Here is a 57,671-nt window from a genome sequence, read left to right as displayed (position 1 = left end):
GTTGCGCCGCCGAAGGGGCACACCCGCAAACTCTCAGGCAAAAGGACCGACCGCGTCGGGGAACCGCGTCCGCGCACTGCGCGCACGACACTCCCCGCACTCTGGAGAGCGGCAGTAGCCCGCAGCGCATTGGCTGCGCGGGCAAGCTGCCCACCGAAGGGGCGCGCGTTCGCCGGGCTTGGCCCGCAGCGCAATCTCTCAGGTATCGAGGACAGAGGGGCATGTACCGGATCGCTCGAGGCCATCGGCCGCGGCGGTCGGCACATGGCCGTTCTGATCCGCGCGCAAGCGCCTTGCCTGAGGCCTCGATGACTGCACTGAATCACACCCCGCTCAACGCCGCGCACCGCGCGCTCAATGCCCGCATGGTCGACTTCGGCGGCTGGGACATGCCCGTCAACTACGGCTCGCAGATCGAAGAACACGCGGCCGTGCGCACCGACGCCGGCATGTTCGACGTGTCGCACATGTGCGTCGTCGATTTCACCGGCAGCCGCGTGCGCGCATTCTTCGAGCATGCGATCGCGAACCACGTCGGCAAGCTCAAGACGCCCGGCAAGGCGCTCTACTCGTGCCTGCTCAACCCGCAGGGCGGCGTCATCGACGACCTGATCGTCTACTACTTCACCGAAGAATTCTTCCGCGTGGTCGTCAACGCCGGCACCGCCGAGAAAGACATCGCGTGGTTCAACCAGCTGAACGAGCAAGGCGGCTACGGCCTGACGATCGCGCCGCGCCGCGATTTCGCGATCGTCGCCGTGCAGGGTCCGAACGCCCGCGAAAAGGTCTGGGCGACAGTGCCCGCCGCGCGCGCCGCCACCAGCGAGCTCAAGCCGTTCAACGCCGCGCAGGTCGCCGGCACGCCGTTCGGCGATCTCACCGTCGCGCGCACCGGCTACACCGGCGAAGACGGCTTCGAAGTGATCGTCCCGGCCGTGCACGTCGTCGCGCTGTGGGATGCGCTGCAGCAAAACGGCGTGCGGCCGTGCGGGCTCGGCGCGCGCGACACGCTGCGCCTCGAGGCCGGCATGAACCTGTACGGCCAGGACATGGACGACACCGTCTCCCCGCTCGACGCGGGCCTCGCGTGGACGGTCGACCTCACCGCGCCGCGCGACTTCGTCGGCCGCGCCGCGCTGGAAGCCAACGGCACGCGCGCCGCGTTCGTCGGCCTGATCCTGCAGAAGGAAAACGGCAAGGCGGGCGGCGTGCTGCGCGCGCACCAGAAGGTCGTCACGCCGCACGGCGAAGGCGAGATCACGAGCGGCACGTTCTCGCCGTCGATGCAGGAATCGATCGCGTTCGCGCGCGTGCCGGCGGCCGTCCAGATCGGCGACATCGTCCAGGTGCAAATTCGAGACAAGAATCTTCCCGCGCGCGTGGTAAAACTGCCGTTCGTGCGCAACGGCAAGGTCCTCGCTGCGTAACGACCGGGAGGCGGCCGGGCCGCCTCCCGGCCAGCCGGGAGATGGCGCCCGGCGCAACCCCATCCGGCGCACCATGGCGGCGCGCCAGCAAAACGAACACACCTTTTATCCAGGAGCATCCGATGAGCAACGTCCCGGCCGATCTGAAGTACACCGACGAACACGAGTGGATCCGCACCGAGGCGGACGGCACGCTGACGGTCGGCATCACCGATCACGCGCAGAGCACGCTCGGCGACATCGTCTTCCTCGAGCTGCCCGAAGTCGGCAAGTCGGTGAGCGCGGGCGACGCCGTCGGCGTCGTCGAATCGGTGAAGGCGGCATCCGACATCTACTCGCCGGTGTCCGGCGAGATCGTCGCCGTCAACGAAGCCGCCACCGATGCGCCGGAAGAAGTGAACAGCGACGCATACGGCGTGTGGCTGTTCAAGATCAAGCTCGCGGACGGCGCATCGACCGACAAGCTGATCGACGCCGACGCGTACAGCAAGCTGATCGACTAATTTTCCTTACCCGAACCGCGTGCGGCCGGGCAGCCGGCCCGCGCGGGACCAGAGTCACGCCATGAAGCTCGAACACCCGGACCGCCTGATGAACCGCACGCCCCTCTCGCTCGCCGCGCTCGAAACGCACGACGCGTTCGCCGAACGCCACATCGGCCCCGACGCCGCCAGCCAGCAGGCCATGCTCGACACGCTCGGCTTCGCGTCGCGCGCCGCGCTGATCGACGCCGTGATCCCGGCCTCGATCCGTCGCGCCGAAACGCTGCCGCTCGGCCCGTTCGCGCAGCCGAAGAGCGAGGCCGAAGCGCTCGCCGCGCTGCGTGCGCTCGCGGACAAGAACCAGGTGTTCCGCTCGTATATCGGCCAGGGCTACCACGACACGCATACGCCGGCCGTGATCCTGCGCAACGTGCTCGAAAACCCGGCGTGGTACACGGCCTACACGCCGTACCAGCCCGAAATTTCCCAGGGCCGCCTCGAGGCGCTCCTGAACTTCCAGCAGATGGTCGCCGACCTGACGGGTCTCGCGATCTCGAACGCATCGCTGCTCGACGAAGCCACCGCCGCGGCCGAAGCGATGACGCTGCTGCAGCGCACCGGCAAGCCGAAGTCGAACGTGTTCTACGTCGCCGACGACGTGCTGCCGCAAACCGTCGAAGTGATCCGCACGCGCGCGCTGCCGATCGGCATCGACGTGAAGACGGGCCCGGCCGCCGAAGCAGCTCAAGCGAACGCATTCGGCGTGCTGCTGCAGTACCCGGGCGTGAACGGCGACGTGCGCGACTACCGCGCGCTCACCGAAGCGATCCACGCGGCCGGCGGCCACGTGGTCGTCGCGGCCGACCTGCTCGCGCTGACCGTGCTGACGCCGCCCGGCGAATGGGGCGCGGACGTCGCGATCGGCAACACGCAGCGCTTCGGCGTGCCGATGGGCTTCGGCGGTCCGCACGCCGCCTACATGGCCGTGCGCGACGAATTCAAGCGCCAGATGCCGGGCCGCCTCGTCGGCGTGACGGTCGACGCGCAGGGCAAGCCCGCGCTGCGCCTCGCGCTGCAGACGCGCGAACAGCACATCCGCCGCGAGAAGGCGACGTCGAACGTGTGTACCGCGCAGGCGCTGCTCGCGATCATGGCCAGCATGTACGCGGTCTACCACGGCCCGCACGGCCTGAAGACGATCGCGCTGCGCGTGAACCGCATCGCGGCGCTGTTCGCCGCCGGCGTGAAGCAGCTCGGCTTCGCGACCGTCAACGACACGTTCTTCGACACGGTGACGATCGACACCGGCGCGCGCACCGCGCAGATTCACGCATTCGCGAACGCGAAGCGCATCAACCTGCGCCGCGTGAGCGACACGCAAGTCGGCGTATCGGTCGACGAAACGACGACGCGCGACGACCTCGCCGATCTCCTCGACGTGTTCGCGCAGGCCGCGGGCGGCACCGCGCCGGCCGTCGATGCGCTGGACGCGGGCCTCGGCGGCGTCGCCGCGCTGCCGGCCGGCCTCGAGCGCACGAGCGCGTACCTGACGCACCCCGTGTTCAACCGCCACCATTCCGAAACCGAAATGCTGCGCTACCTGCGCAGCCTGTCGGACAAGGATCTCGCGCTCGACCGCTCGATGATCCCGCTCGGCTCGTGCACGATGAAGCTGAACGCGACGTCGGAAATGCTGCCCGTCACGTGGCCCGAGTTCGGCGGCATCCATCCGTTCGCGCCGGCCGAGCAGACCGTCGGCTACCGCGAGATGATCGACCAGCTCGAACAGATGCTCGTCGCGGCCACCGGCTACGCGGCCGTGTCGCTGCAACCGAACGCAGGCTCGCAGGGCGAGTACGCGGGCCTGTTGATCATCCACGCGTACCACGCATCGCGCGGCGAAGGCCATCGCGACGTGTGCCTGATCCCGGCATCCGCGCACGGCACGAACCCGGCGTCCGCGCACATGGCCGGCATGAAGGTCGTGGTCGTCGCGTGCGACGCGCAGGGCAACGTCGACATCGCCGACCTGAAGGCGAAGGCCGAGCAGCATTCGGCGAACCTCGCGGCGATCATGATCACGTATCCGTCGACGCACGGCGTGTTCGAGCAGAACGTCCGCGAGATCTGCGAGATCGTCCACGCGCACGGCGGCCAGGTGTACGTCGACGGCGCGAACATGAACGCGATGGTCGGCCTGACCGCGCCCGGCCAGTTCGGCGGCGACGTGTCGCACCTGAACCTGCACAAGACCTTCTGCATCCCGCACGGCGGCGGCGGCCCGGGCGTCGGCCCGGTCGCGGTCGGCGCGCACCTCGCGCAGTTCCTGCCGAACCAGCGCTCGACCGGCTACGCCCGCGCGGAAGACGGCATCGGCGCGGTGTCGGCCGCGCCGTACGGCTCGGCGTCGATCCTGCCGATCTCGTGGATGTACATCGCGATGATGGGCGCGAAGAACCTGACCGCCGCGACGGAAACCGCGATCCTCAACGCGAACTACATCGCGAAGCGCCTCGCGCCGCACTATCCGGTGCTGTATTCGGGCCCGGGCGGGCTGGTCGCGCACGAGTGCATTCTCGACCTGCGTCCGATCAAGGAAACGAGCGGCATCAGCGTCGACGACGTCGCGAAACGCCTGATGGACTACGGCTTCCACGCGCCGACGATGAGCTTCCCGGTGCCGGGCACGCTGATGGTCGAGCCGACCGAATCGGAATCGCAGGAAGAACTCGACCGCTTCATCGCCGCGATGATCGCGATCCGCGAAGAAATCCGCGCGGTCGAGGAAGGCCGCGCCGATCGCGAGGACAACCCGCTGCGCCACGCGCCGCACACGGCGGCCGTCGTCACCGCGAACGAATGGCCGCACGCGTACTCGCGCGAGCAGGCCGCGTACCCGGTCGCGTCGCTCGGCACGAACAAGTACTGGCCGCCGGTCGGCCGCGCGGACAACGCGTACGGCGACCGCAACCTGTTCTGCTCGTGCGTGCCGATGTCGGATTACGCATAACGCCCGCCTCGCGCCGGAGCGTCCGACCGTGACCCCACCGCACGCAGCCAGCGGTTGCGTGCGGTTTTACGTTCGCCGCCCGGCCAACCGTTTCACGCTCACCCGCCAATCCGGCTAACATCACACGCGATCCAGCCAATGAAGGAGTTCCGCATGGTGCGTCCGATGTTTCCGGGCCAGGGTGCAACGGCGCGGCGGCCGCGCGCAGGCCGCAACGTGCCGATGCTCGTCGCATCGCTGTCGCTTGCCGCCGCCGGCCTCGGCGTGTCCGGCAATGCGCTCGCCGCGATGAATTTCTGCGCGGCGCCGGCGCTGCAGTCGAGCGAGACGACGCACGCCGAGCCGGGCGTGCAGGCGCTGATTCGCAGCGTCGACGCGCGCATCGGCGAGCAGCCGAAGGCCATGGCGCGCGTGCACACCGAGGGCACGCTGCCGCATGAAGGCATCTACGACCAGAGCGAAGCCGCGCTCAAGGACATGGACCTGATGCGCGATGCGGCGCTCGCGTGGCGCGTGACGAACGCGCCGCGCTACCTGCAACTCGTCGACCGCTTCCTGTCCGCGTGGGTTTCGACCTACCAGCCGAGCTTCAACCCGATCGACGAGACGCGCTTCGACAGCCTGATCGTCGCGTACGACATGACCGCGAGCGCGCTGCCGGTGAAGACGCGCAACGCGACCGCCGCGTTCATCGCGAAGCTCGGCGCCGGCTACGTCGCGCAGGTCGACGCACAGAAGCGCCCGCTCACCGGCACCTGGCGCAACAACTGGCAGAGCCACCGGATCAAGCTGATCGCGCTGTCCGCGTTCACGCTCGGCGACCGCAAGATGATGAACGCCGCGCAGCGGCTGTTCGTCGAGCATCTCGCCGACAACATCGGCCCGGACGGCAAGACCTGGGATTTCGAGGAACGCGATGCGCTGCATTACGCGGTCTACGATCTACAGCCGCTGGTGACGGCCGCGCTCGCCGCGCGACGCTTCAACCGCAACTGGCTGCGCGAGCGCGGCGCGAACGGCGCGACGCTCGCGGCCGCGCTCGACTGGCTCGTGCCGTACGCGCTCGGCGAGAAAACCCACGAGGAATTCGTGAATTCGCCGGTGCCGTTCGACGCGAAGCGCCGCGAGGCCGGCTTGCCGGGTTACACGGGGCAGTGGGACCCGAAAAACGCCACCGAACTCTTTCATCTGGCCGCGCGGCTCGACGGGCGCTATGCCCGCGTCGCGCAGCAGCTTTCCCCAACGCCGCCCGCATGGCTCGCCGCGTGCCTGCCATTGCAGGCGCGCTAGCACCATTCTTACAGCAAGGCAGGTATCGAAATGGCAGTCAGCGTGTTTGACCTCTTCAAGATCGGCATCGGCCCGTCCAGTTCGCACACGGTCGGACCGATGCGCGCGGCGCTGATGTTCGTCCAGGGCCTCGAGCGTGACGGGCTGCTCGCCGCGACGGCCCATGTGAAGGTCGAGCTGTACGGCTCGCTGGGCGCCACCGGCAAGGGCCACGGCACCGACCGCGGCGTGATGCTCGGCCTGCTCGGCGACGCGCCCGACACCGTCGATCCCGACACGATCGACGCGCGGCTCGAAGACGTCCGCAAGACGAAGCAACTCGCGCTGCTCGGCACGCACCCGGTGCCGTTCGTGCTGAAGGAGAACATCGCGTTCTACCGCCAGGCGCTGCCCGAACATCCGAACGGGATGAAGCTGCGCGCGAGCGACGCGAACGGCGCGGTGCTGGTCGAGCGTACCTATCTGTCGGTCGGCGGCGGCTTCGTCGTGACGGCCGGCGCACCGAACACCAAGGTGCTGAGCGCGGCCGAGCAGATGACGCACCCGTTCCGCACCGGCGCGGAGCTGCTCGCGCTGACCGCGTCGACCGGCAAGTCGATCGCGCAGCTGATGTGGGAAAACGAGCGCGCGTGGCACACCGACGAAGAAACGCGCGACGGGCTGCTGAAGATCTGGGCCGTGATGCAGTCGTGCGTGTCGCGCGGCTGCGGGATCGGCAATCCCGACGCCGACGGCAACCTGCCCGGCCCGTTCCAGGTCAAGCGCCGCGCGCCGCAGCTGTACCGCACGCTGACGGGCAGCCCGGAGCGCGCGCTCCAGGACCCGCTGTCGATGATCGACTGGATCAACCTGTACGCGATCGCGGTCAACGAGGAAAACGCGGCCGGCGGCCGCGTCGTCACCGCGCCGACCAACGGCGCGGCCGGCATCATCCCCGCCGTGCTGCACTACTACACGCGCTTCACGCCCGGCGCGAACGAACAGGGCGTAATCGACTTCCTGCTGACGGCCGCCGCGATCGGCATCCTCTACAAGCTCAACGCATCGATTTCGGGCGCGGAAGTGGGCTGCCAGGGTGAAGTCGGGGTGGCCTGCTCGATGGCGGCCGGCGCGCTCGCGGCCGTGCTCGGCGGCACGCCGCAGCAGGTCGAGAACGCGGCCGAGATCGGGATGGAACACAACCTCGGCCTGACCTGCGACCCGGTCGGCGGGATGGTGCAGATCCCGTGCATCGAGCGCAACGCGATGGCGTCGGTAAAGGCCGTCAACGCGGCGCGCATGGCGCTGCGCGGCGACGGCTCGCACTACGTGTCGCTCGACTCCGTGATCAAGACGATGCGCGAGACGGGCGCCGACATGAAGACCAAGTACAAGGAAACGTCGCGCGGCGGGCTGGCGGTGAATATCGTCGAGTGCTGATGTCCGACCCGGCGGTCATGGAGGACGCTCCGCGTCTCGCATGACCGTCGGGTGCACAATCACCCATCCTTGCGTTCGGCCTGCTCCTGGTTGCCATGCCCTTCGGCCATGAAATTCGGCCCGAATTTCGCGAACTTCTCGAGCACGTGGGTCAAGGGCCGTCGCGCCGGCCGAATACGGATCTCATCGCCGACGCGCTTGATTTCCAGCGCGATATCGCTGCGTTCATAGGCGAGGTCGGCAGGAATTTGCACGGCCTGCGCGTTGATGTACGCCCAGTCGTGCGCATGGTCATCCATCCGACATCGATTCGAAAACACCCGCCGCCCCGGCCGTCTTTTCCGTTCCGGACTTGGCCCGCCGCACCCGGTGAATCAGCCGGTGCAAATATCGCGTCACGACCACTGCCGCCGCGCATGCAGCACGCGAAGAATCTCCACGATGCCCTCGGCCGGCCGGATGCGATAGACGAGCACATAGTTCGGCGCGATCACCAGGTCGCGCGTGCCGGCCACCCGCCCTTGCCGATACAACTCCGCATAGGCCGGTAACGCCGCCGCCCTTTCTTCCAGCAGTTCGTCGAGTTCGAGCGCGGCCAGCGGATCGTCTTCACCGATGTATTCCATGATCGCGGCGCGATCCTCGTACGCCTTCGGATGCCACTGCAACGCGAGGGTCAAGCAGCATCCCCGCGCTTGCCTGCAAGCCGCTCACGCAGCGCCGCACGGCGCGATGCGAAGTCGGCGCTGACTTCGGCGTCCGGAATCGACGCACGCGGGTCATCCAGCGCCTGCTGCACCTGCTCGCGAAACCAGCGATCGTGAGCCACCGCCTGGTGTGCCGCCTTCAACGCCGCCGCACGATCGGGTCGGGTCGCCCGCCCGACCGCATCCGGATCGAATGCCGACGCGTCCACATCGAACCGGCTGATGCCAATGTCGCGCAGATCGAGACAAGCGTCAGCCCGCCATCCATAGCGCTCACTTTCCGCCGTCACCCGAGCGCGCACAAGCTGGCCGGATGGCCAACCGAAGCCCGCACGCAACCCCCGACCAGCCCCGCGTTCCGACACTTTTCAGCGGCCGTCGTACCGGCCCGCAGCCAACCGGCGTAAGCTGTACGTCCCGCTACCCAGGGAGACGGCAGCCCATGTCGCATTCCAAGGACCTCGAGTCGCGCGCCACCACCGGTGCACGACTGCTCGTCGATGCGTTGCTCGCCAATCACGTCGAACGCGTGTTCTGCGTGCCGGGCGAGAGCTTCCTCGCCGTGCTCGATGCGCTCGCGGACGACACCGCCCGCATCCAGACGGTCGTCTGCCGCCACGAGGCGGCCGCCGCGAACATGGCCGAAGCGGTCGGCAAGCTGACCGGCCGCCCCGGCATCGCGTTCGTCACGCGCGGGCCCGGCGCGACCCATGCGTCGATCGGCGTGCACACCGCGTTCCAGGATTCGACGCCGATGATCCTGTTCGTCGGCCAGTGCGCACGCGAACACCTCGACCGCGAAGCGTTCCAGGAAATCGACTACCGCCGGATGTTCGGCCAGATGGCCAAATGGGTCGCGCAGATCGACGATCCGCGCCGCATCCCCGAATACCTGAGCCATGCGTTCCACGTCGCGACGTCCGGCCGGCCCGGCCCGGTCGTGCTCGCGCTGCCGGAGGACGTGCTGTCCGACGCGTGCGCGCCGCAGCCCGTCGTGCCGGCCGCGAAACGCGTCGCGGCCGCGCCGTCGGTCGCGCAGATCGACGAGTTGCGCGAGCGGCTCGCGCGCGCGGAACGGCCATTCGCGATCGTCGGCGGCAGCGGCTGGACGCCCGACGCGTGCGCGAACCTGCGCACCTTCGTCGAACGCTGGCAATTGCCGGTCGCGTGCGCGTTCCGCTTCCAGGACACGATCGACAACGCGCACCCGAACTACGCGGGCGACGTCGGGCTCGGGATCAACCCCGCGCTCGCGAAACGCATCCGCGACGCCGACCTGCTGCTCGTGATCGGGCCGCGCCTCGGCGAAGCGACGACCGGTGGCTACACGCTGCTCGACATCCCGAAAACGCGCCAGACGCTGATCCACGTGCATCAGGGCGCGGACGAGCTCGGCCGCGTATACGCCGCCGACCTGCCGATCGTGTCGGGCATGCCCGAGATCGCCGCGCCGCTGGCCGCGCTCGAACCGCCCGAGCGGCCTGCCTGGGCCGGCGCGGCCGCCGATGCGCACCGCGCGTACCGCGAATGGCATGCGCCGCTGCCGATGCCCGGCGACGTGCAGCTCGGCGACGTGATGGTGCAGTTGCGCGAACGCCTGCCGCACGACGCGATCCTGACCAACGGCGCAGGCAACTATGCGATCTGGCTGCATCGCCACTTCGCGTACCGGCACTTCCGTTCGCAGCTCGCGCCGACGAGCGGCGCGATGGGCTACGGGCTGCCGGCCGCGCTCGCCGCGAAGTCGCTGTATCCGCAGCGCGCCGTCGTCGCGCTCGCCGGCGACGGCTGCTTCATGATGGCCGGCAACGAGCTCGCGACCGCGATGCAGTACGGGCTGAACATCGTCGCGATCGTCGTCAACAACGGCCATTTCGGCACGATCCGCATGCATCAGGAGCGCAACTACCCGGGTCGCGTGCACGGCACGGGGCTCACGAATCCGGATTTCGCCGCCTATGCGCGTGCGTTCGGCGCGCACGGCGAGACGGTCGAGCGCACCGCCGATTTCGCGCCCGCGCTCGAACGCGCGCTGACCTGCGGGCTGCCCGCGGTGATCGAGATCCGCATCCCGCAGGACGCCAGCACGCCGGCCGCGACGCTCGAGCAGATCCGGGAGCAGGGCCGCCGCGCGCGCGGCGCATGACGACGGTGAACATGCACGCCGCGCCGCCCGTCGCCGCGCTGTCGCACGACGACGCGCTGGCCTGCCCCGGCACGCTGCTCGCGCCCGACCGCACGCTCGTCGCGCCGTACGACCTCGAATACGGCGACGTGCGCGCCGAAGGCTACGTGGCGGCCGCGCCGGCGCTCGGCCTGCTGCACGCCGCGCACCGGCCGTTCCGGCTCGATTACGGCGCTACGCGGCACGTGCACGTGATCAACGGGATGGGTGTCGCGCTCGGCGATTCGGTGATCGGGCTGACGGCCGTCGCCGCGCTGCGTGCGGCCCATGCGGGCCTGCGCTTCACGCTGTACCGGCCGGCGCGCGCGCCGCGCTACGTCGATGCGCTGTATGCGCTCGCGGCCGACGTCGTCGCGCCGTCGCGCGCATTGCCGTGCCCGGCCGAAGCGCTGCCCGCCGACGCGCACTGCATCGATGTCGGCAATCACCTGTATTGGCCCGCGTTCGCGCGGCTGCCGATGATCGATTTCTTCCTCGACGCGCTCGGCGTCGATCCGGCTGCCGTGCCGGCTGCCGCAAAGCGCAACCGCTGGCTCGCGCGGCTATCGCTGCCCGCGCTGCCGGCCGAATGGCTGCGGCCGTACGTGCTGTTCTGCCCGAATGCGAGCACCGCGGTGCGCAGCGTGCCGCCCGCGCTGCGCGTCGCGTTCGTGGAACGGCTCGCGCAGCGTTACGGGCTGCCGGTGGTGGGATTCGGCCCGATCGCGCATCCCGCTTACGTGGATGTGAGCCGCGACGCGACCGACACCGCGCGCTTCATCGCGTGGGTCAAGGGCGCAAGCCTGCTGTTCGCGCCGGACACGGCGGCCGTGCATCTCGCCGACGGTTTCGACGTGCCGACGATCGCGTGCTTCACGACGATCGGGCCGGTGCTGCGCGTGCGCGACTATCCGTATTGCGTACCGGTCATGCTCGACGTACCGGCCGAATTGCACGGGCTGCATCGCAGCGAGCGGCCGGACGATCTGGCGTCGGTCGAAGCCGCGTACCGCGCGATCGACTGGGACGCGCTGGCGTGGCCCGCCCCGCGCGACGGGACAGCGTCGGCCATCTGAGCGAAGCCGGCGCGGCGGCGAGCGGAAGGGGCGAACCGGCCGCAGCGCGCGCCCGGCGCCAGCACCGCCGTGAGCGCGCCGCCGGCCGCCCGGCTCACCATACCGGCACGTTCACGCGCGATCGCGCAGCGTCTCCGACGGCCGCTTGCCGAACAGGCGTCGGTAATCGGTCGCGAACTGGCTCAGATGCCAGAAGCCCCACGCCTCCGCGACGTCCTGCACCGAGCCGGCCGCGCGCCCGCACAGGTCGCGCCGCGCGCCGTTCAGCCGCAGCGTGCGCAGGTAGGTCGCGGGCGCCATTCCCAGCACGTCCTGGAAGCAGTACTGCAGCGTGCGCCGACTCACGTGCAACTGCTCGCACAGCTCGGGCACGCCGACCGGCCGCGTGCGATGCGCGAGCACGTAGTCGCGCGCCTGGTCGACGATCCAGCGGCGCGTCGACGGCGCGGCGCCGCTGCCGTCGTCGGCCGGTTGCGCGCACGCATCGAACAGCGCGGCCAGCACTTCGGCCTGCAGGTCGTCGCGCTGCGCATCGGGCAGCGGGCCGGCCATCGCCACCGCGCCGTCGAGCCGGCGCCCGAGCAGCGCGCACAGCCGCGCGAGCCGCGCGTCGCCGACCTGCATCACGCGCTGCGTGAACAACCGCTCGTCGAGCGCGCGGTGCTCGACTTCCTCCGCGTAGCGGCGCAGCACGTCGCCGCGCACGACGACGCCGTAGATCGAGAACTGCGCGGGCGTCACGAGTTCGAATTCGACGTTGCCGGGCCGGAACGCGAGCGCGCCCGGGCCGATGCGGCATGCATCGACGCGCGCCGAGCCGTCGCACACGAGCGGGATGCCGAACCAGTACGCGTCGCCGCGCACTTCGCACGCCTGGCGCAGCAGGTGGCTGGTCGATTCGCGAAACAGCTTCATCGTGTCGAGCGGCAGCTCGGTCAGCGTGCCGACGAAGCGGCCGGCCGCGAGCTGGTCGTAGGTTTGCCGCCAGCCGATCAGGTTGCGCGCCTGCTCGTCCGCATCGTGCGCGACGCTGACGACGGCCTGCCCGGCGAACGCGTCGTCGCCCTGCGCGCTGCGCCGCGTGTCCTCGGCGGTCGGTTCTTCCGTATACGCCACGTGTTGGTCCATCGTGTCCTCCCTCACCTGCGCGGAACCCTGCGTATCACGCAAGTCCCGTGCCGAACCGCACGGCCCGGCGAGCAAGCCGCCATTCCACGCTGTCCGGCCGATGCTCGCCATGCGGGCGCACCCGAAGGCGGCATGCCGCGCACGCCGCCGGTGCGATCCGCGCGGCGACCGCGCATGCGCGCCGCCGCCCGCGCCCGCGCCCGCGCCCGCGCCCGGCCACCGGCTACCGGCTACCGGCTACCGGGCCGGCTTCAGCCGCACGACCCGTGTGCCGCAATTGCCGTATGCCTGCGCGATCGCCAGTTCGACGATCGCGCTGTCCGCCGCCCACGGCGCCGCGTCCGCTTCCGGCAAATCGGCGCGCAGCGTGGCGCGACCGTTGATCCGGTAGCGCAGGCCGCGCACGACATCGACGAACAGCAATCCGACGCCCCGGCCGTCGCAGGCGACCGCGTCGATCCGGCCGCCATCGCCGTCAGGCGCGGCCGGCAACGCGAACCGCAGCGTCTTGGTATCGATCACGCGCACCACCGGCAGCAGGTCGCCGTTCGCGTCGCGCCGGCTCTGCACGATGTCGCAGGTCATCGATGCGCCGACGCCGGAGGCCATGCCGACGAACATGAACGGCTGCGATTCGACGAACTGCCGTACGCCGACGCTCAGCCGCGTGGTCACGACGTCGCTCATCCGCTCGGCTTCGTCGGCGACGCCGAAGCGGTGTTGCGCGTCGAGTTCGCCCGGATGGAATACCGGGTGACGTGGAAAGGATCGGGGCAGGTCTGCCATGCTGGTTGTCGTCGCACGCGTGGGCGCACCGGGCGACCGCGAGCCCGCGACGACCGGAATCGTTAGCGGCGCCGGCTGCGCGGCAAAGCGCGACCGACGCCGACTGTCGAACAAGGAATCGAACCGCGCGAAGTGCCGGGCCCAACCGGCCCCGACACTTCGCCACGGACTACGGCGATCAGAAGAACCCGAGCGCCTCGGCCTGGTAGCTGACCAGCAGGCACTTCGTCTGCTGATAGTTCGACAGCGCCATCTTGTGCGTCTCGCGGCCGATGCCCGACTGCTTGTAGCCGCCGAACGCCGCATGCGCGGGGTACAGGTGGTAGCAGTTGGTCCACACGCGGCCGGCCTCGATCTCGCGGCCCATCCGGTACGCGCGCGTGCCGCTGCGCGTCCACACGCCCGCGCCGAGCCCGTAGAACGTGTCGTTCGCGAGTTCGATCGCTTCCTGCTCGTCCTTGAACGTCATCACCGACGCGACCGGCCCGAAGATCTCTTCCTGGAACACGCGCATCTTGTTGTTGCCGAGCAGCATCGTCGGCTTCACGTAGTAGCCCGTGCCGAGGTCGGCGGCCGGCGCCGTACGCTCGCCGCCCGTCAGGCATTGCGCGCCTTCGCCGCGGCCGATGTCGATGTACGACAGGATCTTGTCGAGCTGCTGCTGCGACGCCTGCGCGCCGATCATCGTCTGCAGGTCGAGCGGGTGGCCGGACTTGATGCGCTCGACGCGCGCGACGGCCTTCTCGATGAAGCGGTCGTAGATCGATTCCTGGATCAGGATCCGCGACGGGCACGTGCACACTTCGCCCTGGTTCAGCGCGAACATCGCGAGCCCTTCGAGCGCCTTGTCGAGGTACGCGTCGTCCTGGTCGAGCACGTCGGCGAAGAAGATGTTCGGGCTCTTGCCGCCCAGTTCGACCGTCGACGGGATCAGGCTTTCGGCCGCGGCGCGCAGCACGTGCTTGCCGACCGGCGTCGAGCCCGTGAACGCGATCTTCGCGATCCGCTTGCTGGTCGCGAGCGCTTCGCCCGCTTCCTTGCCGAAGCCGTTCACGATGTTGATCGTGCCGGCCGGGAACAGGTCGCCGATCAGCTCCATCAGCACGAGCACCGACGCGGGCGTCTGCTCGGCCGGCTTCATCACCACGCAGCAGCCGGCTGCGAGCGCCGGCGCGAGCTTCCACGCGGCCATCAGCAGCGGGAAGTTCCACGGGATGATCTGGCCGACCACGCCGAGCGGCTCGTGGAAGTGGTACGCGACGGTGTTGTCGTCGATCTCGGAGATGCCGCCTTCCTGTGCGCGGATGCAGCCCGCGAAGTAGCGGAAGTGGTCGACCGCGAGCGGCAGGTCGGCCGCCATCGTCTCGCGCAGCGGCTTGCCGTTGTCGATCGTCTCGGCCACGGCCAGCAGCTTCAGGTTCTTTTCCATCCGGTCGGCGGCGGCGAGCAGCAGGTTCGAGCGCTCGGCCACGGACGTCTTGCCCCACTTGCGGCGCGCGGCATGCGCGGCGTCGAGCGCCAGTTCGATATCGTCGGCGCCGGAGCGCGGGATGCGGCAGAACGGCTGGCCGTTGATCGGCGACACGTTCTCGAAATACTCGCCCTTCACCGGCGGAACCCACTTGCCGCCGATGTAGTTGTCGTATTGCTGACGGTACGGGTATTCGACGTCGAGGCCCAGTTGTTTCAGGTCAAACGGGTTCATACATGTCTCCTGTTCATCGTGCTTGTGTGAGTAGAGCGCCGGTTGGAATGCGCTGATCCCGTTCATGCAACATGCGTGCCAAACGGAACGGGCGGGAGCGGGCGCACGTCGATCGCGGCCGGCGCGGGTTCGCACCGTGCGGTGTTCACGTCCGCAACACGGCCGGTGTACCGATTCTGAACACCGCGATTGCGCAACGATGGGGCCGGTGTTCGGAATTTCCACAGTGCGCGGCGGCGCGCTGCCCGCCAGCGCGCGCCGCGCCGCGTGGCATGTCGCTTGCGTGCTTGTCGCGGATTCACACGCCACGGCGCACACGCCGACCGACACCATGAACGATCGCGGCCCGCTGACCGACGACGCCATCGCATTCATCCGCGAGCAGGCTTTCCTGATCGTCGCGACCGCCGATGCGGCCGGCAACGCCGACTGTTCGTACCGCGGCCGCCAGCCGCGCGCCGACGGCTCGTTCGCGCCGCTCGTCGATATCCCGGACCGCCGCACGCTGGTGCTGCCCGACTTCGCGGGCAACAACCTGCTCAACACGATCGGCAACCTGCTCGTGAATCCGGCCATCGCGCTGCTGTTCGTCGATTTCGTGCGTCAGACGACCTGGCTCGTGCAGGGCCGCGCGACGCTCGACGAGGATGCGCAAGCGCGCGCGCATCTGTGGCCGGATGCGTTGCGCTATCTCGTGATCGATGTGGAATGCGCGCAAGCTCGCGCGGAGGCAGGGCTGCCGCCGCTCGTGCTGGCGTGACGCGCGGCGGGTGAGGCTTTAACGAGCGGACGATGCGGGCACGGCGGCGTCGGCCTGCGCGGGGCCGTCTACTTCATCGCCCGCTTCGTCGACAGCCGGCCGCCCGCCGAGAAACCCGAACACCACCACCGCGCACAGCACCGTGACGACGGCCAGCGCGATCAACAGCCGGTCGAATGCGTGCGCGTAGCTCGCGACCAACGCCGCACGACCGACGCCCGGCAACGCGGCAGCCGCGCCCGCGAGATCGCCGGTCGCGAGCCGCGCGGCGGCCCGCAGCGTCGCGTCCGGCGTGCCGGCGGCCCCTGCCGCCTGCGCAAGCCCCGCTTGCGCGAGCGCGGCCAGCACCGCGCCGACGATCGCCAGCGCGATCCCCTCGCCGGCCACGCGCGTCGTGCTGAAAATGCCCGTCGCCATCCCCGCGCGCTCCTTCGGCACGACGCTCACCGACAGCCCGTCCATCAGCCCCCACGGCATGCCGGCGCCGATGCCGATCGCGAGCATCGGCGCGATCGCCGCCGGCCCCGCGCCGCCGCGCAGCGCGATGCCGAGCCACACGAGCCCCGCCGCAGCGACCAGCAGCCCGAGCCCGGAAATCACGCCGGCCGACAGCCAGCGCGTGAGCGTCGCCGCGACGAGCGGCACGACCAGCATCGGCGCGGAGATCGCGAGCATCAGCCAGCCGGCGTCGATCTCGCTGAAGCCGTCGATGCCGATGAAGCGCAGCGGCAGCACGACGAGCAGCACGATGTAGCAGCAGCAGGTCGACACCGGCAGCACCTGCACGCCGACGAAGCGCGCGATGCGAAACAGCGACAGGTCGAGCATCGGCCGCGCGACGCGCGTCTCGATCGTCACGAACGCGCACGCGCCGAGCGCCGCGCCGGCCAGCAGCGCGATCACGAGCGGGCTCGACCCGCCGCGCGCGGGCGCCTCGATCACGCCGAACGTGAACAGCGTCAGCGCGGCCGTGAACGCGATCGTGCCGGGCCAGTCGAGCCCCGTCGCGTGCGGATCGCGCGACTCGTGCATGCGCGGCAGTCCGAACGCGAGCGACAGCACGCCGGCCACCGCGCCCGTCACGAAGATCGCGCGCCAGCCGTAATGCCCGATCAGCCCGCCGGCGAGCACCGGCCCGAACGCGAGCCCGATCCCGAACGTCGTGCCGAGCAGGCTGAACGCACGCGTGCGCGCCGCGCCGTCGAATTCCTGCGCGAGCGCGGCCGTGCCGCCGGCCAGCGCCGCGGCCGCCGCGAGCCCTTGCGCGGCGCGCAGCAAATCGACCGCGAGGATCGACGGCGCGAACGCGAGCGCGACCGACATCAGCGTGAAGCCGCCGACGCCGATCGCGAACAGGCGCTTGCGGCCGAACTGGTCGGCCAGCGCGCCCGACGCCATCAGGAAGCTGCCGAACGCGAGCATGAACGCGTTGGTGATCCAGTTCATCGCGACGGGGCTGCCGTGCAGGTCGCGGCCGATCGCCGGCGTCGCGACCGCGCCGCCCGAAAACGACAGCGGCAGCGCGACGGCGGCCATGCAGACGGCGGCCAGCACCCATGTGCGCCGGCGCGCGGCCAGGACTGCAGCAGTTGAAACAGGGTGATCCATCATCGCTCCTCAAAAGCCGGCGCGGATGCGCCATCAGAGCGACAAAAGATAAATCGGATTCAATCCGCGAAAAACCACGCGAAGCTCCGCATATAACGGACTACAATTCCGCAATTGCCCCGCTAGCGTGCGTCGTCCGCACACCGTTCGATTCGATGGAAAACCTCACCGGCATCGTCGCGTTCGTCCGCGCCGCCGAAGCGCTGAGCTTCGTCGCGGCCGGCCGCGCGCTCGGCATTTCGGCGTCGGCGGTCGGCAAGACGATCGCGAAACTCGAGCAGTCGCTCGGCGTGCGCCTGTTCAACCGCACGACGCGGCGCGTGACGCTCACCGACGAGGGGCGGCATTTCTACGAGCGCTGCCAGCGGATCCTCGAGGATTTCCGCGACGCGGAGGCGACCGTGACGGCGTCCGCGCAGCGCCCGCGCGGCAAGCTGCGCGTGAGCCTGCCGGTGATCGGCTACCGCTTCCTGCTGCCGGTGCTGCCCGAATTCCGGCAGCGCTATCCGGACGTCGAGCTCGATCTCGATTTCAACGACCGGATGGTCGACGTCGTCGAAGGCGGCTTCGACGCGGTGATCCGCAGCGGCCCGCTGTCGGATTCGAGCCTGATGTCGCGGCGGCTCGGCCCGTTCGCGTTCGTGCTGTGCGCGACGCCCGCGTATCTCGCGCAGGCCGGCACGCCGCGCACGCCGCGCGAGCTCGACGCGCACGACTGCGTACGCTACTGCTTCCCGACCACCGGCAAGCTGCAGGACTGGGCGCTCGCGGCCGACGACGGCACGCCGCTCACGCTGCGCACCGCGATGACCTGCAACAACATGGAAGCGCTGCGCGGCGCCGTGCTCGCGGGGCTCGGCATCGGCTACATGCCCGACTTCCTCGCGCGCGACGCGCTCGAACACGGCGCGCTCGTCACCGTGCTCGACGACTACCGGATCGCGCCCGGGCAGTTCTCGATCGTGTGGCCGTCGAGCCGGCAGTTGTCGCCGAAGCTGCGCGTGTTCGTCGATTTCCTGTGCGAGCGGCTGTTCAGGTAGCGTTCAGTCCGGCGCCAGTGAATCAGGAACGCCGATGCGACGTCATACGTCGCCGTTTCGGGCCGCGCGTATCTGCCGCTTCATCGCACGGTCATACGCCTCAAAACGCTGCCACGCATCCGCTGTGCGCACATGGGGCCGTTCCCGATGTGAACTGATCCACCACGGCTTGCCTCGATGCTCATACCAGCGCCACACCGCCGCCTGCGCAATCTCGTGTTCCCGGTCAGGACACACGCCGTCGACGACATCCTCTATATGAAAGATGCATGCGAGATGCCATCGCCATCGATCGCACAGTTCGTCTGCGATCAGCCCCACCGTGAAGCCCAGAAAGATCAACGCGTATTGCAAAGGGGTTGCCGTACCCAGTACTGCCGACGCATACCCCTAACTCGCAGTCATCCAGACGGCACACGCCAGCAGCGAGAGCCACCACAACGCCACGAACCGGGAAATGCCGAATTGCCGAAATGCCTTCATCGCTGCTTACCCGTATTGGCGCCACACGTCGTCGGCATAGAGCCGCTGTGCGAGGATGCGCCAGCCACCACACAAGATCACGACGACAACCATGACACTGGTGAACACCGTTTCGAACGTGCCCCACGCCTTGTCGGGGGACAGCAGCATCCCGAATACCCACATCGCCACACACGCGATGAGTTCGACGGCTGGGAACAGGTTGTACTCGTAGTCCGTCTTCCACGGCGCGTCCACGCTCGGCAGCTCCTTGACGACAAGATTGAGCGCGACGCCGTCCTCGTGAGGCAGTGCGACAAGCTGCGCCCCCTGACCATATAACGCCATCTTGCCGGCCAGCGCCTGAAGGACCCAGCGCGCGACCGGAGCCTGCGGACCAATCGCCGGATCTAGCGCATGCGCGTCAATCTTCAGATCGGCATCCCTGACCGCGCCCAGCGTCGCATGTTGCGCGAGCCCCTTGAGCCGGCTATGCCAGAAGTGACGGATACGCTCGCGTGGCGCCTGCGCCGCGTTGAGCAGCAACGCCAGCGACCTATCGACCTGATCGGCTTCCCCGACGACCTGACGAAGTAGCCAAGCCTGCCGCTTTAGCTCAGGTTTTTCCTGTACGAGCGCGCGCGAACCGAGCAGAAGCGCAACCGCGGCTTCCGATGTCGCCGGCGCAATGCCGGGGGCGTCATCATTCAAATGCCATGCGACAACGAGGCGATACTTCGGAGTTCCGTCCACTGCATAGTGGCTAGAGGCAAACGGCGAGTCGCTTTTGTCCGTGAACCAGTTCTCCGCAAAGTTCACGTTGCGGTCGTTGTCGATCCATCGAACACAGGGCCGCCCTGGCAACTTCAGGCGCTCCCACACAGCCTTGACGTCCGTCGACCATTCCTGCCGGTCGCACTGCATCACGATTTCGAATGAGTTGCTGCGCGACGCCTCAGCCAGCCGCGCCGCCAGTGGCGTCAGAAGGGTTTCCAGCAGGCTGCTGACGCGTGACGCGACGTGGGTTGCGTCGAGGCCTCCAAGCAACATGACCTTCCCCGGATTCTCCGGTGGACTGCCTTCCAGTTTCAGCATGCGTTCGGCCAGGTCGGCTTCGGGCGTGAGAATGACACTGTCGAGCACGGCCATGCCTGCGCGGCTGAGTCGCTGCCATCGGACCAGCAAATGCCAGCGCGCCGCATTCCTGACCGCTGCCTCAAACGCCAAGCCGTCGTAAAACGACGAATAAAGCGCGGCGCAGATCGTGAGCCAAAAAGTAAACGGGACCGCCAGCGCGGAGCGCGTGAATTCCGGCGAGCCAACTGGTTTGCCCGCCGGCCACGTTATCACCGTATAGGCCAGGCACACGCCCGCGATCACGAGGAACAAGACGAGGTAGACCCATACGGGTGGCGGTTTGGGGTGCTGCCACTCGGGCGGCACGCGTTGATCCCAGCGAAATTTCATCGCGTCTCCGTGAATATCGCGTCACGCTTCGATCATCGAGTGGCGCTGCGATGCAATCAGCCGCGGCGACGGATGACACGCGCACCGGCAAAGGTCGTCTTCGAGCGCGGGCTGTTTGTCGCTCAGTTCATGGTCCGAGCGCTCACCGACCGGCTCGATCCGGCCAATGGTGTTGCACGCAGGACATTGGACCCGCGCGCCCACATGGCTCAACTTGCGATCGTCGAGTTCAACGTCATCAAGGCCGTCAAGCACGACGCCGTTCGCCGTCGTCCGGTCATGCTGATAGATCAGCGCACGTTCTCGCATTTCAGCCCCCCACCCATTCCCATTCAGCGTTGCCGGCGTCGTTCGAAATCGACGGCATCGGCTGACCGCGCCGCATCGTGACGATGCGGGACAGGTCATAGCGGTATTCCGGCGTCGAGTAGTCCGCATTCGTGCGCACGCGCGCCACCCAACGGCCGCCACGCGGACACGCCGCGCCGGGCAAGCTGAACTGCTCCGTGCCTTCGACGTAGGCGGACGAGAATGGCTTCGTGGGGGTCGGGGCACTGCCTTCCCATACCCATTGCACCAGTCCGTTGAGATGGACGCCGTCTCCGGACTCCATCGGCATCCTCACGCTGTCGGTCGTGGCGATGTCGCCGGCCTTGAACGGCATCACTTGCAAGCTGCGGTAGCTGCCGCCGGCATTCAGACGCACTGCGCGATACAGGCCGTCCTCAGCGAACGTATCACCGGGCTTCACCGCGTGATATGACATGTTTGCGCGATGCGTGGTCTCCCACTGCTCGCGCTCCTGTGGTGTTGAAGGATAGTCCCGATCGAAAGTTATTTGGCTTTTAATCGGACTAAAATCGACATGCGTTGACAGTCCCCAGCCATAACCCTCGTATTCTATTTTCATAAAAGTCACACCGGAAAGCTCGTACACACCTTTTGAAATTTTATTATCCGGAACAGCCTCGACCCTCAAAACCCTGCCTTCACCAGGATTGAGCATGACAAATCCATCCCGAAATTCATTTTTATTTATCAGTGTTTTACCCGCCAAATTAAAACCCCAATCATCGCGAGGCTGCATCCTCCCAAGCTCACTAAACGGCGCAATGGAAAGCCCTCCACCCCGAGTATTACCAGGCAATAGATCCGGAGTTTTAAATTTAATCCATCGATCGCCGGAATTGATAAATCTGACCGACACGATGTAATGATCGCCTTTATGCTCGATACTCACGGTCTCGAAATCCAACTTGATGATCTTCCGACCACCCGAGCGTGCTTGCTCGGATAGCCTGAGAGGTGCGTCAAAAACCTGACGCCTGAAGCGCTCTGGAATCAGACGCAATGAACCTGATCTCCGTACGGCTTTGCCTTCGTCTTGGCAGATAACGCTGAACGTTGCGGCAGGATCATGGGTTTCTGGTCCGCCAGACTGAATATCCTTGTCACACAAAGTGTGAGCTACGTCTTTCAGTTGCTGCGCATCTTTATTCTGCAGACTGAGAACAAAAACACCCACACCAGTTTGTGCTTCGTCGTTGATAGTATCCCCTTTGGCAAAATAAAACCTTCCTTCACCATCAAAAGTCATTTCTCTCGAGCCATATTCAAGGCCACCAGACCACGAAAGGGAAAACGCACCCGGCTTCATGACACTGTTGCTGAAATCATTCGCCATAACGAATCCATCTCCCATCCATACAAGAATTATCAACAGCGCCAGCTTTCGAACTACGTTAGAAAACTGCAAATCACTCCTGTCCAACAAGAGTGCCCCCCATATTTTGGGCTCACCTTTCGTTATCTGTTCATGCTTTCTTGACTGGCGCGTCATAGCCGACCCTCCACAACTTGTTGGTATGAGCGGAGAACCACCTACGGATGTATTCGAGGTAATACGGGGAGATCGTCGCCGTCGGCTGAAGACATCCACCGCCCATCAGATTGGTTTCAGTTTCAATAATCCAGAACGTATTCTTATCTTTATTTGCATCGGCAAGCGCAAAATCGATATTCACGCCATCCCTGACATAAATCGAGTGCACAAATCCCCCTTGCCGCCAGTATTCGTCAGGAAAATTAAAGAGATGCCCGATTTCATGCGCTTTTGTTTGCGTAAATCTTTCCGCATATCGCCCTGTTGTCACCTGCTTCTGATACTCTTTTTCCGGCCAATTCATAGCATCTGCCCGCTCAGTCGTCGGATACAGGTTAATGGTGATGTTCGGGTTGAGCACTGGCGCGTCAGCCGCCCTTACCACATGCACATCAGCACAGAATTTGACGGCGATCCGGCAACCGCAGGCGCCGCCCTTCTGACAGCCATCAAGAATCAGCTTGTAATTACCCTGATTCAATGTCCTTTCAATCTGGTTCTTGTAGGTTGAAGCGTCAACTTCCTTCGGGTCACGTTCGACCTGCATCAAGCCATGCTCGTCAAACGATTTTCCGGAATTGGCTCCATTCCTGAACGTTTCATATTGCACTACAATGTACCGGTTATTTTCGTCGCGCAACGGCTCTCCTGTTACCCGATTCATTTTCACCAGCAGTCGCGGCACCAATGCGGTAACGACCTTCGCCGTCAGCGTTTTATTACTCGAATCGTAGTTGAACTGGCATGTGGTGAGCGCTGTTCCGGCACACATAACCGGATCGTCACCATTTTTAAGTCTCTCATTTCTCGTCCAACCGTATTTCTGATACGTCGGCGTCTCCCGCATCATGCTGACTGACTCACTAAAATCAGCCAGTTGCCAATTACACGGAGCGGGACTTAATAGCTGAATCGGATCAGGCCTGATGCACTTTTGTTGCTCATTGTCCGGATCGTTAACTGTCAGGCCGCGATCGCTTGACACTCCTGCGTTCGCACTTGATTTCCCACCGAAGATGTCCCCCAGGGATGATGGCGGCACTGTTGCGCCGGTATCTGACGCACGGACCGGCGGCACGCCCCCTCTATTACCCTGTGACTCCCATTGCGCCGGGTTCGGCTCAAGTGCCAAGGCCGGCGCTTGTACAAAATTCGGATTGGTACGCCAGACCTCACACTCCGTCTTGAACGGCACGAAAGCCGGCGCGAACGCCGCGCCGCTCAGGTCCAGTTGAGCCGGCCCGGTCTTCTTCAAGCCACTTGTCCTGAAGTGCACACGGCCGCGCGAGCCCATCTCGATCCCTTCCGGATTCACGCGGATATACGAGCCGCCGACGCTGAGCAGGACTTCCTTCGGCGACTTCACGTGCAAAACGCCATTGACCGTTTCGACCGTCATGTCTTCCTGCGCCGCAAGCTGCATGCGGCCTCGCTGGGCCTGCACAATGACCTCGCCGGCCGACGCGATCAGGCTCATGCCCTTCCGCGCGAACAGTGACAACCGACCGCCCGCAGCGGCGGTGATCCTCTTGAGCGCGCTGAAGTGGACTCCTTTCTTCGCGGTCCCGATGATCGAACCATCGGCGGCGAGTTGCACGCCGTCGCCCGAGACCACGCCAACCGGTCCCGGCGCAGTCACGACCGCACCCGGCCTTTTCAATTCGTCCAGCCCGTCGCTGATCGCCTTTTGGGCCTGGGTATCCGCAGGCGATGCCTTCGACGCCTCGGCCGACTTCGCCAGCGATTCAGCTAGCGCCAACATTTCCTTGAGTTGCGCGATCGTCTCGGCCATATCAAGCTGCTTGCCCGCGCCGCCCGGCCGGTCGTAGGCCGTCACCATCACACCTGCGCCGCCTCGCGCAACCGCATGCCCTGAAGTCCGCAGTTCGGCACCCGCGCCTCGCTGGTTCAGTGCGCGGTCCACCATATGGCCGAGATGGAGTTGCGAGCGGCCAGAGTGCTGCGTACCGAGTTCGATGCCTTCCTGATTGTCCCAATCGTCCATCCAGAACGTATTGCCGGATTGCGTTCGGATCTCGTTACGCGACATGCGCCGTCGTGACGAATTAATCAGGTCGGGGCACTCGCTATTGTGGATAAAGGCCGCAATAAAGGGCTTGTTCGGATTGCCTTCGCGAAAGCCGATCAGTGCTTCGTCGCCGTCCAACGCGGGCATGTGCATGCCCGTATGGTTCCTGCCTGCGAACGGCTTGGCGAGCCGTAACGGAACGCTTTCCCCACCCTTGGGCCAGTTGCCGAAGTCGCAGTGAAACCGCGCAACGTACTCGCCTTTGTCGGTCAGGTAGGCGAATTTGTACTTGTCAGGCGACGTAATAGTCGCGCCTAGCGTGCCGGGAATTTTCGGCCACCGACGCTCGTCAATTTCCCGCCGGTACGGGCGATCGGCCGGAATCGCCGTGAAGCTGTTCACATAGCTCGCGTTCCGCGCGCCGCGATGCACGACCGCTGTCACGAACATTGCCGCGCCGGCATCCTCGAGCGCCCGATCAGACTGCACGATGCTGCCAGGCCGGATCGCCAGCACGGTCGACTCCACCGAGTAACGAATCTGGCTGGCGCGTGCCGCTTCATGGCGCAACTGTGCGTCGCGTTTGGCCCCTTTGGCGTCGTCGTGATGCGTGCCCCAGACATAGGGCTTGCCGATCATGCTCTCGTCGTCCGATACGGCGCGGTCCTCGGCACGGAAGCGCTCCCACGCCTGCTCGGGGTTGTAGTCGGCAACCACATAGGATTCCGGCACGACGCGCGAGCGGACCTTGAAGGAAAAAATCGATTCCTCGAAGGTCGCCAGCCCGGCAGTAGGACGATCCAGTACAGGTATCGCGGGGCGCATATAGCCGTCAACGTCGTCCGCGATCACCAGCACGTCGCCGTGCTCGCCGGTCCTTGTGTAGCAATACAGGCCCGCTTGCTCCATCTCGAGCTTGATGTAGTCCCAGTCGCCGATGTTGTACTGGAAGCGGAATGGGTGCCTGGGATGCTCGCGGCGTAGATTGAATTCGACCTGTATCCAGAAGCGGAGGTCGTAACGCGCCAAAATCTCCTTGATGATTTCCCACGAGGCCATTCCCTGGTACGTGGCGCAATTGCTCGGGCCGTCCATGACGGCCAGATGCTGGCGCATCACAATACGGTAGGTGTAACCATCACGAGATTCCGATACGGAGTCGAACTGCGTCACGAAGCCGGCAAATTCGCGCTTGGCGCGTCCGTCCTCGGGTCGAACCGAAAATTTCGCGAGTTGCCCGAGCACCATCTTTCTCGGAATCGCAACCGGTGCGGCAACGACCGCCTTGACGCTGTACGGCTCGCAGATCGCCTCGCGCACGACCCACGATACGACCGACACCGTGGGCATGGGAGGCAGTTCGCCCGTCTCCGGATCGCGCTTCGACTTGCGCCGCATCAGCGTCAGATGCGCGGATTGCCGCCCCGTCAAATAACTTGTCACGCGATCGAATTCCGCCATTCTTATCCTCGTTATATCGGGCGCCAGCCATATCACATCGAAACGCGGCCGCTATCCATGGACAAACCATTGCGGAAAATCTGCAACAAATGAAATGAGGCCAACCGAATCAACCAATCCGATTCAATCGTGCGTCAATCCAACAGTCGCTTTCGCCTTGGCATCAGCCGGATGGTGCTGCTGGCCTTGGTCACGCGTGCAGCAAGTGAGCTGCTGGTGAAGGAAAGATGGGGCGGTACGTTCGACTCGTCACTCATCGGGTCTCCTTTCTCGACAAATCGGTGATGGTTGCGCCACACGAAATTTGCGCGAATGAGAAAGATGAATCAATCAGACGAATTCGAAATTCGCAATGCGAATTTTCAAGAGCGCTGACCGGCGTCAAATGCGCCAGTAGTCGCGCGCGTTCAGGGCCGATGAGCCCGGAAGCCGTGCAAAGGATCGAGGTAGTGGTTTGCCAGGTGCGCGAAACCCAATCGACGGACCGATCGAGACGGAGCGCGGCAATGCCAAGATGCGCGGCACTTGCAACGCTCGCGCCGTCCCCGCGTGCGGCAAGCAATCAACGTGTTGCGCCGAGCCGGCAGTTGTCGCCGAAGCTGCGGGTGTTGATGGACTTTCGATGCGAGTGGCTATTCAAGCAGCCCCGATCCGCTCCGCATGAGCCGGCGGCGCCAACGCGTCGCTGTCGTCCTTCAGCCCGACGCCCGTCAGCCCGAGGCGGCGCGCGTGCGTCATCAGGTAATGCAGCTTGTGCGCGGCGGCCGCGTGCGGCAGCCCTTCGGGCCGCACGTTCGAGATGCAGTTGCGCAGCGCGTCGTGACAGCCGACCTTCGGCGCCCACGTCAGGTACACGCCGAGGCTGTCCGGCGAGCTGAGCCCCGGCCGTTCGCCGATCAGCATCGCGACCACCTTCGCGCGCAGCAGCTCGCCGATCTCGTCGCCGAGCGCGACGCGCGCCTGCGTCGCGACCACCACCGGGCCGATCCGCCAGCCGTCCGCGTCGAGCCGCGGCCGCACGGCCTGCAACAGCGGCAGCGCCTGCTTCGCGGCCGCGAATGCCGACAGCCCGTCGCCGACCACGAACACGACATCCGGCGCGTCGTCGAGCGCCGCCCCGTAGCCGGCCAGCAGCCCGCGGCTGTCGTCCGACAGCTTGCGGCCGAGATCGGGCCGGCGCAGGTAGTGGTCGCGGTCGGGCGCGGCGCTCTGGACGCGCAGCGTCGGCAGCATGCCGGCCGCCTCGATCTCGCGCCGCAGCGCATCCGCGTCGAGCGGCTGGTGCACCGCGTCGCGCGCTTGCGCATGCGACAGGTTGAAGGCCAACAGCGGCGCGGTCGGCAGGCTGTTGCCCGCGCGGCCGAGCGCGATCCGCGCGTTCGTGAACGACTTCAGCTGCGCCCACGGATTCTTCTCGACGGCGTCGCTCATGCGGAAATCCCCATCCAGTCGTTCGCACCCGCGAGCAGCGGCACGCGGGCGTTTGCCGCGCGCAGCGCGCCGTGCGCGTCGGCGATCTCCATCGTCTCCAGCCATTCCTCGAATTCCGGCGCGCGGCGCAGGCCGAGCACCTCGCGTACGTAGAGCTGGTCATGGAACGACGTGCTCTGATAGTTGAGCATCACGTCGTCCGCGCCCGGAATCCCCATGATGAAGTTGATGCCGGCCGCCCCCAGCAGCGTCAGCAGCGTGTCCATGTCGTCCTGGTCGGCTTCCGCGTGGTTCGTGTAGCAGATGTCGCAGCCCATCGGTACGCCGAGCAGCTTGCCGCAGAAGTGATCCTCGAGCCCCGCGCGGATGATCTGCTTGCCGTCGTACAGGTATTCGGGCCCGATGAAGCCGACCACCGTGTTCACGAGGAACGGCTCGAACTTGCGCGCGACCGCATACGCGCGTACTTCGCAGGTCTGCTGATCGACGCCGAAGTGCGCGTTCGCCGACAGCGCGCTGCCCTGGCCCGTCTCGAAATACATCAGGTTGTTGCCGACCGTGCCGCGCTTGAGCGCCAACGCGGCCTCGCGCGCCTCGCCGAGCAGCGCGAGCGAGATCCCGAAGCTCGCGTTCGCCTTCTCGGTGCCCGCGATCGACTGGAACACGAGATCGACCGGCGCGCCCTTCTCGATCGCCGCGATCGTGTTGGTCACGTGGGTAAGCACGCACGACTGCGTCGGCACGCCGTAGCGCTCGCGGAAGCCGTCGATCATCGCGAGCAGCTTCACGATCGCCGCGAGGCTGTCGGTGGCCGGGTTGATGCCGATCATCGCGTCGCCGCAGCCGTACATCAGCCCGTCGAGCATCGACGCGGCGATGCCCTTCACGTCGTCGGTCGGGTGGTTCGGCTGCAGCCGCACCGACATCCGGCCGGCCAGCCCGACCGTGTTGCGAAAGCGCGTGACGACGCGGCGCTTTCTCGCGGCCGCGATCAGGTCCTGGTTGCGCATCAGCTTCGACACGGCCGCGACCATCTCGGGCGTGAGGCCGGGCGCGATCCGTTCGAGCGCCGCGCCGTCGGCCGCGGGCGACAGCAGCCAGTTGCGGAAATCGCCGACGGTGAGGTGCGAGATCTCGGCGAACGCGTGCGCGTCGTGATCGTCGATGATCAGGCGCGTGACCTCGTCGTCTTCATACGGGATCACCGCTTCGTTCAGGAACGCCTTCAGCGGTACGCCCGCGAGCGCGATCTTCGCGGCGACGCGCTCCTCCTCGCTCGCCGCCGCGACGCCGGCGAGCTGGTCGCCGGAACGCAGCGGGCTCGCCTTCGCGAGCAGCGTCTTCAGGTCCGCGAAGCGGTACGTGCGCGGACCGATCGTCTCCGTATAGGACATCGTTCGAATCTCCTTGCCAAAAGCCGACGGCGCGCCCGTTCGACGGGGCGCGCCGGATGCCGTCAGGAACGGCCTTTCACGTTCACCGTCGTCACCGTGCTCACTCCTCCAGCAGCGCGTCGCCGGGTGCGCTCGCGCGCTGCGAACGGGTCGCGAGGAAGTATGCGTAACCGACCGCGAGGAAGCCGACGAACACCAGCGCGACCAGCCCGTTGAAAACCACCATCGTCGCGAGGCAGACGAGCGCCGCCAGGATCGCGAAGGCCGGGAAGATCGGGTACAGCGGCGCGCGGAACGGCCGCGCCAGGTTCGGCTGCGAGCGGCGCAGCTTGAACAGCGACGCCATGCTGACGATATACATCACGATCGCACCGAACACCGACATCGTCACGATATTCGCGGTGAGCGTCTGCCCGCCGAACTGGATCAGCTCGTCGCTGTAGATCGCGGCAATCCCGACCACGCCGCCCGCGAGAATCGCGCGATGCGGGGTCTTGAAGCGCGGATGCACCTTGCCGAGCCATTCGGGCAGGTAGCCTTCGCGGGCCAGCGCGAAGATCTGGCGCGAATAGCCGAGGATGATCCCGTGGAACGACGCGACGAGCCCGAACAGCCCGAGCCACACGAGCATGTGCATCCAGCCGCTGTTCGCGCCGACGATGTACTTCATCGCCTGCGGCAGCGGATCGTTGATGTTCGCGAGCTTGGTCCAGTCGCCCGCGCCGCCGGCGAACACCATCACACCGATCGCGAGCGCCACGAGGGTCAGGATCCCGGCCACGTACGCGATCGGAATCGAGCGCTTCGGGTTCTTCGCTTCCTCGGCGGCCATCGCGACGCCTTCGATCGCGAGGAAGAACCAGATCGCGAACGGAATCGCCGCGAACATCCCGTGGAACGCACCCACGCTGAAGTGATCGGCGCCCGACCAGCCGCCCTTCGTGAAATTGCTCCACGTGAAGCCCGGCGACACGACGCCCATGAACACCAGCAGCTCGAAGATCGCGAGCAGCGTGACGACGAGCTCGAAGGTCGCCGCGATCTGCACGCCGACGATGTTCAGCGCCATGAACACGAGATACGCGCCCATCGCCGCGTGTTTCGGTTCGAGCCCCGGAAACTGCACGTGCAGGTACGCGCCGATCGCGAGCGCGATCGCGGGCGGCGCGAACACGAATTCGACCAGCGTCGCCGCGCCGGCCAGATAGCCGCCGGTCGGGCCGAACGCGCGCCGCGCATACGCGAACGGGCCGCCCGCATGCGGGATCGACGTCGTCAGCTCGGTGAAACTGAAGATGAAGGTGGTGTACATCGCCGCGACGAACAGCGCGGTGATCACGAAACCCAGCGTGCCCGCGCTCGCCCAGCCGTAGCTCCAGCCGAAGTATTCGCCGGAAATCACGAGGCCGACCGCGATGCCCCACAGTTGCCAGGTCCCGAGCGTCTGCTGCAGCGCGGGCTGGCCGGAGGACTTGGCGCCGGCGGCGGGCCGGCCATTCGACTCTGCTTTCATCGGACTCTCCTCAAAGGCGCCGGCCTGCGGGCCCGCGCGACTGAGAATCGATGCTAGAGAGTCATTAAACGACGTGTTATCGAAATTCGGCAAAGATCGCGGCTGACATTTCGCTTGCGGAAACGCTTTCGAAAACGCTCGCGGCAACGCCGGCCGCCCGCGTTGCCACGCCGATCCGGCCCGCGCGATGCGGGCCGGATCGGCCGTGCCGGCCGGCGTTACTGGCCGCCGCCGCGCTGGTTGAACCAGCGGTCGAGCAGCTTGCCGGCCGCTTCCCGGCCGCCGAGGCCGAACGACAGCGCGACGGCCACCGCGATCGCGCCGAGCACGAGGCCGAACGCGAGCTGGACGATTTCGTTCGCGATGCCCATCGCGCGCAGCCCCATCGCGAACACGAGGCCGAGGATCGCGAATTGCGCGATCCGCGCGAACAGCACGCTGTGCTCGCGGTCGGCCTGCTCGATCACGCGGCGCGCGAGGCCCGCGAGCCACACGCCGATCACGAGGATCACGCCGCCCATCAGCACGTGGCCGCCGAATTCGATGAACAGCGTGACGACGTCGCGCACCTGCGTGAAGCCGAGCCGGTTCGCGGCCTCGACCGACGCGAACAGCATCGCGAAGAACACGATCAGCCGCGCGACCAGCACCGACGGCTGCAGGATGCCCGAGAACACGCGCTCGACGCCGAGCACGGCCGGCAGCCCGTCGACGCCGGCCGCTTCCAGCAGCTTCTGCGCGAGCGACGCGACGAAGCGCGCGAAGTAGAACGTGACGAGCACGATCACGATCGCCGCGACGATGTCCGGCACCGCGCCGAGGAACTGGTTCAGCATGTTGGTCGCGGGGATCGAGATCGCGTCGATCTTCAGTGCGTCGAGCGCGGAGATCAGCGTCGGCACGAACACGAACACGTAGACGATCGTGCCGACCAGACTCGACACGCGCACCGGCGTCGGGCTGTCGATGCCTTGCGTGAGGCGGTCGGCGCCGGCGGCGACCAGCAGGTTCGTCACGAGGCCTCGCAGCACGCGCGCGACGATCCAGCCGACGAAGCCGATCACGGCGGCCGCGAAAATGTTCGGCACGATCGCGAGCAGCTTGTCGACCATCCCCTGCACCGGCGACAGCAGGCCCGACAGCGCGAACGACGCGAGGATCGCCGGCAGGAACATCAGGATCACGAGCCAGAACAGCACGTCGCCGAGATAGCCGCTCATCGGCTGCATGCCGGCGCTTTCGGACAGCGTGGCGTCGACCTTGCTCGCCTTCAGCGCGCGGTTCGCGAGGCTGCGCAGCAGCGACGCGATCAGCCACGCGATCAGCGTCAGCGCCGCGCCGCCGATCAGGTTCGGCAGGTAGTTGACGATGTGCGTGACGAGCAGCGAGAACGGATTGGAGACCGCGTACAGGTTGAGCACGTTGAAGATGCCCACCGCGGTGACGAGCAGCACGAGCCAGAACAGGCCGCCGGCGATGATGCGTTCGACGCACGCGCCCTGGCCCGTGCTGTCGGTGATCCGCTGATCGACCTTCAGCGCGCTGAGCAGCCGGAGCGCGCCGGCCCGCACCGCGACGGCGATCAGCCAGCCGATCACCAGGATGCCGATCGCGCCGGCGATCTTGGGCAGGTATCCGCCTAGTGTGGCCTGCAGCGACGTGATGAAGCTGGAAGCATCCATTTCTTCTTCTCCCGAAAACGTGGTGTGGCGATTGAACATCGACGAACGACCTGCGTAATTCGAAATGCGTGCTGCCCCGTCCAAGCAACTTACCCGAGAAAAATGACGCGTTCACCCGATTTCACCGTCTTTAACTTTAGACATAGATTTCGGAGGGGCAAGACCCCATTTCGCTGAAATCAAAAAGGGGCTGATCGTTGGGTGTCCGGCATTTCCGCAAGATTTGTCCATTCGGCCCGTGCTACCGTGGCGTCGGTTCCAGCCCGGACACGCCGATGACCCCAGCCGAAACGAAACCCGACCCGCCCGCGTGGGTGCGCTACGCGGCGAGCGTGGCGCGCGTTCACGCGTACATCAGCGCGCATCTCGACGGCCCGCTCGACCTGAACCGGCTCGCCGAAGTCGCGTGCCTGTCGCCGTATCACTGGCAGCGCGTCTACCGCGCGCTGTACGGCGAGTCGATCGTGCTGACGGTGCGGCGGATGCGGATCGTGCGGGCGTCCGAGGATCTGGTCTGCACCGCGCGGCCGCTCGACGAGATCGCGCGGCGCGCGGGCTACGGTTCGACGCACGCGTTCGCGCGGGCATTTCGCGACGCGTACGGCGTGTTGCCCGCGCAGCACCGGCGCACCGGCATCCACCGGCCGATTTATCCACTACAGCGAGGAGAGGAAGACATGTTCAAGCACGAGGTCGAGATCCGGCGGCTGCCGGAACTGCGCGGCTACGCGGTGGCGCACACCGGTGCGTATATGAAAGTGGGCGACGCGTTCGGGCGCATCGGCGCGTGGGCTGGGCAGCGCGGGCTGATCGGCCCGGGCGCGAAGATGATCGGGATTTTCTACGACGATCCGGACACGACACCCGAAGCGCAACTGCGCGCGAAAGCGTGCTGGATGCCGGCCGACGGCGCGCCGGACGTCGCGCCCGTGCCGCCGGTCGAGCGCGCGACGATCGCGGGCGGCGAATACGCGGTGCTGCTGCATACCGGGCCGTATGCGGACCTGAAGACGGCCTACCAGTGGCTCTACGGCGACTGGCTGCGTCACTCGGGCCGCGAAGCCGCCGACGCGCCGCCGTTCGAGCTATACCTCAATACGCCGATGGATACGGCTCCGGCCGACCTGCGCACCGAAATTCACCTGCCGCTGCGCTGAGTAAAGGGCGCGTCCCGGAGCCGTGTATCCGGACGGACCGCGACGATATTGCCGGTGCGAGCACGCCGGGGATGACATCGGGCATGTCGGTGCGCCGGCCGTCGAACGAAGCGTGCCGGCCTGTGCTTATGCGTGGCCGGCGCGAAGGTGCGGATAGCGTCAAGCCGCCTGCGTTCCGCAGCCGGGACAGAACCGCGCGTCGGCCGCCAGCGCCGCGTGGCAGCGGCTGCAGGCCTTGCCGCGTTGCGCCGCGCCGCACTGCGTGCAGAAGCGTGCATCGGCTGCGTTGAGTGCGCCGCAGCCCGCGCACGCGAGCTGGCTCAGCGGCAGATTGCCGCCCTGGCCACCGCCGCCCGCGTCGGCCGGCGCCTGCCAGCCCCAGCCGTGGCGATCGCGGCCGCGCGCATCGTGGCCGCCGTGCCCGCCCTGGCGCAGGCCACCGTGACGCCCGCCGCCGTGGCCCCCGTTTCCGCTATTGCTGTGCCCGCTGCCATGACCACCGCCGTGGCCGCCGAGAATCCGTTTCAGGAAGCTCATCGCCCGCTCCTCAACGCTTGGCCGGGACGTCGCCGAACGCCCCGGACGACGACAGCAGCCGCAAACCGTTGGCCACGACGATCAGGCTCGCGCCCGCGTCGGCGAAGACCGCCATCCACATCGTGCCGAGCCCCGCGACCGTGAGGCCGAGGAACACGACCTTCACGCCGAGCGCGAAGCCGATGTTCTGCACCAGCACGCGGTGCGTCGCGCGCGACAGCCGCACGAACGCGGGAATCTTGCGCAGGTCGTCGTCCATCAGCGCGACGTCGGCCGTCTCGATCGCCGTGTCGGTACCCATCGCGCCCATCGCGAAGCCGATGTCGGCGCGCGCGAGCGCCGGCGCATCGTTGATCCCGTCGCCGACCATCCCGACCGCGCCCGCGCCGCCCGCCGACAGTTCCTCGACCGCCGCGAGCTTGTCTTCCGGCAACTGGTTGCCGCGCGCATCGTCGATGCCGGCCTGCCCCGCGATCGCCTGCGCGGTATGCGGGTTGTCGCCCGTCAGCATCGCGGTGCGGATGCCGAGCGCATGCAGATCGGCGATCGCATCGCGGCTCGTGTCCTTGATCGTGTCGGCCACCGCGAAGATGCCGAGCACGCGCGTGGCGTCGACCAGCACGACGACGCTCTTGCCCTGCCGCTCCAGCGCGTCGAGCTTCGCCTCGAGCGCCGCCGAGCAGCGCTCCAGTTCCTCGACGAGCCGGTGATTGCCGAGCCAGTAGCGCGTGCCGTCGATCGTGCCGCACACGCCGCGCCCGACGATCGCTTCGAAGTCCTGCACGTCGGCGAATGCGGTCGTGCCGGCGTCGCGGGCCGCGGCCGCAATCGCCTGCGACACCGGGTGATCGGAGCGCGCCGCGAGGCTCGCGCCGAGATGCCGCACGCGCGCCGCATCGGCACCGTCCGCATGCACGTCGAAGTCGGTCTGCACCGGCTTGCCGTGCGTGATCGTGCCGGTCTTGTCGAGTGCGAGCCACGCGAGCTTGCGCCCTTCTTCCAGATAGACGCCGCCCTTCACGAGAATCCCGCGCCGCGCCGCGGCCGCAAGCCCCGACACGATCGTCACCGGCGTCGAGATCACCAGCGCGCACGGGCACGCGATCACGAGCAGCACGAGCGCGCGGTAGATCCAGTCGTGCCACGCGCCGCCCATCACGAGCGGCGGCGCCACCGCGACCAGCAGCGCGACCGCGAACACGATCGGCGTGTAGACGCGCGCGAACTGGTCGACGAAGCGCTGGGTCGGCGCCTTCGCGCCCTGCGCTTCCTCGACCGCGTGGATGATCCGCGCGAGCGTCGAGTTGGCCGCGACGGCCGTCACGCGGTAGTCGAACGAACCCGATTCGTTGATCGTGCCCGCGTACACGGCGTCGCCGCTCGCCTTTTCGACAGGCAGGCTCTCGCCGGTGATCGGCGCCTGGTTGACCGTCGAGCGGCCGGCGACGACCTCGCCGTCCAGCCCGATCCGCTCGCCCGGCTTCACGCGCACGACCGCGCCCAGCGCGACCTGTGCGGCTTCGATCGTGCGCCACGCGCCGTCGGCCTGCTGCACGGTCGCGGTGTCCGGCGCGAGCTGCATCAGCCCCTGGATCGCATTGCGCGCGCGGTCGAGCGACTTCGCCTCGATCAGCTCGGCGATCGTGAACAGCACCATCACCATCGCGGCTTCCGGCCACTGGCCGATCGCCATCGCGCCCGTCACCGCGATGCTCATCAGCGCGTTGATGTTCAGGTTGCCGTTGCGGATCGCGATCCAGCCTTTCTTGTACGTGGTGAGCCCGCACGCGAGCACCGCGGCGAGCGCGAGCGCCGCCGACAGCCACACCGGCAGCCCGGCCCAGGTCGCGCCTTCGGATGCGATCGCGGCGACGCCGGCGAGCGCGAGCGGCCACCACGGTTTGGCGGGCGGCGGCGCGGTGGGCGCTGCCGGTGCATCGGCCGACGCGGCTTCCGGCGTCATCCCGAGCGAGCGGATCGCGCTTTCGAGCGCCGGTTGCGCGCCGGGCACGTGCTCGACGGTCAGCATCCGCTGCATCAGGTTGAATTCGAGCGCCGATACCTGCTGCATGCCGCCGAGCTTTTTGCGGATCAGCGTTTCCTCGGTCGGGCAGTCCATCTGCATGATCCGGAACGCGGAGCGCACGTGACCCGACGCGGTCGCCTGCGCGACCGGCAGCGGCGCGAGCGTCAGCGCGGCAGGCGCGCAGCAGTCGCCGGCCGCGTGGTCGTGGTCGTGGTCGTGGTCGGCATGGTCATGTGCGGCGTGGTCGTGCGAGCACGACGCGCCATGCCGATGCGTATCCGTGTGAGCCTCGTCGTGATCGCGGTCATGACCCGCATCGCCATGCGCGGCGTGGCCGTGGCCGTGATCGTGGTCATGGCCGTGCGCGCGCTCGCCGGCCGCCGGCGCCGCATCGGCAACGGTCGCCGTCTGCGTGTCGCGCGCATCGGCGCAACACGTATCGGCGCCGCCGGCATGACGGTGTCGTGGGTCGTGGGGACGCTGGGCGTCGGTCATGACAACCTCCTTTCGTGGCTTGACGGTGTAGAGTTAACACCCTGAAGCCACTACAAGGTCAACCCTTACACGGGAGAAAGGCATGAAGATTGGCGAACTGGCCAAAGCGGCCCGCTGCACGCCCGAGACGATCCGTTTCTACGAGAAAGAGGGGCTGATGCCAGATGCGGAGCGCACCGATTCGAACTATCGCAACTACTCCGACGTGCACGTCGAACGGCTGCGCTTCATCCGCAACTGCCGCGCGCTCGACATGGCGCACGACGAAATCCGCGCGCTGCTGCGGCTCACCGACACGCCGGCCGACCGCTGCGATTCGATCAATTCGCTGCTCGACGATCACATCGGACACGTCGACGCGCGCCTCGCGGAACTCACGCATCTGCGCGACCAGCTCACCGAACTGCGCCGCCAGTGCGTCGGCGAGCACTCGGTCGAGGATTGCGGCATCGTGCACGGTCTCGCGACGATGGAAACCGTCGCGCCGGCCGCGAAGCGCTCGCATCTCGGCTGAAACCCTTGTCAAACAAGATAGTCTGGTAGAGAATAGTTATATTATAACTAGATATATATTTACTATTCATATCTATGATTCGTCCGTCCCCGCTCGCGCTGGCCGTCCTCGCGACGCTCACCGAAACGCCGATGCATCCGTACGGGATGCTGCAGCAACTGAAGGCCCGCGGCTACGACGAAGTCGTCAACGTGCGGCAGCGCACGAGCCTGTACCAGACGATCGACCGGCTGCTGCGCGACGGGCTGATCGTCGTGCACGACACCGAGCGTGACGGCGCGTTTCCGGAGCGCACGCTGTATGCGCTGACCGAAGCCGGGCACACGGCCGGGCAGGCGTGGCTGCATGCGCTGCTCGCGGAGCCCGCGCGTGAATTTCCGGCGTTCGGCGCCGGCCTCGCGTTCCTGCCGCTGCTCGATGCGGAAGATGCGCGCCACCAGCTCGAGCTGCGCATCGCGCGTCTCGACGCCGAACGCGAGCGGCTGGAGGCGCTGCGCGCCACCGCGCAGGCCGACCAGGTGCCGCGCCTGTTCCTGTTGCAGAACGAATATGCGCTCGTGCTGCTCAATGCGGAGCTCGAGTGGGCGCGCAGCGTCGTCGAACACCTGAAGATCGGCGCGCTGCGCTGGGTGGACGGCTGATGCGTCGCGCCGGCCGTTTTCCGTGAGGAACGGGCGTCGGCAGCGTCAAAGCACCTTGCCGGGATTCAGGATCCCAAGCGGGTCCAGCGCGGCCTTCAGGCGTCGCATCAATCCGATTTCCGCGTCGCTGCGTGTGTGCGCCAGATAAGGACGTTTGAGCACGCCAATCCCGTGCTCGGCCGACACCGAGCCGCCCATGTCGCGCACCACCGCATACACGCAGCAATCGAGCGCATCGGCATCCGTGTCGGTCATCTCGGCCAGCGACACGCCGATATGCACGTTGCCGTCGCCGACATGGCCGAAGAACAGGCACGTGAGCGCCGGCCAGCGCGCCCGCAACGCCGCCCCGCAGCGTTCGGCGAACGCGCCGAGTTCGCCCGTCGGCAGACTCACGTCGAAGTTGACGAGATGGGGCAGCGCATCGATCGCAAGCCCTTCGCGCAGCGTCCACAGGTCGCGCGCCTGCCGCTCGGAAGTCGCGAGCACCGCATCGTCGATGAGCCCTGCATCGAGCCCCGCAGCCAGCCCCGTTTCGAGCGCATGGTGCGCATCGCCGCCCGGCGCGCTCGTCGCGCATTCGATCAACACCACGAAACCGCCGTCGCCGACGAATGGCGCCGACACACCGGGCGTATGGCGCGCGACGTAGTCGTAGAACGCCGGCCACATCGCCTCGAAACTGACGACTTCCGGCAGCGTGCGCACGCGGTTCCACAGCGCGACCACCGCCTCGTAGTCGCGCACGCGGCAGAGCGCCGTGGCCGGCGCCGCCAGCAACGGATGCAGCCGCAGCACCGCGCGCGTGACGACGCCGAGCGTCCCTTCGCTGCCGATGAAGAGCTGCTTCAGGTCGTAGCCCGCGTTGTTCTTCAGCATCCGGTTCATCGACGACACGACCGTGCCATCCGCGAGCACCGCCTCGAGCCCGAGCACCTGCTCGCGCATCATCCCGTAGCGGATCGCGCGCGTGCCGCCCGCATTGGTCGCGAGCATGCCGCCGATCTGGCACGAGCCGCGCGCGCCGAGATCGACGCCGAACGTGAAGCCCGCCGCGTGCGCGGCGTCCTGCACCGTCTGCAGCGGCGTGCCCGCGCGCACGGTGATCGTGCCGGCCGCCGCGTCGAGCGCGTCGATGCCCGCGAAGCGCTCCATCGACAGCACGACCTCGCCGCCCAGCGCGACCGCGCCGCGCGCGAGCCCCGTCAGCCCGCCTTGCGGCACGACCGGCTGGCCGAGCCGCGTGCATAACGCGAGCGTCCTCGACACGTCGTCGACGCTACGCGGGCGCACCAGCGCGCGCGGCCGCACGCCGGCCGGCTCGTTGTACGCGGTGAAGTAACGCGGCTCGATGTCGGCCGCACGCGTGACGAGCGCATCGCCCAGTTCGTCGGCGAGCACGGCAGCGACGGCATCGTCCGGCAGCGGCAGCGGCGTGCCGCCCGGTTCGCTGCCCGCGGCGCTCGGGTTCGGAGTCGGCATCGCGCGCGCCCCCGCTTACTTCGTCGAGATGTCGATATCGCCGAAATACTTCAGGCCGAGCGACTTCACCGTGCCGTCCGCCTTCAGCTTGTCGATCGCCGCGTCGAGCTTCGCCTTCAGCGCGTCGTCGCCCTTGCGCAGGCCGAACGCGATGCCGCTGCCGAGAATCTTGTCGTCGTGCACCGGCTGCCCGACGAACGAGAAGCCCTTGCCGTCCGGGCGCGACAGGAAACCGCGCTGGCCGGACGGCGCGAGCACGAGCGTCGCGTCGAGGCGGCCGGCGACCAGATCCGCATACGCCTGGTTCTGGTCCTGGTACGCGACGACCGCGACGCCGGCCGGCTCCCAGTGCGCCTTCGCGAAGGTTTCCTGGATCGACGCCTGCAGCACGCCCACGCGCTTGCCCTTCAGCGATTCGGGCGTCGGCAGCAGCCCGCTGCCGGTGCGCGCGATCAGCTGGGTCGGCACGCGATAGATGATCGTCGTGAAGTCGATCGCCTGGCGCCGCTGCTCGGTCGCGTTCATCGCCGAGTTGATCGCGTCGAACTTGCGGCCCTTCAGCGCCGGAATCAGCCCGTCGAACGAGGTCTCGACCCATTTGCACGACAGCTTCGCCGTCTGGCAGACGGCATTGCCGACGTCGATGTCGAAGCCCTGCAGGTCGCCGTTCGGCGCCTTCGATTCGAACGGCGGGTATTGCGCTTCGAGGCCGAAGCGCAGCGTCGGCGCATCGGCGAGCGCCGTGCCGGAGCCGATGGCGCACGCGAGTGCGAATGCGAGTTTCAGGGTTGCCGTGTGCTTCATCGTGATCTCCAAGTGTCCGGTCGATGCGACGTCTCCGCCGCCGGTTGTCCTACAGCGAACGCAGCCGCCGCGCGCCTTCGACCAGCGTCGCGTCGTCCTTCGAAAAACTGAGCCGGATCACGCCAGCGTCGGTGCCGTCGGTATAGAACGCCGACAGCGGAATCGTCGCGACGCGCGCGTCGCGGATCAGGCGCAGCACGAAATCGCTGTCGCTTTCATCCGAGAAGTGGCGAAAGCGCGCGAGCATGAAGAACGAGCCTTCGCTCGGCAGCAGCTCGAAACGCGAATCGGCCAGCTCGCGCGCGAGCAGGTCGCGCTTGGCCTGGTAGAACGCCGAGAGGCCGAGATAGCTGTCCGGCCGCGCGAGGATCTCCGCGAACGCGACCTGCATCGGCGTATCGGCCGAGAACACCATGAACTGGTGCACCTTGCGGATCTCGTCCATCAGTTCGGCCGGCGCGAGGCAATGGCCGACCCGCCAGCCGGTCACGTGGAACGACTTGCCGAACGACGACACGATCACGCTGCGCTCGGCCAGCTCGCGGTGGCGCGCGACGCTCTGGTGCTGCGCGCCGTCGAACACGACGTGCTCGTAGACTTCGTCGGACAGCACCACGATCCCCGTGTCGCGCGTGAGCTGCGCGAGCCGCTCGAGATCGTCGGCGGAGAACACCGTCGCGGTCGGGTTGTGCGGCGTGTTGACGATGATCATCCGCGTGCGCGGCGTGATGGCCGCGGCCACCTCGTCCCAGTTCACGCGGAAATGCTCGGGCGACAGCTTGATCGCGACCGGCGTCGCGCCTTGCAGCCGCACGATCGGCGCATAGCTGTCGAACGACGGCTCGAAATAGATCACCTCGTCGCCCGGATGCACGAGCGCGCTGATCGCCGCGTACAGCCCCTCGCTCGCGCTCGCGATCACCGTGATCTCGGTCGCCGGATCGTAGCGCGCGCCGTACAGCGCCTCGGTCTTCTCGGCGAGCCGCTCGCGCAGCGCGATCACGCCGGCCATCGGCGCATACTGGTTGTGACCGTCGCGCATCGCGCGCGCGACGCCTTCGACGAGCGCCGGATCGGGCGCGAAATTCGGCGCGCCCTGCGACAGGTTCAATGCGTCGTGTTGAGCAGCCAGTTGGCCGATCACCGTGAAGATCGTCGTCCCGACGTCGGGCAGTTTCGAACGGGGCGCGGTGGCGCTTCGCATGACTCCTCCTCCTGATGTCCTTCGGGCGGGCCGCGCCGTGCGCGACCTGCATCTGCCGCATGATTTAGCCCGAACCAATATCGGCGGACAATCGAAAGTTCGTCATGGAGGCCATGCATTTTTCTCATGGTTCGCCGGGAGAAGAGCTTGGCGGCAAGGCGGGTCTGCGCGCCTGATATGCGAATCAGGCATTTCCCCCGGGAAGGCTACGCGTCCGCGGCCGCGAGATACGCGAGCAGCACGGCTCGCAGTTCGCGGCGCTGCGCGGCGAAATCGAGCGCGGGCCCGAGCGTCAGCAGCGCCTGCGACAGGCCGCCGTAGCAGATCGTATGGGCCATCCGCGCGAGCCCGTCGAGCCGCGCGGCGGGCGGCGGATCGGCCGCGTGGGCCAGCGCGTCGCGCCACAGCGCGACATAGGCGTCGTAATGCCGGCGATAGGCGGTCAGCGGCGACACCTGCCGCTCCAGCGCGAACAGCGCGCCCCACAGCGCCGCGTCGGCGGCGATCGTATCGACCTGGAGATCGACCAGCGCGACGGCGAGCTCGGCCCGCGGCGCACCGCGCAGCCGCTGCACCGCGTCGCGCAGCCGGTCGGCCAGCGCCAGCACGCGGCGATGAATACAGAGCGCCGCGAGGCTCTGCTTGTCGCCGAAATATTCGTAGAAGGTGCCGATGCTGACACCCGCGACGGCCGCGATCTCGCGGATCGTAGCCTTCGCGTAGCCGCGTTCGAGCAAAAGCTGAACGAACGCCTGTTGCAGCGCGTCGGAGCTCGCCTGCGCGCGCGACTGGCGCGGCCGGCGACGCAACGCGGGCGCGGGTTGCGCCGTCGGCGAGCCGGGCGGCGCCGGAACCTGAACATGTCGCGGCGGCATATTTGCTACTCTGAATTCAGCAGGGAATACGTTTTACCGGCAGCCGGAACCCGCGCCGAAGCGCGTTGCGCGCGGCACGACGCCGGCTGACCGTGAAGCATAAGACCGGAGACGACCGCGATGACCGACTCGACCCACGCCGTCACGAACCAGTTCGACGAACTCGTCGACTATAACCTCTTCGCGACGGATCTCGCGCTGCGCGACGCGCTCGTCCGGGCCGGCGCCGACTGGGCCGTACCGCAGCTCGACGCATACGGCGCGCGGCTCGGCAGCGCCGACACCGCGCAACTCGCCGACGAAGCGAACCGCCACACGCCCGAACTGAACGCGTTCGACCGGCGCGGCCGGCGCATCGACCGCGTCGACTTCCATCCCGCCTGGCACGCGCTGCTCGGCCAGTATCGTCACGAAGGCTTCGTGTCGCTCGCGTTCCGCGAGTCGCGCCGCGGCCGCTGGGCCGCGACGGCCGCCGGCTTCTACCTGCACGGCCAGATCGAGGCCGGCACGCTGTGCCCGGCGACGATGACGCAAGCCGCGATTCCCGTGCTGCAGAAAGAGCCGGCGCTGTGGGACCTGCTGCGCGACAAGCTCTACAGCGACGACTACGATGCGCGCGACGTGCCGGTCGCCGACAAGCGCGCGATCTGGTTCGGCATGGGCATGACCGAGAAACAGGGCGGCTCCGACGTGCGCGCAAACACGACGCTCGCCACGCCGGTCGGCGCGGGCGGCCGCGGCGGCGAATACCGGCTGCGCGGCCACAAGTGGTTCTTTTCCGCGCCGATGTGCGACGCGCACCTCGTCGTCGCGCGCACCGAAGCCGGCGGCCCGTCGTGCTTCTACGTGCCGCGCTGGCGGCCGGACGGCACGAAAAACGCGGTCGAGATCCAGCGGCTGAAGAACAAGGTCGGCAACCGCAGCAACGCGAGCAGCGAAATCGAGCTGAACGATGCGTGGGGGATCATGCTCGGCGATGAAGGCCGCGGCATTCCGACCATCATCGAGATGGCCACCTACACGCGGCTGAACTGCGTGCTCGGCAGCGCGGCGATGCTGCGCCAGGGCGTCGTGCAGGCGATCGCGTACACGCGCCAGCGTCACGCGTTCGGCCGCGCGCTCGCCGAGCAGCCGCTGATGCGCACCGTGCTCGCCGATCTCGCGCTCGAAAGCGAGGCGGCGCTGTCGCTCGCGATGCGGCTCGCCGATGCGTTCGAACGCGACGACTCGCCCCGCGAACGCGCGTGGAAGCGGATCGTCACGCCCGCCGCGAAATTCTGGGTCTGCAAGCGCGCGGTCGAGCTGACCGGCGAGGTGATGGAAGTGTTCGGCGGCAACGGCTACGTCGACGACGGCCCGATCGCGCGCCTGTTCCGCGAGGCGCCCGTCAACTCGATCTGGGAAGGCTCGGGCAACGTGATGTGCCTCGACGTGCTGCGCGCGGTGTCGCGCGAGCCCGATGCCGCCGCCGCGCTGTTCGACGAACTCGCCGACCTCGGCGCGGGCGAACCGCGCATCCGCGCGGCGCTCGACGCGTTGCGCGCGATGCTCGCCGCCCCGGCCGACACGCTCGAAGCGTCGGGCCGCGTGTTCGCGCAGCGGCTCGCGCTCGTCGCGCAGGCGTGCCTGCTGCGCCGCGATGCACCGGCGGCCGTCGCCGACGCGTTCGTCGCGACGCGGCTCGCCGCGCCCGACTGGGGCCGTATCGCGGGCGGCTTCGATCCGCGCGCGATCGACGTCGCCGCGCTGCTGCAGCGCGCGTACCCGGCCTGACGCCGGCCCGCTCAACCGAATTCGCGTTCGTTCGCCCGCCCGGAGCCCCGATGAACCTCGTCGCCGCCCTCGACCGCGCCGCCCGTGCGACGCCCGACAAGCCGTTCCTCGTCAGCGAATCCGCGACGATCACGTATGCGGCCGCACGCGAGCGTTCGCACCGCGCGGCGGCCGTGCTGAGCGCGCTCGGCGTCGCGGCCGGCGACCGCGTCGCCGCGATGTGCTTCAACACGCCGGCCTTCGTCGACCTGATGTTCGGCGCATGGCGCCTCGGCGCGGCGTTCGTGCCGATCAACCACAAACTGCAGGCGCCGGAAGTCGACTACGTGCTCGAACACAGCGGCAGCACCGTGCTGCTGTTCGACGTCGCGCTCGCGCCGGTGGTCGAGCGCATCGTGCATCCGGCGCGGCGGCTCGTGACCGAAGGCGAACTCGACGGCGTGCCGAACTTCGACACGATGTGCGCGACGATAGACGGCCTCGCGGGCATCGAGCCGGCCGACGACGACGTCGCGCAGATCCTCTACACGTCCGGCACGACCGGCCGCCCGAAGGGTTGCGTGCACAGTCATCGCACGGTGACGCTCGCCGCGATGCAAGCGGCGCTCGCCATCGGCATCGGCTGCAACGAACGCACGCTGATGGCGATGCCGATCTGGCATTCGTCGCCGCTGAACAACTGGTTCGGCGGCACGCTGGTCGCGGGCGGCACCGTCGTGCTGCTGCGCGAATACCATCCGCTGCGCTTCCTGCAGACCGTCGAGCGCGAGCGCGTGACGCTGTATTTCGGCGCGCCGGTGTCGTACACGCTGCCGCTCGACACGGTCGACGGCTTCGCGGCGTTCGATCTGTCGAGCGTGCGCGCGTGGCTGTACGGCGGCGGCCCGATCGGCGCCGCGCAGGCCGAACGGCTCGCCCGTGCGTATCGCAGTCACGCGTTCTTTCAGGTGTACGGAATGACGGAAGCGGGGCCGGCCGGCACGACGCTGTATCCGGACGAGCAGATCGCGAAGGCCGGCTCGATCGGCCGCCACGGTGGCCCGGGCGTCGACCTGAGGGTCGTGCGGATGGACGGTGTCGATGCGCGGCCGGGCGAGACCGGCGAGATCTGGTTGAAGGCCGACAGCATGATGCTCGGCTATCTCGACGACGCGGCCGCGACGCGTGCCGCGTTCGCGCCGGGCGGCTGGTATCGCACCGGCGACCTCGCACGGATCGATCAGGAGGGCTATCTGTTCATCGTCGACCGGCTGAAGGACATGATCGTCACCGGCGGCGAGAACGTCTATTCGAAGGAGGTGGAGGACGTGCTCGGTGCGCACCCGGACATCGCCGAGGCGGCCGTCGTCGGCGTCGCGCATCCGGACTGGGGCGAGACGGTCGTCGCGCACGTCGTGACGCGGGCGAACGCGGCGGCCGATGCGGACGCGCTGCGCGCGTTCTGCGGCGAGCGGCTCGCCGCGTACAAGATCCCGCGCGAGTTCGCGTTCGTGCAGGCGCTGCCGCGCACGCCGACCGGCAAGTTGCAGAAGTTTCTGCTGCGCGTGCGCAGGGACTGAGTATCCGCGATTGAGCTAGCGCATTCGCGCACGCGCGGTCAATGCAACAGGCGGAACGGAACAAGTAATAGAAGTTACCAGCGCTGAATCATATTCGTCCGATTGATCGACGTTTCTTATCTGGAATAGCGTCTCTAGGCAGCCATTCCATTTACTGAGACAGGGAAGCCGGATGAAAAACGAACACAAAGCACCGACCCATCTTTTCGCCACCGTTGGCGCACTCACGGAACGCGGTGGACGCGTCACCACCGCAACCAGCGGCCTGAACCTGGCAGGATTAGAAGTCGCCTGCGTCGGCGACGTAGTGACCTATGACGACGGCAGCGAGGCCGCGATTATCGACGGCGCGGGAAACAACCATAGCGGAGGCAAGCCGTTCGCGCTGGTCGGCAGCCGGTTGAGCAACGGTGACCGAATTACCGAAACGCCGCGCACCTCATGGGGCATTCACGTGCGGGAGGGGCAAAGCATTGCGGGCCTGTTCGATCCCACCTATGTGCCGCCACCCGCACCGCCTGCCTATAGACTGGCGGTACGTGGCGCGACAACAGCGCGCGGCGATGCATTGCGCGAGCCGTCCGGCACGTGGGAAGTAGCGTCGCACCTGGGAAAGCCTGCCACGGTGGGCGACCTGATCCACTATCCGGACGGTTCAACCGCGCACGTGACGAGCGGTCTGGGTTTGGCAGACAGGCCCGACTTCGCGCCGCTCGCATTCGTTGGAAGCGAACTCGATAACGGCGACACGATCACTGATAGCCCCGAGCGACGAGGCGTGGCGTCGTCCGTTGTATTTGGCATCGTCACCCGCTCGTCCATGCCCCGCTGAGGTAGCGCTCATGATCCGCTACTTTCTTGCCAAAGGCGACCGCGCCGGGGAAGCGGTGATTGTCGAGGGCCTCGATACCGTGACCTGTTCCAATCCGCCGCCGACGGTTCATATCGCCACGCTCGATATGAAGACCTACTGTTCGGCCTGCAAGCGCGAAGGATACATCGCACCGCAAGGGCCGCGCTGGCCCGGTACCGGCCCGAACGGCAAACAGTGGGCATTGAGCGGGGATATCAATGTCTGCGGATGCAACCCACCGCCGATCTTCTACGCTGAGCGCGGCATGCGGATGACTTTCACTGCGGGCGAAATTGCGGCGCTGAATGGGCGCAAACCTGGTGCAGCCCATCTGCCGTTTGCCTCATCGGATGCCGTACATGACGAGCAATTTACCTTGCTCGATGATGCGCACCGCCCGCTCGTCAACGTTCGCTATCGAATCGTCACCGACACCGGGCAGATCTTCGCAGGCATCACGGACGCGGCCGGGCAAACACATCGAATTGCCACCGACGCCGCAGCATCTCTGAAAATCTATACGAAGGGGCATTGACGCGATGAGCGGTTTTTCGGGAAATAAATACGACTTCGAAGATCAGGAAAACGAAGAATGGGTCCTCGTCCATTCGGGGGCCGTCACCAATACCAATCCGGGGTCGATGATCTATGTGTCCATCAACACGATGCCAATTTGCCCCAACATGAGCAACAAGGCATTCAGATCCCTAATAATGCGACTACGGGACACCGCGGTGATCTTAATTGAGGAGCGCATATCGGATCTGGCGCGATGGGATAAAACTGCCCGAGATAGAGTGCAATTCTGGTTTGGCCGAAGCGACGAAGCGATACGTCAAAAACTAAGTTTCGGCCTCCCCAAGCTCGCTGCGGCTATGTGCGAACTACAGCCCGAGAAGATCATCAGATGGGACGAACAAAGCCAGCGGCAACTTACATGCTCAGTGGCCCCTGATACTGGCGCAAATGACGCGGCTGTATGCAAGCCCGATTCGGCACGTCGCATAATCGCGATCTACCCGCATTTCTGCACTGTCGAGGATGTTTACGTTGCTGGAAACTGCAAATTGAAAATTCTCATTCACGAATGTTCCCATTACATTGACACATTCGATGCGGACGACGTCAACTATGGGTTTGCTCGAGGAATCGGATATTGGGCACAAGCCAATCCAGAAGGTGCAGATAGAAATGCAGACAGCATTGCATGCTACATCGCGCACTTTGATGAAATAAGTGAATTCTTAAAAAAGAATATTTGGTGATTGAATGATAAAACTTCTGATCCCCGTTGCTGCGCTTGCTGGTGCCGCTTTTATTCAACACGCAAGCGCTTGTACGATATCGGAACACATGCTCGAAAGCGTGCCTCTGAATTATCCCGGCATTCCAAATGCATATCGAATAAAGATAGTGGATATGGTTTTGGCTGCGCGGCAATGGCCCGATGTTGAAGTGCAGGCGCAAATCATCGCCAGCGCATATGTCGGCGAACGCAACTCCTTGAGTCTGGCAAAGTCGAGAGGTGACCAGCTGAAAGACTTCCTGATACAGCTTGGCATCAAGCCTCAATATATCTATGTTGACACGCACGTCAATCGAATTACATACCCAATCGATAGCACGGGCCATGGAGGATACTTGCAGCTCGGCGTGAGTCTTCTGCCTTTCTGCAAAAATGGATGTGGAAATTTATGCGACGCTCCGGCGTCTCGTCGACAACAAAACTCACCAAATAATAAACTATGAAATTAATTGCCGGCCTATGCGTCGTCGCGTCCAGTCATGCATCTGCATGTGTCGCAAGCGAAAATTTCGATATCCATTTTCCGAAAAACAGTTCATATATATCGAATTCTGAAATCGTCCGCACTGCAAACTGGACAGCAGACCAGAAAATCGCCTACGCACGTCACGTAACCAAGGAAACAACGCTGATTAGCGGCCATGCCGAGGAAAGTGAACAGAGCGCACTGCCCCTTGCACAATCGCGAATGCAAACCGCGTATGCGCTGCTGAAGCAATTCGGTTTTCTACGTGGAACCATTAAGACGAGCGCCCGCGTCTACTCGCATGGGGACGTAGATAATGGGCGGCGTGTGGAAATTTCCTTCCTGCCCGATTGCCCCAACAAGTGCTGTGAAGATAAGTAACCTCGCACTGCCGCCAGTCGCATCGATGAGACATTGACGTACACACGCGGCGCCCCCGTCGGAACATACCCAACCCGTTGAATCATCGCCGGCAAGAGCCGTATGTACTACCTGGCCGTGCACCGCCAAAGAAAAAGCCACCCGGCCCGACGGCCCGGTGGCTTTTTCACACGACCGGCCGGACAGCGACATGCGCCGCCGGCCGCGCGTCACATCAAAGGCTGCTTACTTCCCGCCGATGCTCTTCAGCGGCTTCCAGTCGCCCTTCTCGACCTTGTACATCGTGATGCCGCCGTTCTTGAGGTCCCCCTTCGCGTCGTACGCGACGTGCGTCGACGTGACGCCGGCCATGTCGGTCTTCGCGAGCACCGGCAGGTACTTCGCCGGATCGGTCGAATCGGCCTTCTTCATCGCGTTCAGCATCGCCATCGCGCCGTCGTACGCGTACGGCGAGTACGTCTGCACGTCTTCGCCGAAGCGCTTCTTGTACTTGTCGGCGTAAGCCTTGCCGCCCGGCATTTCTTCCAGCGGAAGGCCGGCCAGCGACGCGATCGTGCCTTCGGCCGCGTTGCCCGCGATCTTCAGGAACGTCGGCGTCTTCACCATTTCGCCGCTCATCAGCGGGGCGGTGATGCCGAGCGCCTTCATCTGCTTGACCATCGGCGCAGCCTGCGAATCCGCGCCGCCGTAGTAGACGAGGTCCGGCTTCGCCGCCTTCAGCTTCGTCAGAATCGCCTTGAAGTCGACAGCCTTGTCGTTCGTGAATTCACGGTCGACGATCGTCGCGCCGCCGGCCTTCGCGGCCTTCTCGAACTGGTCGGCGAGACCCTGGCCGTAGGCCGTGCGGTCGTCGACGATCGCGATCTTCTTCATGCCGAGATCCTTCGACGCGAACGTGCCGGCCACCGAGCCCTGCTGCGTGTCGGACGTCATCATGCGGAAGGTCGTCTTGTAACCCTGCTGCGTGTATTCCGGCGCCGTCGCCATCGCGATTTCCGGAATGCCCGCGTTCGCGTAGATGCGCGAAGCCGGAATCGTCGTGCCCGAGTTGAAGTGACCGAGCATGCCCTTGATGCCGTCGTCGACCAGCTTCTGGGCGACCGTCGTACCCGTGCGCGGGTCGGCCTGGTCGTCCTGCGTGTCGAGCACGAACTTCACGGCCTTGCCGCCGATCTTCGGGTTCGTCGCGTTGAAGTCTTCCAGCGCGAGCACGATCCCGTTCTGCATATCCTTGCCGTAGTGCGCCTGCGCGCCCGTCATCGGCCCTGCGTAACCAATCTTCACGTCGTCCGCATGGGCCGTCCCCGCCAGCGACATGACCGCGACGAACGTCGCGCCTGCCACTTTTTTCATCGTGTGTTGCATAGCATCTCCTTGGTACCAGGGTAAATGGAGCGGCTTCGGGATCGCCTGGCCGCTTCCTTTGTTTGATCCGAACGGCAAGGATGATCAGCCGATCGTCATCAAATTCGCATTGCCGCCCGCCGCGGCCGTGTTCACGCTCACCGAGCGTTCCGTCAGCAACCGCTCGAGCGCGTAGTCTTCCGCGTCGCCGTTCTCGAACGCGCCCGCCGACACGCCCTGCACCGACACGATCGGGCCGGGGCGCTGCGCGACGTCCTTCACGAGCGTCTGCAGCTCGTCGCTGTCGCCTTCGAACAGCACCGCGTCGAACGGCGCGTCGGCCTGCTTGCGCACGGCCGCGTGCGCCTTCAGCGACGCCGGCAGCGCGGCGACCAGCGCCTCGCCCGCCGCACCGGCGAACAGCGCGCGGTTGCCCGTCGCCAGCACCGCCGCGAACTGCGCACGCGCGCCGCCCGGCGTGGCCGCGACACACAGCACCGTGCCGCGCGGGCCGAGTGTATACGTGTTTCGCTCGCCCGTCGGGCCGGTCAGCACCGCGGTTGCGCCGGCTGGCACCTGTGCGAGGTAACCGTCGCAGCGTGCGGCGAGCGCCGGCTCGCGCTGCTCGATCAGCCAGTCGCGCAGTGCGGTGAGCGCTGCCGCCGGATTACCGCGCGCGTCGCCATCGGCCGCGCCGTCCGCGATCAGCGACTCCGCGAGCGCACGCGGCAGCCCCGACGGACGCGTCGCGAGCAGGCGCTGCAGGTACAGCGCGCCGCCGGCCTTCGGCCCCGTACCCGACAGCCCTTCGCCGCCGAACGGCTGCACGCCGACCACCGCGCCGATCACGTTGCGGTTCACGTAGATGTTGCCCACGTGCGCATTCGAGATCACGTGCGCGATCGTCTCGTCGATCCGCGTGTGGATGCCGAGCGTCAGCCCGTAGCCGGTCGCGCGGATCTGCTCGAGCAGCTTGTCGAGCTGGCTGCGGCGGTAGCGCACCACGTGCAGCACGGGGCCGAACACTTCACGCTTCAGCTCGTCGATACTGCCGATCTCGATCAGCGTCGGCGGCACGAACGTGCCGTGCGCGCACGCGTCCGGCATCGGCAGCTGCGTGACCGCATGGCCCTTGTCCTTCATCGCCGCGACGTGCGTGTCGATCGTCTGCTTCGCTTCGCCGTCGATCACCGGGCCGACGTCGGTCGACAGCCGGTCCGGGTTGCCGAGCGCGAGCTCGTGCATCGCGCCCTTGAGCATCGTCAGCGTGCGGTCCGCGACGTCGTCCTGCAGACACAGAACGCGCAGCGCCGAACACCGTTGACCGGCCGAGTCGAACGACGACTGCATCACGTCGGCGACGACCTGCTCCGCGAGCGCCGACGAATCGACGATCATCGCGTTCTGGCCGCCCGTTTCGGCGATCAGCGGAATCGGCTTGCCGTCCGGATCGAGGCGCGCGGCGAGCGTCTTGTTGATCAGGCGCGCGACTTCGGTCGAGCCCGTGAACATCACCGCACGCGTGCGCGGATCGGCGACCAGCGCCGCGCCGACGGTCTCGCCGGTGCCCGGCAGCAGTTGCACCGCGCCGGCCGGCACGCCGGCCTCGCGCAACAGGCGCACGGCTTGCGCGGCGATCAGCGGCGTCTGCTCGGCCGGCTTCGCGAGCACCGTGTTGCCGGCGGCGAGCGCCGCGGCGACCTGGCCCATGAAGATCGCGAGCGGGAAGTTCCACGGGCTGATACAGACGACGGGGCCGAGCGGACGGTGCGTGTCGTTCGAGAATTCGTCGCGGATCTGCGCCGCGTAGTAGCGCAGGAAGTCGACCGCTTCGCGGATCTCGGCGATCGCGTTCGGCAGCGACTTGCCGGCTTCGCGCACGATCAGGCCCATCAGCGTATGCATCTGCGCTTCGAGCAGGTCGGCCGCGCGCACCAGGCAATCGGCGCGCGCATCGACCGGCGTGGCCTGCCAGATCGGCGCGGCGGCCACCGCGTGCGCGAGCGCCGCGCTCACGTGTTCGGACGTCGCTTCGCTGACCGTGCCGACCAGGTCGCGCTGGTCGGCCGGGTTGCGCACCTCGCGCGCCGGCGCGTCGGCGAGCGCGTCGTCGGCGAGCATCGGCGCCGCGCGCCACGGGTGGTGCGCGCTCGCGAGCAGCGCGGACGACAGCGACGCGAGACGGTGTTCGTTCGACAGGTCGAGGCCCATCGAGTTGGGACGCTCGTCGCCGTACAGGTGGCGCGGCAGCGGGATCTTCGCGTGCGGCGCGCCGAGCGGCACGATCTTCGACGCTTCGTCGACCGGATCGGCGACCAGCTCCTTCACCGACACGGTTTTATCGGCGATGCGGTTCACGAACGACGTGTTCGCGCCGTTTTCCAGCAGACGGCGCACGAGGTAGGCGAGCAGCGTCTCGTGCGTGCCGACCGGTGCATACACGCGGCACGGACGATTCAGCTTGTCGCGGCCCGTGACTTCCTCGTACAGCGGCTCGCCCATCCCGTGCAGACACTGGAATTCGTACTGGCCCGGGTAGTAGTTCTGGCCCGCGAGCTGGTAGATCGCAGCCAGCGTGTACGCGTTGTGCGTCGCGAACTGCGGATACACGGCGTCCGGCGCCGCGAGCAGCTTCTTCGCGCATGCGAGATACGACACGTCGGTGTAGATCTTGCGCGTGTAGACCGGATAGCCTTCGAGGCCGTCGACCTGCGCACGCTTAATTTCGCTGTCCCAGTACGCGCCCTTCACGAGGCGGATCATCAGGCGGTGACGGCTGCGGCGCGCGAGATCGATCAGGTAGTCGATCACGAACGGGCAGCGCTTCTGGTAGCCCTGCACGACGAAGCCGATGCCGTTCCAGCCGGCAAGCTCCGGATCGAAGCACAGCGCCTCGAGCAGGTCGAGCGACAGTTCGAGACGGTCGGCTTCTTCCGCGTCGATGTTCAGGCCGATGTCGTAGCGACGCGCGAGCAGCGCCAGCGCGCGCACGCGCGGCAGCAGCTCGCTCATCGTGCGGTCCTGCTGCGAGCGCGAGTAGCGCGCATGCAGCGCCGACAGCTTGATCGAGATGCCCGGGCCTTCGTAGATGCCGCGGCCGCCGGCCGCCTTGCCGATCGCGTGGATCGCCTGTTCGTACGACGCGTAGTAGCGCTGCGCGTCCTCTTCGGTCGTCGCCGCTTCGCCGAGCATGTCGTACGAATAGCGGAAGCCGCGCGCTTCGTACTTGCGGCTGTTCGCGAGCGCTTCGGAAATCGTTTCGCCGGTGACGAACTGCTCGCCCATCAGGCGCATCGCCATGTCGACGCCCTTGCGGATCAGCGGCTCGCCGCCGCGGCCGATCAGGCGCGTGAGCGCCGACGACAGGCCCGCTTCGCTGTTGGTCGTCACGAGCTTGCCGGTGATCATCAGCCCCCAGGTCGCCGCGTTCACGAACAGCGACGGCGCGTGGCCGACGTGCGAGCGCCAGTCGCCCTTGCTGATCTTGTCGCGGATCAGCGCGTCGCGCGTCGCGCGATCGGGAATGCGCAGCAGCGCTTCGGCGAGGCACATCAGCGCGACGCCTTCCTGGCTCGACAGCGAGAACTCGTGGATCAGCCCTTCGACGCCGCCGCCCGAGCTCTTCTCGCGCAGCGCCTCGACCAGCTTCGTCGCGAGCGCCTGCACGTCCGCCTGCAGGTTCGCAGGCAGGCGCGCCTGGCCGAGCAGGAACGGCACGCACTCCGGTTCCGGCCGGCGGTACGCAGCCGTGATCGCCGCGCGCAGCACCGATTGCGGCTGCACGTTCTGCGCGAACTCGAGGAACGGATGCGGCGAGTTGTCGTCGTCGCCGTCCGCGGCCTGACCGTCGGCGAGCTCCGTCACGCCGCTGTGGCCCGACAGCTCGGGCGGCAACTGGCCGTGCTCGATCCGCTCGAGATACGCGAAGATCGCCTGCTTGATCAGCCAGTGGGGAGTGCGCTCGAGACGCGCTGCCGCGTCTTTCAGGCGCGAGCGGAGAAGGTCGTCGACTTTGACGCCGAGAGTCGTGCTTGCCATGGTGGGTTCGTGCGCCGGTGCGAGCCCGGCAGTATGGTGTGAGAGGATGCGCGAAATCCTACGGCACGCAATAAAAAGGTGCAACCAAATTGAGAGAGGGGTTGCACCCATAAGTTAGTCAATATAATCAGCCACTTATGAGGTTGCAACCTAGGGGTTGCCCGTGGTCGGGGGCTCGGTGTTTTCCCTGATCGGGGCGATTCGGTACGCGTGTGCAACCTTCGGCATGCGCGGAAGCAGTCGAAAACGGGTTGCACTGGGCGGTGTGACGCGGTGGGGTGCGGGCGCCGGGCGCGAGACGGGAGACGATTCGGGCGCGCGGCGGCCCCGGCTTCCCGTATCAGGCAACGCCCCGCGCGACAGCCGCGCGGGCGTCGCTCAGATATCCAGCGGATCGACCTCGACGCTCCACCGCAGCACGCCCTTCAGCGCGCGCAACTCCGGCAACCATGCGCGCAGCGCATGCTGCAGCGCCGCCCGCGATGCGCTTTCGAGGAGCAACTGCGCGCGGTGAACGTTGGCGACCTTCACGATCGTCATCGGCACCGCGTCGTACACGGTCACGCGTTCGGCGCCCGGCAGCCCCGGCAACGCGGCCGCGGCCTGCAGCAGGAACGCGAGCGCCGCGTCGAGCGTACGCCCTTCGGCGCGCAGCAGCGCCTGGTAGACGAACGGCGGCAGGTGCGCGTCGCGACGCTCGCCGAGCTGCGAATTCGCGAAACCGACGTAATCCTGCCGGCCGAGCGCGTGGTACAGCGCGTGACGCGGGTAGCGCGTCTGCACCATCACCTCGCCCGGCAGCCCGGCCCGCCCCGCGCGGCCGCTCACCTGCATCAGCTGCGCGAACAGCCGCTCGCTCGCGCGGAAGTCGTGCGAAAACAGCGCGGTATCGGCATTGAGCACGCCGACGAGCGACACGCGCTGGAAGTCGTGCCCCTTCGCGATCATCTGCGTGCCGACCAGGATGTCGACCTCGCCCGCGTGCACGTCGGAAAAAAGCGCCTGCGCGCTGCCCTTGCGGCGCGTGCTGTCCGCGTCGATCCGCAGGATCCGCGCGCCCGGCACGGTCTCGGCGAGCGCCTCCTCGATGCGCTGCGTGCCGCGCCCGAGCGGCGCGATGTCGACGTTCCCGCACTCGGGACACGACCGCGGAATCCGCGCTTCCCAGCCGCAGTGATGGCAGCGCAGCGCATGCTCGGGCTTGTGCAGCACGACGTACGCGCTGCAGCGCGGGCAACCGGCCACCCAGCCGCATGCGTCGCACGCGAGCTGCGGCGCATAACCGCGCCGGTTCAGGAACACGAGGCTCTGTTCGCCGCGTTCGAGCCGCGCCTTCAGCGCCGCGACGAGCGGCCCCGACAGCCCGCCCATCGATGCGCGCCCGCGCCGCCGTTCCTCTTCGAGATCGATCAGCCGCACGGTCGGCAGCGTCGCGTCGGCCACCGCGCGGCGCGACAGCGTGAGCCGCGTGTAGCGCCCCTGCTCGGCCTGCCACCAGCTTTCGAGCGACGGCGTGGCCGAGCCGAGCACGATAGTGATGCCGAGCTGCTTCGCGCGCCACACCGCCAGGTCACGCGCCGAATAGCGCAATCCTTCCTGCTGCTTGTACGCGGGCTCGTGCTCCTCGTCGACGACGATCAGCGCAAGCGTCGGCATCGACGCGAGCACCGCGAGCCGCGTGCCGAGCACGATCCGCGCGCGGCCCGTGTGCGCGGCGAGCCAGTTGCGCGCTCGCTCGCCTTCGGCAAGCCCGCTGTGCAGCGTGACGATCGCATCGTCGGCGAGCGCGCCCGCGAAGCGCGCGCGAAACGCGGCCTCGAACTGCGGCGTCAGGTTGATTTCCGGCACGAGCACGAGCGCCTGCGCGTCCGGCCGCGCGTCGAGCAGCGACGCGAGCGCATGCAGATAGACCTCGGTCTTGCCGCTGCCCGTCACGCCGTGCAGCAGGAACGGCGCGAAGCCCTGCGCCGCGCGGATCGCGTCGAGCGCCTCGGCCTGCTGGTCGGTCAACGCCGGCGGCACAGCGCGTCCACTGCTTGTCGACAGGTTATCCACAGGGTTGGCCACAGGCGCATCGGCCCAGCCGATCTCTTCGACGTCGACCCAGCCGCGTGCCGCCCAGTCGTCGAGCGTCGCGACAGCCTTCGGATGCAGCGCACGCGCGTCGGGCAGCGTCAACGAACCGGTATCGGCCAGCGCCTGCGCGAGCCGGCGCAGCGCGGCGCCGCGCGCGGGCAATGCGTCGGGCAGCGCCGCGCGGCCGGCTTCGGTCGGCCGGTAGCGCACTTCGGGCGCGAGCAACCGCCCCCAGCGCCCGGCGTCGCGCAGCGCCTGCGGCAGCGCCGGTAACGCGACTTCGCCGCGCCCGCGCTGATAGTAGTCGGCGGCGAACGATACGAGCGCGAGCCAGTCCGCCGACAGCGGCGGCAGCTCCGTGCAGATCGCATCGACCGCGCGCAGCCGCGTCGGCGGTACCTCGGTGTGAGTGGTGACTTCGCAGACGAGCCCGACGGCCTGCCGCTTGCCGAACGGCACCTGCACGAGCGTGCCGGGCACGGGCACCGGCTGCGCGTCGCAGCGGTAGTCGAACAGGGTCGCGAGCGGATGGTCGAGCGCCACGCGCAGGTAGGTGCCGCTCATCCGCGCGCTCCGGCAGCGGCGGTACGCAGCATACGGACGGCCGGCATCCGCGTCCGCATCGCGGCGGCGAACTTAAAGTAAAACGTCAGATTCGGCGCTAAGTTTTGGATTCGCATTAGGAATCGCCGTATACCCTGCCCAGCCTGTGGATAACTTTGTTGAGAACTCGCCGCTCAATGGCCGCAACGCGCGCCGGGCCGTGCTTTCCGCTGTTTTTCGCCGCTTCCGGCGGTGCCCCGCGAAGCCTTATTCCATAAGGCTGCTATTCAAATTACCCAACCATAGCGAGACAAATTGACCGATACGGGGCTCTACCGCGCTGCAACGTGGAAAATGTGTATAAGTCAAGTCTTGACAAGCACCGAATCGGCAACGGGAGCGGGGTTGCGTCCTGTTTAGTTTCAAAAACGAAACATCGTCATCCCGCAGCGCAGCATGACGGCGCTTGCGTTCAGCCCGCCGCTCCGCTACGGATCGCGCGGCTGTGGGTATGGACTTCGTCGACGAGTTCGGCGACGTGATCGGGCGACGTGAATTGCGAAATGCCGTGCCCGAGGTTGAACACGTGGCCCGGATGGTTGCCGTAGCTGTCGAGCACCGCGCGCGCCTGTTCGCGCACCGCGGCCGGCGGCGCAAACAGGATCGTCGGGTCGAGGTTGCCCTGCAGGGCGACGCGCCCCGCGACGCGCTCGCGCGCGGCGCCGAGGTTGACCGTCCAGTCGAGCCCGACCGCGTCGACGCCGGTCGCCGCGATCTCCTCGAGCCACAGCCCGCCGCCCTTCGTGAACGTGATCACCGGCACGCGCTCGCCGTCATGCTCGCGCTTGAGCTGCGACACCACGCGACGGATATAGTCGAGCGAGAAGCGCTGGTACGCGCCGTCGGCCAGCGCGCCGCCCCACGTATCGAAGATCATCACGGCCTGCGCGCCCGCTTCGATCTGTGCGTTCAGGTACGCGGCCACCGCCTGCGCGTTCACGTCGAGGATCCGGTGCATCAGGTCCGGGCGCGAATACGCCATCGACTTCACCGTACGGAAATCGTCCGAGCCGCCGCCTTCGACCATGTAGCACGCGAGCGTCCACGGGCTGCCCGAGAAGCCGATCAGCGGCACGCGCTGCCGGCCCTGGCCGTCGGTGAGCGCGCGGCGGATCTCGCGCACGGCGCCCGTCACGTAGCCGAGCGTCTCCTCGATGTCCGGCACCGCGAGCCTCGCGACGTCGGCCTCGGTGCGCACCGGATGCGCGAACTTCGGCCCTTCGCCGACCTGGAAGTCGAGGCCGAGCCCCATCGCGTCGGGAATCGTCAGGATGTCCGAGAACAGGATCGCGGCGTCGAGCGGAAAGCGCTCGAGCGGCTGCAACGTCACTTCTGTCGCGTAGTCGGGATGCTTCGCGAGACCGAGGAAGCTGCCGGCGCGCGCGCGCGTCGCGTTGTATTCGGGCAGGTAGCGGCCGGCCTGGCGCATCAGCCAGATCGGCGTGTAGTCGGTCGGCTCGCGCAGAAGCGCACGCAGGAAGGTGTCGTTGAGCAGGTTATGGGCCACGGTAGGAGCGACGAAGCGAAGGCAAAGCGGCATTTTACCGGACAGCCGCGATCGGGCTGCGCATGCCGATGCGATGGCGGCCATATGACGCGCGCGATGGCTCCGTT

At 67.0% G+C, this 57,671-nt stretch carries 44 protein-coding genes, 1 pseudogene and 2 riboswitches (1 of these 47 cut by a window edge); of the genes and pseudogenes, 19 read left to right on the top strand and 26 right to left on the bottom strand.

All coding sequences use genetic code 11. From position 1 onward, the window contains the following. Window positions 1-59: riboswitch (glycine riboswitch) on the top strand; it begins 44 nt to the left of the window's first position. A gap of 32 nt (window positions 60-91) precedes the next feature. Then, a riboswitch (glycine riboswitch) is annotated at window positions 92-225 on the top strand. A gap of 83 nt (window positions 226-308) precedes the next feature. The 5 genes from gcvT (at window position 309) to KR541_RS00735 (ending at window position 7,628) form a co-directional block, all read left to right on the top strand. After that, window positions 309-1,427: a glycine cleavage system aminomethyltransferase GcvT gene (gcvT, locus tag KR541_RS00755; RefSeq protein WP_124638029.1), complete on the top strand. Its 1,119-nt coding sequence runs from the start codon at window positions 309-311 to the stop codon at window positions 1,425-1,427. Window positions 1,428-1,549: 122 nt separating this feature from the next. Continuing rightward, window positions 1,550-1,930, top strand: coding sequence for a glycine cleavage system protein GcvH (gene gcvH / locus KR541_RS00750; protein ID WP_050015903.1), 381 nt, complete (start codon window positions 1,550-1,552; stop codon window positions 1,928-1,930). A 61-nt stretch (window positions 1,931-1,991) separates the two neighbouring features. After that, window positions 1,992-4,919, top strand: a complete 2,928-nt coding sequence (gcvP, locus tag KR541_RS00745; protein ID WP_050015900.1) for an aminomethyl-transferring glycine dehydrogenase — start codon at window positions 1,992-1,994, stop codon at window positions 4,917-4,919. Between the two features lie 153 nt (window positions 4,920-5,072). Then, window positions 5,073-6,209 (top strand): alginate lyase family protein, encoded by a 1,137-nt coding sequence (locus KR541_RS00740; RefSeq protein WP_050015898.1) that lies wholly within the window; start codon window positions 5,073-5,075, stop codon window positions 6,207-6,209. A 30-nt stretch (window positions 6,210-6,239) separates the two neighbouring features. Further along, a complete protein-coding gene (locus tag KR541_RS00735) occupies window positions 6,240-7,628 on the top strand; it encodes an L-serine ammonia-lyase (RefSeq protein ID WP_050015896.1) in 1,389 nt (462 codons plus the stop codon). Window positions 7,629-7,687: 59 nt separating this feature from the next. Here the strand turns inward: KR541_RS00735 and KR541_RS00730 are convergent, their stop codons facing one another. From KR541_RS00730 to KR541_RS00720, 3 genes and pseudogenes are all read right to left on the bottom strand, one after another. Continuing rightward, complete coding sequence (locus tag KR541_RS00730) at window positions 7,688-7,927, bottom strand: antitoxin (RefSeq protein ID WP_050015894.1); 240 nt, start codon at window positions 7,925-7,927, stop codon at window positions 7,688-7,690. A 96-nt stretch (window positions 7,928-8,023) separates the two neighbouring features. Next, on the bottom strand, window positions 8,024-8,308 hold the full coding sequence (locus tag KR541_RS00725; RefSeq protein WP_050015893.1) for a type II toxin-antitoxin system RelE/ParE family toxin: 285 nt from the start codon (window positions 8,306-8,308) through the stop codon (window positions 8,024-8,026). Further along, a pseudogene (locus KR541_RS00720) lies at window positions 8,305-8,574 on the bottom strand (antitoxin PaaA2 family protein); the annotation flags it as partial. The pseudogene KR541_RS00720 and the gene KR541_RS00725, both read right to left, overlap by 4 nt. A 203-nt stretch (window positions 8,575-8,777) precedes the next feature. On the opposite strand from KR541_RS00720, the gene KR541_RS00715 reads away from it, so the two are divergent. Beyond that, window positions 8,778-10,481, top strand: coding sequence for a thiamine pyrophosphate-binding protein (locus KR541_RS00715; protein ID WP_050015891.1), 1,704 nt, complete (start codon window positions 8,778-8,780; stop codon window positions 10,479-10,481). Beyond that, window positions 10,478-11,575, top strand: a complete 1,098-nt coding sequence (locus KR541_RS00710; protein ID WP_050015890.1) for a glycosyltransferase family protein — start codon at window positions 10,478-10,480, stop codon at window positions 11,573-11,575. Before KR541_RS00715 ends, KR541_RS00710 begins: the two co-directional genes overlap by 4 nt. 111 nt (window positions 11,576-11,686) lie before the next feature. On the opposite strand, the gene KR541_RS00705 is transcribed toward KR541_RS00710, so the two are convergent. From KR541_RS00705 to exaC, 3 genes are all read right to left on the bottom strand, one after another. Beyond that, a complete protein-coding gene (locus tag KR541_RS00705; RefSeq protein WP_089488032.1) occupies window positions 11,687-12,703 on the bottom strand; it encodes a helix-turn-helix domain-containing protein in 1,017 nt (338 codons plus the stop codon). A 237-nt stretch (window positions 12,704-12,940) separates the two neighbouring features. Then, a complete protein-coding gene (locus tag KR541_RS00700) occupies window positions 12,941-13,489 on the bottom strand; it encodes a hypothetical protein (protein WP_216089312.1) in 549 nt (182 codons plus the stop codon). A 178-nt stretch (window positions 13,490-13,667) separates the two neighbouring features. Continuing rightward, complete coding sequence (gene exaC, locus KR541_RS00695) at window positions 13,668-15,194, bottom strand: acetaldehyde dehydrogenase ExaC (RefSeq protein WP_050015884.1); 1,527 nt, start codon at window positions 15,192-15,194, stop codon at window positions 13,668-13,670. Window positions 15,195-15,525: 331 nt separating this feature from the next. Between exaC and KR541_RS00690 the strand changes: the two genes are divergently transcribed. After that, window positions 15,526-15,954 (top strand): pyridoxamine 5'-phosphate oxidase family protein, encoded by a 429-nt coding sequence (locus KR541_RS00690; protein ID WP_050016022.1) that lies wholly within the window; start codon window positions 15,526-15,528, stop codon window positions 15,952-15,954. An 18-nt stretch (window positions 15,955-15,972) separates the two neighbouring features. Here KR541_RS00690 and KR541_RS00685 read toward each other — a convergent pair whose 3' ends face one another. Further along, window positions 15,973-17,562 carry an MFS transporter gene (locus KR541_RS00685; RefSeq protein ID WP_050015882.1) on the bottom strand — a complete coding sequence of 530 codons (1,590 nt, stop codon included), beginning with the start codon at window positions 17,560-17,562 and terminating at the stop codon, window positions 15,973-15,975. A 155-nt stretch (window positions 17,563-17,717) separates the two neighbouring features. Between KR541_RS00685 and KR541_RS00680 the strand changes: the two genes are divergently transcribed. Further along, window positions 17,718-18,602 carry a LysR family transcriptional regulator gene (locus tag KR541_RS00680; RefSeq protein WP_050015880.1) on the top strand — a complete coding sequence of 295 codons (885 nt, stop codon included), beginning with the start codon at window positions 17,718-17,720 and terminating at the stop codon, window positions 18,600-18,602. A gap of 42 nt (window positions 18,603-18,644) precedes the next feature. On the opposite strand, the gene KR541_RS00675 is transcribed toward KR541_RS00680, so the two are convergent. The 9 genes from KR541_RS00675 to KR541_RS00635 form a co-directional block, all read right to left on the bottom strand. Beyond that, a complete protein-coding gene (locus tag KR541_RS00675) occupies window positions 18,645-18,956 on the bottom strand; it encodes a hypothetical protein (RefSeq protein WP_124631507.1) in 312 nt (103 codons plus the stop codon). Between the two features lie 135 nt (window positions 18,957-19,091). Then, window positions 19,092-20,531 carry a hypothetical protein gene (locus KR541_RS00670; RefSeq protein WP_216089311.1) on the bottom strand — a complete coding sequence of 480 codons (1,440 nt, stop codon included), beginning with the start codon at window positions 20,529-20,531 and terminating at the stop codon, window positions 19,092-19,094. Between the two features lie 21 nt (window positions 20,532-20,552). Continuing rightward, window positions 20,553-20,840: a PAAR domain-containing protein gene (locus KR541_RS00665; protein ID WP_046547487.1), complete on the bottom strand. Its 288-nt coding sequence runs from the start codon at window positions 20,838-20,840 to the stop codon at window positions 20,553-20,555. 1 nt (window position 20,841) lies between these two features. Further along, window positions 20,842-22,371, bottom strand: a complete 1,530-nt coding sequence (locus KR541_RS00660) for a hypothetical protein (RefSeq protein ID WP_143328857.1) — start codon at window positions 22,369-22,371, stop codon at window positions 20,842-20,844. Further along, window positions 22,346-25,903, bottom strand: a complete 3,558-nt coding sequence (locus KR541_RS00655) for a type VI secretion system Vgr family protein (protein ID WP_216089310.1) — start codon at window positions 25,901-25,903, stop codon at window positions 22,346-22,348. The genes KR541_RS00660 and KR541_RS00655 overlap by 26 nt, the downstream gene beginning before the upstream one ends. 636 nt (window positions 25,904-26,539) lie before the next feature. After that, window positions 26,540-27,334: an ethanolamine ammonia-lyase subunit EutC gene (gene eutC / locus KR541_RS00650; RefSeq protein WP_050015872.1), complete on the bottom strand. Its 795-nt coding sequence runs from the start codon at window positions 27,332-27,334 to the stop codon at window positions 26,540-26,542. Further along, the gene (locus KR541_RS00645) at window positions 27,331-28,728 is read right to left on the bottom strand and encodes an ethanolamine ammonia-lyase subunit EutB (protein WP_050015870.1); all 1,398 of its coding nucleotides are present in this window, start codon (window positions 28,726-28,728) and stop codon (window positions 27,331-27,333) included. Before KR541_RS00645 ends, eutC begins: the two co-directional genes overlap by 4 nt. 100 nt (window positions 28,729-28,828) lie before the next feature. Then, window positions 28,829-30,241 carry an ethanolamine permease gene (gene eat / locus KR541_RS00640; RefSeq protein ID WP_050015869.1) on the bottom strand — a complete coding sequence of 471 codons (1,413 nt, stop codon included), beginning with the start codon at window positions 30,239-30,241 and terminating at the stop codon, window positions 28,829-28,831. A gap of 218 nt (window positions 30,242-30,459) precedes the next feature. Then, window positions 30,460-31,923, bottom strand: a complete 1,464-nt coding sequence (locus KR541_RS00635) for a mechanosensitive ion channel (protein ID WP_050015867.1) — start codon at window positions 31,921-31,923, stop codon at window positions 30,460-30,462. A gap of 275 nt (window positions 31,924-32,198) precedes the next feature. On the opposite strand from KR541_RS00635, the gene KR541_RS00630 reads away from it, so the two are divergent. Then, the gene (locus KR541_RS00630) at window positions 32,199-33,080 is read left to right on the top strand and encodes an AraC family transcriptional regulator (RefSeq protein ID WP_050015865.1); all 882 of its coding nucleotides are present in this window, start codon (window positions 32,199-32,201) and stop codon (window positions 33,078-33,080) included. A gap of 159 nt (window positions 33,081-33,239) precedes the next feature. Here KR541_RS00630 and KR541_RS00625 read toward each other — a convergent pair whose 3' ends face one another. Next, window positions 33,240-33,617, bottom strand: a complete 378-nt coding sequence (locus tag KR541_RS00625; protein WP_050015863.1) for a zinc ribbon domain-containing protein — start codon at window positions 33,615-33,617, stop codon at window positions 33,240-33,242. 10 nt (window positions 33,618-33,627) lie between these two features. Then, a complete protein-coding gene (locus KR541_RS00620) occupies window positions 33,628-36,138 on the bottom strand; it encodes a heavy metal translocating P-type ATPase (RefSeq protein ID WP_216089309.1) in 2,511 nt (836 codons plus the stop codon). An 82-nt stretch (window positions 36,139-36,220) separates the two neighbouring features. Between KR541_RS00620 and cadR the strand changes: the two genes are divergently transcribed. Further along, entirely contained in the window at window positions 36,221-36,652 is a 432-nt protein-coding gene (cadR, locus tag KR541_RS00615) for a Cd(II)/Pb(II)-responsive transcriptional regulator (RefSeq protein WP_050015860.1), read from the top strand. Window positions 36,653-36,720: 68 nt separating this feature from the next. After that, the gene (locus KR541_RS00610; RefSeq protein WP_089488028.1) at window positions 36,721-37,293 is read left to right on the top strand and encodes a PadR family transcriptional regulator; all 573 of its coding nucleotides are present in this window, start codon (window positions 36,721-36,723) and stop codon (window positions 37,291-37,293) included. A gap of 45 nt (window positions 37,294-37,338) precedes the next feature. On the opposite strand, the gene KR541_RS00605 is transcribed toward KR541_RS00610, so the two are convergent. The 4 genes from KR541_RS00605 to KR541_RS00590 form a co-directional block, all read right to left on the bottom strand. Beyond that, window positions 37,339-38,775, bottom strand: coding sequence for an FAD-binding oxidoreductase (locus tag KR541_RS00605; protein WP_050015856.1), 1,437 nt, complete (start codon window positions 38,773-38,775; stop codon window positions 37,339-37,341). A 15-nt stretch (window positions 38,776-38,790) separates the two neighbouring features. Next, window positions 38,791-39,579 (bottom strand): ABC transporter substrate-binding protein, encoded by a 789-nt coding sequence (locus KR541_RS00600; protein WP_050016021.1) that lies wholly within the window; start codon window positions 39,577-39,579, stop codon window positions 38,791-38,793. 49 nt (window positions 39,580-39,628) lie between these two features. Next, window positions 39,629-40,783 (bottom strand): pyridoxal phosphate-dependent aminotransferase, encoded by a 1,155-nt coding sequence (locus KR541_RS00595; protein WP_011694020.1) that lies wholly within the window; start codon window positions 40,781-40,783, stop codon window positions 39,629-39,631. A 206-nt stretch (window positions 40,784-40,989) separates the two neighbouring features. Next, window positions 40,990-41,658 (bottom strand): TetR/AcrR family transcriptional regulator, encoded by a 669-nt coding sequence (locus KR541_RS00590; protein ID WP_050015853.1) that lies wholly within the window; start codon window positions 41,656-41,658, stop codon window positions 40,990-40,992. Window positions 41,659-41,778: 120 nt separating this feature from the next. On the opposite strand from KR541_RS00590, the gene KR541_RS00585 reads away from it, so the two are divergent. From KR541_RS00585 to KR541_RS00555, 7 genes are all read left to right on the top strand, one after another. Further along, the gene (locus KR541_RS00585) at window positions 41,779-43,431 is read left to right on the top strand and encodes an acyl-CoA dehydrogenase family protein (protein ID WP_050015852.1); all 1,653 of its coding nucleotides are present in this window, start codon (window positions 41,779-41,781) and stop codon (window positions 43,429-43,431) included. A 50-nt stretch (window positions 43,432-43,481) separates the two neighbouring features. Then, window positions 43,482-44,990, top strand: a complete 1,509-nt coding sequence (locus KR541_RS00580) for a class I adenylate-forming enzyme family protein (protein ID WP_050015850.1) — start codon at window positions 43,482-43,484, stop codon at window positions 44,988-44,990. A gap of 172 nt (window positions 44,991-45,162) precedes the next feature. Next, complete coding sequence (locus tag KR541_RS00575) at window positions 45,163-45,822, top strand: PAAR domain-containing protein (protein ID WP_089488026.1); 660 nt, start codon at window positions 45,163-45,165, stop codon at window positions 45,820-45,822. 10 nt (window positions 45,823-45,832) lie between these two features. Then, on the top strand, window positions 45,833-46,378 hold the full coding sequence (locus tag KR541_RS00570) for a PAAR domain-containing protein (RefSeq protein WP_089488025.1): 546 nt from the start codon (window positions 45,833-45,835) through the stop codon (window positions 46,376-46,378). Between the two features lie 4 nt (window positions 46,379-46,382). Then, entirely contained in the window at window positions 46,383-47,108 is a 726-nt protein-coding gene (locus KR541_RS00565; protein ID WP_080334332.1) for a M35 family metalloendopeptidase, read from the top strand. Window positions 47,109-47,112: 4 nt separating this feature from the next. Continuing rightward, window positions 47,113-47,592 (top strand): hypothetical protein, encoded by a 480-nt coding sequence (locus tag KR541_RS00560; RefSeq protein ID WP_124631498.1) that lies wholly within the window; start codon window positions 47,113-47,115, stop codon window positions 47,590-47,592. Continuing rightward, window positions 47,589-47,996, top strand: a complete 408-nt coding sequence (locus tag KR541_RS00555; protein WP_080334331.1) for a hypothetical protein — start codon at window positions 47,589-47,591, stop codon at window positions 47,994-47,996. The genes KR541_RS00560 and KR541_RS00555 overlap by 4 nt, the downstream gene beginning before the upstream one ends. Window positions 47,997-48,221: 225 nt before the next feature. Here KR541_RS00555 and KR541_RS00550 read toward each other — a convergent pair whose 3' ends face one another. The 4 genes from KR541_RS00550 to hemE all read right to left on the bottom strand — a co-directional run bounded on the left by KR541_RS00550 (window position 48,222) and on the right by hemE (window position 57,564). Next, complete coding sequence (locus tag KR541_RS00550; RefSeq protein WP_050015844.1) at window positions 48,222-49,361, bottom strand: branched-chain amino acid ABC transporter substrate-binding protein; 1,140 nt, start codon at window positions 49,359-49,361, stop codon at window positions 48,222-48,224. A gap of 84 nt (window positions 49,362-49,445) precedes the next feature. Further along, window positions 49,446-53,378, bottom strand: coding sequence for a trifunctional transcriptional regulator/proline dehydrogenase/L-glutamate gamma-semialdehyde dehydrogenase (putA, locus tag KR541_RS00545; protein WP_204383527.1), 3,933 nt, complete (start codon window positions 53,376-53,378; stop codon window positions 49,446-49,448). 378 nt (window positions 53,379-53,756) lie between these two features. Beyond that, complete coding sequence (locus KR541_RS00540; protein ID WP_050015840.1) at window positions 53,757-56,018, bottom strand: primosomal protein N'; 2,262 nt, start codon at window positions 56,016-56,018, stop codon at window positions 53,757-53,759. A 451-nt stretch (window positions 56,019-56,469) separates the two neighbouring features. Then, on the bottom strand, window positions 56,470-57,564 hold the full coding sequence (gene hemE / locus KR541_RS00535; RefSeq protein WP_290369655.1) for a uroporphyrinogen decarboxylase: 1,095 nt from the start codon (window positions 57,562-57,564) through the stop codon (window positions 56,470-56,472). Window positions 57,565-57,671 lie beyond the last annotated feature (107 nt).

This window comes from Burkholderia sola, assembly GCF_905400185.1.
In the GTDB taxonomy this organism is placed as follows: Bacteria; Pseudomonadota; Gammaproteobacteria; order Burkholderiales; family Burkholderiaceae; genus Burkholderia; species Burkholderia sola.
This window is presented reverse-complemented; position numbering and strand designations above follow the sequence as displayed.

What these genes read in the sequence shown, in the direction of transcription:
- KR541_RS00600 (WP_050016021.1), bottom strand. Translation starts at nt 39,579, where the DNA reads ATGAAGCACACGGCAACCCTGAAACTCGCATTCGCACTCGCGTGCGCC.
- eutC (WP_050015872.1), bottom strand. Translation starts at nt 27,334, where the DNA reads ATGAGCGACGCCGTCGAGAAGAATCCGTGGGCGCAGCTGAAGTCGTTC.
- KR541_RS00735 (WP_050015896.1), top strand. Translation starts at nt 6,240, where the DNA reads ATGGCAGTCAGCGTGTTTGACCTCTTCAAGATCGGCATCGGCCCGTCC.
- KR541_RS00625 (WP_050015863.1), bottom strand. Translation starts at nt 33,617, where the DNA reads ATGAGCTTCCTGAAACGGATTCTCGGCGGCCACGGCGGTGGTCATGGC.
- KR541_RS00655 (WP_216089310.1), bottom strand. Translation starts at nt 25,903, where the DNA reads ATGGCGGAATTCGATCGCGTGACAAGTTATTTGACGGGGCGGCAATCC.
- KR541_RS00635 (WP_050015867.1), bottom strand. Translation starts at nt 31,923, where the DNA reads ATGGATGCTTCCAGCTTCATCACGTCGCTGCAGGCCACACTAGGCGGA.
- KR541_RS00590 (WP_050015853.1), bottom strand. Translation starts at nt 41,658, where the DNA reads ATGCCGCCGCGACATGTTCAGGTTCCGGCGCCGCCCGGCTCGCCGACG.
- KR541_RS00700 (WP_216089312.1), bottom strand. Translation starts at nt 13,489, where the DNA reads ATGGCAGACCTGCCCCGATCCTTTCCACGTCACCCGGTATTCCATCCG.
- KR541_RS00620 (WP_216089309.1), bottom strand. Translation starts at nt 36,138, where the DNA reads ATGACCGACGCCCAGCGTCCCCACGACCCACGACACCGTCATGCCGGC.
- KR541_RS00670 (WP_216089311.1), bottom strand. Translation starts at nt 20,531, where the DNA reads ATGAAATTTCGCTGGGATCAACGCGTGCCGCCCGAGTGGCAGCACCCC.
- gcvP (WP_050015900.1), top strand. Translation starts at nt 1,992, where the DNA reads ATGAAGCTCGAACACCCGGACCGCCTGATGAACCGCACGCCCCTCTCG.
- KR541_RS00550 (WP_050015844.1), bottom strand. Translation starts at nt 49,361, where the DNA reads ATGCAACACACGATGAAAAAAGTGGCAGGCGCGACGTTCGTCGCGGTC.
- KR541_RS00570 (WP_089488025.1), top strand. Translation starts at nt 45,833, where the DNA reads ATGATCCGCTACTTTCTTGCCAAAGGCGACCGCGCCGGGGAAGCGGTG.
- KR541_RS00660 (WP_143328857.1), bottom strand. Translation starts at nt 22,371, where the DNA reads ATGACGCGCCAGTCAAGAAAGCATGAACAGATAACGAAAGGTGAGCCC.
- KR541_RS00575 (WP_089488026.1), top strand. Translation starts at nt 45,163, where the DNA reads ATGAAAAACGAACACAAAGCACCGACCCATCTTTTCGCCACCGTTGGC.
- KR541_RS00685 (WP_050015882.1), bottom strand. Translation starts at nt 17,562, where the DNA reads ATGGATCACCCTGTTTCAACTGCTGCAGTCCTGGCCGCGCGCCGGCGC.
- putA (WP_204383527.1), bottom strand. Translation starts at nt 53,378, where the DNA reads ATGGCAAGCACGACTCTCGGCGTCAAAGTCGACGACCTTCTCCGCTCG.
- KR541_RS00665 (WP_046547487.1), bottom strand. Translation starts at nt 20,840, where the DNA reads ATGCGAGAACGTGCGCTGATCTATCAGCATGACCGGACGACGGCGAAC.
- KR541_RS00710 (WP_050015890.1), top strand. Translation starts at nt 10,478, where the DNA reads ATGACGACGGTGAACATGCACGCCGCGCCGCCCGTCGCCGCGCTGTCG.
- KR541_RS00645 (WP_050015870.1), bottom strand. Translation starts at nt 28,728, where the DNA reads ATGTCCTATACGGAGACGATCGGTCCGCGCACGTACCGCTTCGCGGAC.
- gcvH (WP_050015903.1), top strand. Translation starts at nt 1,550, where the DNA reads ATGAGCAACGTCCCGGCCGATCTGAAGTACACCGACGAACACGAGTGG.
- eat (WP_050015869.1), bottom strand. Translation starts at nt 30,241, where the DNA reads ATGAAAGCAGAGTCGAATGGCCGGCCCGCCGCCGGCGCCAAGTCCTCC.
- KR541_RS00540 (WP_050015840.1), bottom strand. Translation starts at nt 56,018, where the DNA reads ATGAGCGGCACCTACCTGCGCGTGGCGCTCGACCATCCGCTCGCGACC.
- KR541_RS00715 (WP_050015891.1), top strand. Translation starts at nt 8,778, where the DNA reads ATGTCGCATTCCAAGGACCTCGAGTCGCGCGCCACCACCGGTGCACGA.
- KR541_RS00555 (WP_080334331.1), top strand. Translation starts at nt 47,589, where the DNA reads ATGAAATTAATTGCCGGCCTATGCGTCGTCGCGTCCAGTCATGCATCT.
- KR541_RS00740 (WP_050015898.1), top strand. Translation starts at nt 5,073, where the DNA reads ATGGTGCGTCCGATGTTTCCGGGCCAGGGTGCAACGGCGCGGCGGCCG.
- KR541_RS00585 (WP_050015852.1), top strand. Translation starts at nt 41,779, where the DNA reads ATGACCGACTCGACCCACGCCGTCACGAACCAGTTCGACGAACTCGTC.
- KR541_RS00565 (WP_080334332.1), top strand. Translation starts at nt 46,383, where the DNA reads ATGAGCGGTTTTTCGGGAAATAAATACGACTTCGAAGATCAGGAAAAC.
- KR541_RS00580 (WP_050015850.1), top strand. Translation starts at nt 43,482, where the DNA reads ATGAACCTCGTCGCCGCCCTCGACCGCGCCGCCCGTGCGACGCCCGAC.
- KR541_RS00605 (WP_050015856.1), bottom strand. Translation starts at nt 38,775, where the DNA reads ATGCCGACTCCGAACCCGAGCGCCGCGGGCAGCGAACCGGGCGGCACG.
- KR541_RS00705 (WP_089488032.1), bottom strand. Translation starts at nt 12,703, where the DNA reads ATGGACCAACACGTGGCGTATACGGAAGAACCGACCGCCGAGGACACG.
- exaC (WP_050015884.1), bottom strand. Translation starts at nt 15,194, where the DNA reads ATGAACCCGTTTGACCTGAAACAACTGGGCCTCGACGTCGAATACCCG.
- KR541_RS00730 (WP_050015894.1), bottom strand. Translation starts at nt 7,927, where the DNA reads ATGGATGACCATGCGCACGACTGGGCGTACATCAACGCGCAGGCCGTG.
- KR541_RS00630 (WP_050015865.1), top strand. Translation starts at nt 32,199, where the DNA reads ATGACCCCAGCCGAAACGAAACCCGACCCGCCCGCGTGGGTGCGCTAC.
- gcvT (WP_124638029.1), top strand. Translation starts at nt 309, where the DNA reads ATGACTGCACTGAATCACACCCCGCTCAACGCCGCGCACCGCGCGCTC.
- KR541_RS00560 (WP_124631498.1), top strand. Translation starts at nt 47,113, where the DNA reads ATGATAAAACTTCTGATCCCCGTTGCTGCGCTTGCTGGTGCCGCTTTT.
- KR541_RS00690 (WP_050016022.1), top strand. Translation starts at nt 15,526, where the DNA reads ATGAACGATCGCGGCCCGCTGACCGACGACGCCATCGCATTCATCCGC.
- cadR (WP_050015860.1), top strand. Translation starts at nt 36,221, where the DNA reads ATGAAGATTGGCGAACTGGCCAAAGCGGCCCGCTGCACGCCCGAGACG.
- KR541_RS00595 (WP_011694020.1), bottom strand. Translation starts at nt 40,783, where the DNA reads ATGCGAAGCGCCACCGCGCCCCGTTCGAAACTGCCCGACGTCGGGACG.
- KR541_RS00680 (WP_050015880.1), top strand. Translation starts at nt 17,718, where the DNA reads ATGGAAAACCTCACCGGCATCGTCGCGTTCGTCCGCGCCGCCGAAGCG.